Here is a 57,671-nt window from a genome sequence, read left to right as displayed (position 1 = left end):
TAAAGCGATTTTAGACAAAATAAAGCCAACGAATAGTAACGGTAGTTCTCAAGTTGTCCTTTTGGGCAATGATACCGTTTATATTTCATCGGCTGAGTCAGAACCTCAAGTCACCAGTTTTCCTGTGGTTAACGGTGACTGGGAAAGTGCGCTGAAAAAATTGTTGAGCAGTGAGTCACTTACTAGTGATAGCCTTCAGCTAATTGTCTGTGCGAACTACTACCAAACCTATCAAATTGATAAACCGGACATTCCACAGAGTGAATGGTCGGTTGCATTGCCTTTTCTATTGAAAGATCTGATCTCTGAAAGGGTGACTGATATTACAGCGAGTGCGGTAGCGCTACCGACCTCGAATAAGCTACAAGTGTATGTTTTGCCTAAAAAGCTATTGGATAAGCTTGTAAGCATTACTAATTCAGCACAAGTTGATCTTAAAGGTATTGCTCCCGAAGATGAAGTTTGGGGCTACAGTGCGGGTGAGCTCTCTAATTTCATTCTTTTACAACGCAGCCCCAACTCACATTTTAAGCTTGGTGCATTTGTTGAAAACACGGTTTGCTTTCAAAGAACAATCCGCAGTGTTGTCCCCCCATTAACTGGTAGCGCATCAAGTGCATTGCAGTTGGATGGTCTAGCTTTAGAACTCCAACGATCGATTGATTACCTTTCTTCTCAAATTAAAGGCACCCAACTTCATCAGTTAAAAATATGCTGTGATGAGGAAGATGAAGCTGAATTGCAGAGCGTGTTAAATAGCACATTGAGTTCGACCGTTTCTTTGCTTGTTGAAGGTGAACGCGAAAATTCAGAGAAATGGCTAGTTACGCTCGCGGCTGAAAAGAATATTTTTAACGTTAACCTCTACCCTGAGCACCTTAAGCCTAAAAAAGAATATTTCACTCTAGTGAATGTGGTCATGGCTTGGGGGCTGGTGTGTACCTTGTTGCTTGGCAGTTATTGTGTAATGCAGTATCAAGCATCGAGTTTGGATGAAGAGCTAGCAGCTTTACAATATGACTTGAATCAGCTTAACCAAGAAGTTAACCAATTAAACAGTCAGTTAATTCAACATAAACCGTCTCCAAACAAGGTAGCTGCGGTTGCTCGTCTCACTAGTGAGATACAAGCTAATAAAGAGGCGTTGAAGGCGGTCAGTCAATTCGATGAATCTCAGCAAGTCGGGTATTCTGGCGTCATGAACTCCTTCGCTCAATTAGGCCGAAATGACATCTCGCTTTCGCACATATACATGACTCACGATACCTTAGAGCTTAATGGTTTTGCCCGTGATGCAAGTGTAGTTCCAAATTGGGTTGGTCAATTTAAGAATGAACTTAATTTAGTCGGACGTACCTTTGAAAAGATTAAGATAGGTCGTAATGAGCAAGATGTAGTGACGTTTGAGTTAAGTACTCATAGGGAGAGTAAATAATGCAACTGTGGAATCAGCTTAGCGATAAGTTTCTTGTATTAAGCCTGAGAGAAAAATGGCTACTTTTCGTGTGTGGTCTAGTGGGTCTGTCCATGCTTTTATTTACCTTATTGATTGAACCTGCCTATCTTGATTTACAAGAAAAGAATATGAAGTCGATGAGCCTTACGCAGTCAAATCAGAAACAACAAGGTGAATTACTTGTTCTACAAGCCAAGTTGAACAAAGACCCAGATAAAGAAATTGATCTTGAGTTAAAAAAACTATTGGTTGAGAGCCAAGAGCTATCATTTGAGCTCGCTGAAATCGTTGATAGGTTGGTTACGCCTTCTCAAATGGCGCAGTTATTAGAGAGCGTTCTGAATGCAGGTAGTGGACTAAAGCTTGAATCTTTAGAATCGTTAGAACCAGAAGCCATTTCGGACAATCAAGAAAGTGATGACAACTCAAATTACTTTCTCCACCCTGTTAGAATGGAGTTGACGGGTAGCTACTTCGATATTTCAATTTATCTTCAAGCACTTGAGTCATTTCCTGTGAGCTATTATTGGCGCACGTTTGAGTATTCAGTAGAAGAATATCCCAAAGCTCGACTTGTGTTCGAGGTTTACACCTTAGGTACCAGACAGGAGTTTATCGGTGGTTAGAACTCTAGTGTTATCTTTGCTGTTTGGTAGCTCCGTGGTATGGGCAGAACAAGATCCAACTGCGCCATTAGGTTGGCTTTCACCCCAGCAGAAGTCAGCGTCAGCTAAAAAGGCGCCAGTTCAATATCGTTTACCGTCCCTAGAGAGCATTGTTTGCAAGGGCGATACACCTTGTTATGCGATTATGAATGGTCAGATTCTCGAACAAGGAGAAACGATCAGAGGGTACCGAGTTAAGAACATAGATCCAGAGTACGTCACTCTGCAGAGAAGCTCTAAGCAGTGGAAATTAGAGATGTTCTCTTTAGATGTTAAGAATAATTAAGGTTAGAGTGAAGACATGCGTAAACTTGTAGTAGCAATTCTAGTGTCATCTTTAGTCGGCTGTTCGATGGGGCATAGAGACCCTGTTGAGATAAAAGAGTCTTTAAACGAATCTATTAATGAAGCGAATAGCAAAGCACTTCATGACTTACCTTCGTCAGTGCAAGATGACCTTATGCCTCAGCTAAGTTCGGACTCTATGTCTTCGAACATGGAAACGGTTAAGCGCTTTCGTATTCAGGCAAAAGACGTTGAAGCGAGAACCTTTTTTGCAAGTCTAGTAAAAGGTACTGAGTATAGTGCCGCGATTCATCCAAGTGTTGCAGGAAAACTTACTCTAAATCTAACAGATGTGACCTTAGATGAAGTGTTGGCTGTTGCTCAGGATATGTATGGCTACGATATTGAAAAGCGTGGCAAAGTGATTCAAATTTATCCGGCTGGTTTACGCACAGTCACGATTCCTGTCGATTACTTGCAAGTAAAGCGCTCAGGTCGTTCATTAACGACGATTACTACTGGAACCATTTCTACTTCAGATTCTAACTCGAACTCATCTGGTTCTAATTCTAATTCGTCTAACTCGAATTCAAACTCATCGAACTCGAACTCAAATTCGTCTAGCTCCACATCTAGCGGTGGTACGGAGATTGAAACGATATCTGAAAGTGATTTTTGGCCGCAGCTTGAAGCGGCAGTCGCTCACTTAATTGGTTCTGGTGATGGGCAAAGCGTTGTGGTTACGCCACAAGCGAGTGTGATTACGGTACGTGCTTACCCCGATGAAATCCGAGAGGTTCGTGAGTTCCTTGGTATTTCTCAGAAACGTCTGCAGCGCCAAGTTATCTTGGAAGCCAAAATCATGGAAGTGACGCTCAGTGACGGCTATCAACAAGGCATTAACTGGACCAAGATGTTTTCGTCGAACGGCACTAACTACACGCTCGGTATGGGTTCTATCGTTAAAAATGCAGCGGGTACGATCATCCCTGGTAAACTACCAGGCATGGACCAAATCGGTACCGCTTTAGGTGGTCAATCTAACCTCGTTGTTTCTGGTGGCAGCTTTGAAGCGGTATTGAGTTTTATGGATACACAGGGTGACTTGAATGTGTTATCTAGCCCAAGAGTGACAGCAGCTAATAACCAGAAAGCGGTTATAAAAGTGGGTATAGATAAATATTTCGTGACTAATTTATCAAGCTCGGTCGGTAGTGGTGATAACGCGAATGTTGCCCCTGAAGTTGAGCTAACTCCGTTCTTCTCTGGTATTTCGTTGGATGTGACACCGCAGATTGATGATAAGGGAAATGTGTTCCTACACGTTCATCCTGCAGTGATTGAAGTGGAAGAGGAAGTAAAAGAGCTTAATCTTGGCTCAACAACTGGTGTTGTGACGCTGCCGTTGGCTAAAAGCTCTATTCGTGAGTCTGACTCCGTGATTCGAGCGCAAGATGGTGATGTGGTTGTTATTGGCGGATTGATGAAATCAAACACCAGTGACATGACTTCAAAAGTTCCATTTCTTGGTGATATCCCTGCACTCGGTCATTTGTTCCGTAATACCAGTCAACTCACTCAAAAAACTGAACTCGTTATTCTATTAAAGCCAACGGTTGTAGGTGTAAATACTTGGCAATCAGAAATGGAGCGTTCTCGAGATCTTTTACAAGAATGGTTCCCTGATGAATAGTAACCACTCACTTTATCAATGCAGATTGGTAGTGAATTACTAAGCTAGGTCATGTTATGTATCAAGCTCATTTTGATTTTGAACAGCTACCATTTACGTTAACGCCGAATACCGATTTTTTTTATGGTTTAGCCCCTCACTTTGAGGCGATTCAAACGGTCATTTCTGCGTTAGAAATGGGCGAGGGGGTAGTTAAGGTTACAGGGGAGGTCGGCACGGGAAAAACCATGGTGTGCCGAATGTTGGTCAATCATCTTAATGATTGTACGGCTTTAATCTACCTGCCTAACCCAGTGCTATCTGGGGCTGACTTACGACAAGCTGTGGCTAAAGAGCTTGGTTTGATTACCAATAATGAAGCCACCTTAGTGGATAACATTCAACACAAGCTTATTGAATTGCACAACTCAGGTTTACGAGTGGTTGCGCTTCTTGATGAGGCTCAGGCGTTGTCAGATGAAGCTCTAGAGACCTTAAGGTTGTTTGGTAACTTAGAAACCGAAGATAAAAAGCTGCTGCAAATTGTTCTATTAGGGCAGCCGGAATTGGATGCTCGATTAGAGGCTTATCATCTAAGGCAATTTCGTCAAAGAATCACATTTAGTTCGACACTGAGACCGCTTACTCTCGATGAAACGGTCGCTTACATTGATAACCGGATCGCTAAATCTGGTGGCAAATATGCTCCCTTTAGCCTGAGCCATAAAAAAGCAATATGGCGATCTTCTTTGGGTATCCCAAGGTTGATCAACCAATTGTGTCATAAAGCTTTGTTGCTTGCTTTTAGTGAAGATAAAAAAAATATAGAAAACCAACATCTCTTTGCTGCAATGCATGAAACATACGATGTGTGTAAACCTAAATTTAAAACGCCAATGCTGTGGGGTTGGAACTAATTATGAGCGTCATTAATAACGCCTTGTCTGAATTGGCAAAAAAAGAGTCAACAGCATCGATTGAAGCTGCGGTGGTACCTAAAGTAAAAACACGCTCTCCATTGGTTTGGGTAGTCGCAGGCTTTACGCTTAGCTTGGCCCTGGGGGGCTGGGCTATATCACAAGGCCCAGCTGTCGATAACTCAATATCAACTCGAGATAGACAAGTTTCTTTTATTGACAGTTCGGAAGGTATGTCTGAAGCGGCCGTTACTCAACCTGTGTCCTCGCCGACTAAGAAGTTAGTGACGCTAGATTCAGCGAACCTTTCGGCTCACAACACGGCAATACTAAAAAGTGCTCAAGCTAAATCGGATTCAGTCATTGCATCAACTCAGTCAGTTACAAAGCCTAAAGTAAATCCTGAATCTCAAGCCATACCTAAATCTCAAAGCGCACCTAAAGCTCAAAGCGCACCTAAAGCTCAAAGTTTACCTAAAGAAAAAGTAGCAAAGCCAATGCTTGTTGCTAGCGTGGCTAAAAAAGATGCCACACCAGTATCTAATCAACCTGAAATGTCTAGCGATTCAGAAAGCAATGGAATGTTGATTGAGCAGGTGGAATTAACGCCTGAACAACTTTCTATTAATGCTCAAGGCCGAGCTCAGAAAGCTCTTGATGCCAACGACCTTTCTGGTGCGTTGAAAGGTTATAACGAAGCGCTCCGTTATGATCCAAGAAATGAAGATGTCCGTCAGAAACTAGCCATTCTCTATTTTGGTAAAGGTGATACTCGCAAAGCGTATGAGCTATTTCAGTCGGGTATCAAACTCAATATCAACAGTGAAAAACTGCGCCTAGGTTTATCGAAGCTACTTGTGAAAGCCAATCAAGCGGAAGCTGCTTTGAGTCCATTAATACACTTACCGCCGAGTCCAACTCAAGACTACTTAGCAATGCGTGCTGCATTAAGTCAAAAGTCTCAACAAGAAGGTATTGCGTTAGAGAGCTACCAAAAATTGACTGAGGTCGATTCAGAGAATGCTCGCTGGTGGTTAGGTTTAGCAATTCAGCAAGAACGTCAGCTTGATTTTATGGCTGCAAAGCAATCATACCAAGGAGCATTGGTTAGAGTTGGGATCTCATCTCAGTCGCAAGGCTTTGTTCGTGACCGTTTAAAGATAATCAATGCTTTAGAGGAGAGTAGCGATGCAAATTAGATTAAGAAAAAGGCTCGGTGATTTGCTCGTAGAAGAGGGCATCATTACTGAGGAACAAGTTGAACAAGCTCTGGCCGCTCAAAAAAGGACAGGCCGTAAGCTTGGTGATGCACTGATCGAGCTTGGCTTTTTATCAGAGCAGCAAATGCTCAGTTTCTTGTCGCAACAGCTTGCTATTCCTCTTATTGATATTAGCCGAGCTAACGTTGACGTCGAAGCTGTGCAGCTTTTACCTGAGGTTCATGCTCGCCGCCTTCGTGCTTTGGTCATTGGGCGTCAAGGTGACACATTACGTGTTGCAATGAGTGATCCTGCCGATCTGTTTGCCCAAGAATCTTTGCTGAGTCAACTAGGCGACTACGCACTCGAATTTGTCGTCGCACAAGAGAGACAATTAGTTGATGGTTTCGACCGTTATTACCGAAGAACCAAAGAGATTGCCTCATTTGCTGAGCAGCTTCATGCTGAGCATAAAGTTAATGAAGCCTTTGATTTTGATATCGCTGAAGAAGACAGCGACGAAGTTACGGTTGTTAAGCTAGTAAACTCGCTGTTTGAAGATGCTATTCAAGTTGGTGCGTCTGATATTCATATTGAACCAGATTCAAACGTATTACGTTTGCGTCAGCGTATTGATGGTGTTCTGCATGAAACGTTGTTGAATGAAGTGAATATTGCTTCTGCATTGGTTTTGCGTTTGAAGCTGATGGCTAACCTTGACATTTCAGAGAAACGACTGCCTCAAGATGGTCGCTTTAATATTCGCGTTAAAGGTCAATCGGTCGATATTCGTATGTCGACTATGCCAGTACAGCACGGTGAGTCAGTGGTTATGCGTTTGCTTAATCAATCGGCTGGTCTACGTAAATTGGAGTTGTCAGGCATTCCGAGTGATTTGCTCGTTCGTCTTCGTCATCAATTACGCCGCCCACATGGCATGATCCTCGTCACCGGGCCTACGGGCTCAGGTAAAACAACCACTCTATACGGTGCGTTAAGTGAATTAAACGAACCGGGTAAAAAGATCATTACCGCTGAAGACCCTGTAGAATACCGTCTTCCTCGTGTGAATCAGGTTCAGGTAAACCCTAAGATTAATCTCAACTTCTCAACGATTTTGAGAACCTTCCTACGTCAGGACCCGGATATCATTCTTATTGGTGAGATGCGAGATCACGAAACCGTTGAAATTGGTTTGAGAGCGGCACTTACCGGTCACTTAGTGTTAAGTACTCTGCATACCAACGATGCAGTAGATAGCGCATTGCGTATGATGGACATGGGGGCTCCGGGTTATCTGGTAGCAAGTGCTGTTCGAGCCGTGGTCGCGCAGCGGTTAGTTCGTAAGGTATGTACTGATTGCAAGGTTGATGATGAGCTGGATGAAGCGCGTAAGCAATGGTTGAGTGTCCGTTTCCCAAACCAGCTAGGTACGCCATTTATGAAAGGACGTGGTTGTCAAAATTGTAATTTGACTGGCTACAGTGGGCGTATTGGTGTGTTTGAAATGTTGGAGCTCGATCAACCTATGATGGATGCGCTTAGAGCCAATGATGCCGTTGGTTTTGCTCAAACGGCAAGGCAGTCTGAAAACTACAAACCGCTGTTAGCTTCTGCGATGGAATTGGCCATGCAGGGTGTTGTGAGTTTTGATGAGGTAATGAACCTTGGCGAAGGCGATGCTTCTGGTGCCACTGATCCAATTTATCTGTAGGGGTAGAGTGATATGCCAACTTATCGTTATGTAGGTCGCAGTTCTGATGGCAGTCAAGTGACAGGCCAGTTGGATGCGAATAACGAAGATCTTGCTGCTGACAGCTTGATGAGTAAAGGGATCATTCCAACTTCGATTAAACTTGGAAAAAGTGGCGGTTCAATCCTGGATATGGATGTATCTAGCCTGTTCTCTCCGAATGTGCCTTTAGAGGTATTGGTTCTGTTTTGTCGACAGCTATATAGTTTAACTAAGGCGGGCGTTCCGCTATTAAGATCGATGAAAGGGTTAACTCAACATTGTGAAAATAAGCAATTGAAAGTAGCACTTGAAGAAGTGGTCGCTGAACTTACAAATGGTCGTGGGTTAGCGGCATCGATGCAAATGCACCCTAAGGTATTTAGTTCATTGTTTGTATCGATGATCAGTGTTGGTGAAAATACCGGTCGTTTAGACCAGGCATTGTTACAACTGGCTGGATACTACGAACAAGAGGTTGAAACTCGAAAGCGAATCAAAACGGCAATGCGTTACCCAACGTTCGTGATTACTTTTATTACCATCGCTATGTTTGTCTTGAATATATTCGTGATTCCTCAGTTTTCGAGTATGTTCGCGCGTTTTGGCGTCGACTTGCCGCTACCAACCCGTATCTTAATGGGGATGTCTGAGTTCTTTGTTAATTACTGGGGGTTAATGCTCGGAGTAATCTTTGGTCTTGTTTTTGCTTTTAAAGCATGGGTTAAGACTGATAAGGGGTGGGAGAAGTGGGATCAGCTGCGTTTAAAAATGCCAGTGATTGGTGGGGTGGTCAATCGAGCTCTATTGTCGCGCTTCTCACGTACTTTTGCTTTGATGCTAAAAGCAGGTGTACCGCTTAACCAATCGTTATCGCTATCGGCTGAAGCTTTGGACAATCGTTTTTTAGAACTTCGTGTTCAAGGTATGAAATCGGCAATAGAAGCGGGAAGTACCGTTTCTTCTACCGCGATTAACAGCGAAATTTTCACACCACTCGTGATACAAATGATTTCTGTGGGTGAAGAAACGGGTCGTATTGATGAATTGTTGCTCGAAGTCGCGGATTTTTACGACCGAGAGGTTGATTACGATCTAAAAACGTTAACCGCTAGAATTGAACCTATTCTGTTGACCATCGTTGCGGGAATGGTGCTGGTTTTAGCTCTGGGTATTTTCTTGCCAATGTGGGGAATGCTGGATGCAATCAAAGGTTAGGGGATGCTGAATAACCTACAGCGCTCACGTTTTGTTATTTGGGTTGCGGTTATTCTTTTTCTCGTGATGGGATTGCTTTCTGTATGGAAAACAGTAGAAGAAGAAGCAACGAACACGGCATTAATCGTTGCGAGCAAGCGAATTCTTGAGCAAGCGAATTTGTTCAAACAGCAGTATTTGTTATCTGGTGTGGAGCAAAAGAATGATGCGAAACAGCCAAAGACTTACAGCAGAACGGGGTGGGTTATGCCAATTCAAGACTCGGCTCGAAATTGCGGTTATTGGTTGGAGCAATTGTATCCAAAGGGGCGTATTTTAGGTCTAAGTTCTCCAAATATTGAAGACAAAAGTGATAACATACACTTTCATTGCCGTTATCATTATAGTGATAAGTATCAGATAGATATATTACTTAAAAAAGAAAGATTTAGTGTCAAAGTCAATATATTGGCCTTGTGAACGTATTGGCGCTGTTTTTATGGTTTTATGCATGGTCAAATGTATAATGCGCATTAGCAATTAGATGAGTAGGTAGAAAGTGCTTAAAAATCAAAAGGGTTTCTCCCTAGTCGAGTTAGTCATAGTGATTGTTGTTGTGGGTTTATTAGCTGTTGCAGCTTTACCCCGTTTCTTGGATGTGACAGACGAAGCCAAGAAAGCCAGTATTGAAGGTGTCGCGGGTGGTTTTGCGACAGGCGTACTTTCAGCAAGAGCGCAATGGGAAGCAGAAGCTCGTCCATCAGAAAGAATTGGTGTTGAAACATACAATACTGTAAATTACGATGGTGTTGATTTTTGGCTAACCAGATCAACAAGTAGCAATGGAAGCACTAATTTTAGAGATGGCTACCCATGGTCTATAAACACAAATTCAGCTTCAGCTCCGTCTAATGATGTGACTGATGCTTCGTGTGTCGATTTAATGGAAAATCTACTTCAGAATCCTCCTAAAGTTGGAACATTAACCAATGTGGCTAATGGTTCGAATTACAAATATTCAGCGCAAGCGGATAATAGCAATGACTACTGCACTTACATTCAATTGGAAGGCGGTACTCAGCATCAATTCGTTTACGAGATTAGAACTGGTCGTGTGACCGTAACACTGCAGTAAACCTGCGTTTAAATATACATAGAGAGAAAAGACTATGAAAAAACAAAGCGGTTTCACCCTAATAGAACTAGTGGTGGTAATTGTTATTCTAGGTATTCTTGCAGTTACTGCAGCACCTCGTTTTCTTAACTTACAAGATGATGCTCGTACCGCTTCTTTGGAAGGGTTGCGTGGTGCAGTTGCGGGCGCTATGGGAATAACTTATGGACGTGCTGCTATTGGTGGTATTGAAGGTACAACTTATACAGCATGGACTAATGCAGGCGCACCTGGAACGGTAATTGATGGTATCGCTCATCACTTTGGCTACCCAACGGCAGTTAGCGATGATACAGCTAACCTTGGAGGTATCGTTCAAGCCTTAGACTTATCTAATGAATTCGTTGTTCTACAATCGGAAAAAACAGCTACAACTCAAACTAACTTATGGATCGACCTAGGTTTTACTGGGTTTACCGCTCAGTGTGTTCGTTATACTGCCGCTACGGATGCAAATACCCCTGCAACAGTCGCGTTGCAAGCTGGTGCTAATGGCACAGCTTGTGGTGCTCAGTAAATAATCAAGTTAACGAATGTATAGGCCAGCATTGCTGGCCTTTTTTCTATCTGAAATACAGGTCAGTAACAAAGACAACTTCCTTTCCCTGAGTTACACTTAATCTTCAAACTATCAAATATTTAGCGGATTGGATGTCGGTGAATCGATTCTATAAAACATGCATAAACCGCGGTTTTCAGCAACAAGGTTTTACTTTAGTCGAGTTAATCATTGTGATCTTGTTGATCGCGATTGTCTCTGCCTACGCTGCTAGCCGTCTTTCCGGAAGGGATAGTTTTGCTGCCTTTGCCGCTCAAGAGCAAGTAACTTCTGTTGTCCGCCAAGTTCAAGTGAATCGTATGCAGTCCAATGTGGACCTTGGGTCCGTCGTTGGAGAGAGCAATTTTATTCTCGCTATCGTTGGCAATTGTATCGGTTCCGAAGTGAGCTGTACCGCGCGAAGCCAAGCGAGTAGTGATTGGGTTATGCTTAATGGGATCACTTTAACGGCTGCATCTAATACCACTCCAGCCATTCCTCTATCTCTAGTTAACTTTGATTTATTAGGCAACCCTACAACGGGTGAAACACCTACAGGCGTTGTCGTTAACGTTGCAGCAGGTGTGGTGATTACGATTACTTCAAATGTGAACACCTGCCGTGTGGAAATTAACTCGCAAGGTTATGTCGAAAATGGGGTGTGCTCATGAACACCATTCATAAATCACCTGCAAAAGAACGTGGTTTCACATTAATTGAAAGTGTCGTTGTGATCGTGGTTATGGGGCTTGCCATGATGACCATCATAAACTTTTTAGCGCCTCAGATTAGCCGCTCTGGCGACCCTCATTATCAAACCCGTTCAGCCGCGTTAGGGCAGAGTGTTATGTCGATGATTCTTGCTCGAGGGTTCGATGAGAATAGCGACTTTGATGGCGGGGAGGTGAGATGTGGTGAAGGGGCTGCTGCTGGAACAGCTCAAGCCACTTGCACACAACAGGCTAACTTTGGTCCAGAAGAGGCTGATATTGCTCTATACAATGATGTCGATGACTATGATGGGTGTTGGGAGCCTGGTGCAGCTAACGGGTGTCAAGACCTTAACCTATTATTGGGCGAGAATGGTGCTACAACTTACAGCAACTACCGACTAGATATTGATGTGACGTACCAAACTGTTGATCGACTCAAAAGAATAAACCTTAGGATTACAGCCTTAAATCAGCCTCCTATTGTGCTCGATGCCTATCGAGGTAATTACTAATGAGAAGGCAAGGTTTCACTCTTATTGAAATGATTATCACCATGATTGTTGGTAGTATTTTAGTTGTAGGTATTGCTGGGTTTGTTGAGTTAGGTGCGCGTGGCTATGCGGACACCGTAGATAGGCAGCGTTTGCAAACTCAAGCAAAGTTTGTGATAGAAAAAATCACCCGTGAAGTACGTCATGCTGTACCTAATATGTTAAATCAAAACGCTGTTGTCCCGGGAGCTCGCTGTGTTTCATTTTTCCCTATCGTTACCTCTGGAATTTACGCTATATCGGGCGATGATATTCAATTTGTCACAGGTAATAATGCACTGACGGCTGCTGTTCTAGCCCCGTTATCTCTAGTGATAAATCCTACAGAAGCGACACCGACCAATAATGATTTCCCCTTAGCCGCTGTAATTGCAACGAATAATACGTTCTTGCTTGCTAATGAGTCTGGAAACCTTGTGGGCAATTCAGTTTCAAATCGACACTATATTTACAACCCTAATGGCCGCGTCAGCTATTGTATTGTGAATGGCCGAGTATGGAGAAGTGAAGGAAATGGCGCATTAATCCCAATTTCGGACACGGGAGTGGCTGGGGTTTTAGACTATCAACCCGCAAATGTTCAGCGTAATGGTGTCGTCCATCTTGAGTTTGAATTTAGAAACCAAGTCGGGGATGAACTGACCAACTTCCAGCAAGACATACAGGTGATCAATGTTCCTTAAAAAAAGACAAGTCGGAAGCCTGTATATTGTCGTTATCTTTGTCTTGGTGGTGATGGGCTTTCTTGCGACAACCTTAAATCGCATAGAGTGGTCCAATCATGACGCCCATACAAAAGATGTGATTGGTACTCAAGCCCATCTTTTAGCTCATTCGGCAATAGAGCGAGCCTTAATGCAGATATATCCACCTAGAGCCAACACAACGGTTTCATTTGATGTGGCTGCAGCGTGTACTAATTTAGATGGTTCTACTATGAATTTCGCAACGACGATTGGATGTGCTGATGTTCAAATAACGTGCTCACCAACAGGTGGTCAACTTGTCGATAGTTCTCAGTTATACACAGTAAGAGCGGTCGCAATGTGCGGAACGGGTGTGAATTTAATGCAACGTAGTCAAGATGTGTGGGTGAGATAATGAGAGTACTATTTTTATCATTGGCTTTGTTGTTTTCTCTCGGCATATCATCGTTTTCGTATGCTTCCACTTGTCTAGCTAATGGCTCTTCTGTAGATGCTCGCAATGGTTTTTGTATCACTTTTTCTCTTGAGTCTGACGGGTCGAATCGAATTCGATTAGCGAATAGCCAATATTTCCCGTTATGGACAGATGATGATGATTTTGATGATTATTATCAGCAAATCTTTGACGAAGATTATGAAGATGATGACGTCCTTCGACAATTTCAGGTTAAGTTTGAGCGTACTTCTAATTATAACGCTAGATGGATAAGTGGAAAATTAACCTACTCAGTAGATGGTACTCAGAAAAAAGTTATTAATAACTTTGATTTATCTTATGCCACTGGCGCTGATAAATTCGACCCATTTGTTACCATTACACTGATTGGTGATAGTTTCACTAGTAGTTCCCAATACTGCATATCGGAAAAAGATTGCCAGCCCTTGGTACCACGTTCTAAACCGTTATTTGAATTTGGAGAGGTAGACGCTAGCTCTTGTAATGGGTATTCCTGTAGCTTTGATTTTGATGAAGATTTTAAAACGACGCCTGTCGTTATATTAATGTCTTCTTATAATCTAAATGATAATCCATCGGCAATGTTCGTCACATCTGTGACTAAAGATCGGGTCGAAGTTAAACAACGCTTCCCTTTAAGCTCTGATCCTAACTTAATGGATCCGATCTATTATTTTGCAGCAGAGGTTGGGGACGTAATATTAGATGAATCTCAGCCAGGGAAAATAATACGTGTAAGTAAAGTTGAGCTGAATCACTTCCAAACGGCAGGAAATACAAATGGGGAGGGTTGGAAACGGGAAACTTACTCTCAACGTTTCTCTGCGGCTCCTATTGTCTTTTCTCAAGTTCAGCCCGATAGCGGTAAGGATTTTTGGGTAACTACTGCACATAAAAATGTTGGAACCTCGAATTTTCGGCTGGCCTTAGAATTTGGCCGGCAAAATGTACCTACTCCTACAAGCTATAGACGCAGAACTGTAGGGTATATGGCGGCACCTGAGTTTTCTGGGCAAACTTCAGATGGTGTTCGTTTTGTTTTTAATAAACCCAGTAGTTCATACAATCAAAGCGCTTCATTAGCGCAGTCTTGTATTGATAATCAGGTGTTCCATGGCCAGTCGTTCCAAGACTTTGGTGTGATTATTCAAAAGCAAACTCGAAGTGGATCGGATGGAGGGTGGTTGAGGTTATGTGAACTATCGAATCCGGATTATTTTACATTTATGCTAGAAGAAGACGCTTCAAATCGCTCGCATCAGACATATGAAAGAGTTGGGTTCTTTGCATTTGAAGAAGTCAGGCCAAAGCCCCCTATTCAAAAATGTGATTACTTTCCTGAAATGTTGCAATCAAACCGTTATTTGCCAGGTGCAAATCCCGGAGAATGGACTCCATGGGATGGACAACTGGATATATCTTCAGGAAATGGTACTGGAAATAATATCTATCTCGATCAAATATCCAAATCAGAAGCATTAGGTTTTACTTCTTCTAGAGTTTCTGGTCTTGGGGCTTGTGTTTATAAAGACGGGCAGAATAGTGGCGGAAGTTGTACGGTGAGTTCGGCTAAGAATTTATTTCCGTTAGGTGTTCCGGATACTACTGCTTTTAACCCTTCGGGCGGTGTGTTGATAGCGGCTGGCAATAATCAGACGACTGAGGCGACTCAATTTAATTATACTTCATTATCTTTTAGCGCAAATACGAGCACAGTTGTTTTTCCCGCTGGAGAGTATTGGATTGACACCATCAATTTTAATCATAACGATTCTTACATTAAGGTGAAAGGTGATGGTCCAGTTGTTATTCACTACAACCATATAAATTTGTCTCATAAAAGTCGTATATACATTAATGCAGGAATAGATGAGCAGAGTGATTCTAACTATGATCACAATGACTTTACGCTTGTTGGTCATGGCCGTTTTTCATCTTTTTGGCCTTTAGGTGGTTCTGATATCCGTTTGAATGCGAATGTGTATGTATCGCCAGAGGCTATCAGTGCTGGTTTCGATATTAATGGTGTCGCTCGTTTTCAAATGACCGGAGCAATTACCGCTCCTAGAGTTTCATTTAGGTCGTCAGATACTAGTTTTATAAGGGCTAAGTCAATAGCAGGGTGTTACACGCCTCCTAGTCCAACGATAAAATATATAGAGATCAAACCAAACAACTATCACTTAACTTGTGATGATAAGGCTGAAGTGTATGTCGTGCCTTATGATGAAAACAGTCAACCAATGAGCGATGTCAATGGGGATACTGTATCTATAAGTGCACCTGAGGTAACTTTTAGTAGCGGGTCTTTTGATAGCCAAAACAAGAGGTTTGTTTTTAATATTGATGGTCGAAGTGGTAATAAATACGGTGATGTGCTTGCGACTGCATCAGTTAATGGAACGACTATCCAAGATCAAAAAGACATTAGCTTTGTACCTTATCGGTTTGATATTAAGCCGAGTGCTAATTCTACATGGAATAATCAACCGCTAGAGGTCATTGCCGGAAAAGCAGAAGATATTGATGTTCGAGTCTTAGCTTGTAGTAATAATGCATCACCAACGCCTATTGTGATGAATTATGCGGAAAAGTTAGATGTGAACGATCTTGGGTACGTGCTTCAAAAGCCCGGAAGTGGTGGCGGTGGTAGCCTTGGCAGTGGCGATTTTAACTTCTCTAAAGGGATGGTTGAGGATGTTGCTATTCAATTTGATAACTCAGGCGAGTTAGTTGTCACACTTGAAGATAAGAGCTTTAGGTGTTCAACTCAACCCCCGACAATCGCGAACTGCCCTAGCGATGGCGGTGCGTTGAAAGGTCAAATTACCTTGAAGGCTCGTCCTTGGAAAATAGCAATATGTGATGTTCGTTCGGGAGCTTCATTTAACCCTGCCAGTGGGGCGACAGGGGATGGTTTTATACCTGCAGGAACTGACTTCATTGTTGACTATAAACCAATTATTCATCCAGATTCAGTATTAGGCATCGCTGATGAATGCGCCTACCCAGTGACAAGTAATTATTCACTTGATAGTGGTCCCTTAGATTTAGATTTTAAGGTGGTTTATCCAGATCCATTATTAAATCCCAAACCAGGGGCAGTGACACCTAGTGTCATTCCTTCATTTAGCACTAACCAGGTACTAAATACTCTAGCTCATACTTGGAGTGAAGTTGGTTCTATCGAGTTTATAAGTAGCGCGGTCTATCTTGGTCGTGATGTACAAAAAGATCGCCAAGTCATTGGCCGCTTTTATCCTGATTACTTTAATACGTTGAATAATGAGTGGGAAAATCCTGCTGGGCAAGCTTTTACTTACATGAATCAAGAGTTTGACAATGTCTCCATTAATGTTGCGGCTTATAGTAAGTTGGGGAATGAAACTCATAATTACGGAAGTTTCAACCCTATTCAGCGAGCTTTTTTTGAGTTAGATGAAGGGCGTTTACTCAACGGTAATCGCTTGAATTTAACTTATCGAGGTAGTCGAGGGGCGATCAATAACAACGATATATCATGGCAGAAGCAGGCTGACTTTTCGCCTGATGGTCCTTTTAATTTTGATGGTGGGCCAATTCGAGATGTCTCTTTGAATGTTTTTACAGCAACACTGTCTGATCCTGTGCAATTCAAAACACAACCAACCGATCCTTCTGGCATGACAGCACAACGACTGCCTGATAGCCAACCCAATGTGGTTTTTGGTCGTGTAAATTTGAGTGATGTAGGTGGGGTTGAAGGTAGTTCGATTACCGTTCCTCTTCAAGTTCAGTATTGGACAAACGGTGCTTTTATTAACAATGTATTTGATAGTTTCACTGATATCGATGCTGAAATGGATGGAAACCCTACGGTTATATGGCCTGTTGGGGGAGCGACTACGGCGACATTAACGGGAACTGCTGATGTGAATGATGGTGTGTCGGACAATTTTACAGCACAGCAAGCCCCTAATGCTGTAACTAGGGAACAAGTGCAAATTTGGCAGCAGCTTGACTCCATAAACAATAATATGCCTTGGCTAATGTTTGATTGGGACCAAGACGGTATTGATGAAGAAAACCCATCAACAGTCGTCACCTTTGGTATCCATCGTGGGAACGACCGTGTGATCTACCGAGGTGAAAATGGCTTAATAGGTCAGTAATAATATGATTTTTTGGCTGTTAAGTTAGGAATCTGTAAGAAATTGTGGGTTTCAGTCCATGTTTATACTTCAATGCCTTGCCGTGACAGCAAGGCATTGGTACATTTAGTGCAATTTTTGTCTTCTAATTCTTGCAGGATGAGCGAAGAATATGTTTAAAAAACTTCGTGGCATGTTTTCAAACGACCTATCGATTGATTTAGGTACTGCCAATACCCTTATATATGTAAAAGGCCAAGGCATTGTTCTTGATGAGCCTTCAGTTGTAGCTATCCGCCAAGATCGTGCGGGTTCTGCAAAGAGTGTCGCTGCGGTTGGTCACGCTGCTAAGCAAATGCTTGGCCGTACGCCTGGTAATATCTCAGCAATCCGTCCAATGAAAGACGGCGTAATTGCTGACTTTTACGTAACGGAAAAAATGCTTCAGCACTTCATTAAGCAAGTGCATGATAACAGTGTGCTTAAACCAAGCCCTCGCGTATTGGTTTGTGTTCCTTGTGGTTCAACGCAAGTTGAGCGCCGTGCAATCCGTGAATCAGCACTGGGTGCTGGTGCTCGTGAGGTTTACCTAATCGATGAGCCTATGGCTGCTGCGATTGGTGCTGGCCTACGTGTATCTGAGCCAACAGGTTCAATGGTGGTTGATATCGGTGGTGGTACGACTGAAGTTGCCGTTATCTCACTAAACGGTGTGGTTTACTCGTCTTCTGTACGTATCGGTGGTGACCGTTTTGATGAAGCTATCATCAACTACGTTCGTCGTAACTACGGCAGCTTGATCGGTGAAGCAACAGCCGAAAAGATCAAACACGAAATCGGTTCTGCTTACCCAGGCGATGAAGTCGATGAGATTGAAGTACGTGGTCGTAACCTTGCTGAAGGTGTTCCTCGTAGCTTTAGTCTGAACTCAAATGAAATCCTTGAAGCGCTTCAAGAACCTTTATCTGGCATCGTATCTGCAGTCATGGTTGCACTTGAACAGTGTCCACCAGAGCTTGCTTCTGATATCTCAGAAAACGGTATGGTACTGACAGGTGGTGGTGCACTGCTTAAAGACCTTGATCGTCTGCTAACTGAAGAAACGGGTATCCCTGTTGTTGTGGCGGAAGAGCCATTAACGTGTGTTGCTCTAGGCGGTGGTAAAGCTCTAGAGATGATCGACATGCACGGCGGTGATCTTTTCAGCGAAGAATAGTATCTAGTGTTAGGCTCTTTTCTTATCTAGTTTTATGTAAAGAGCCTAACACCTTGTCTATAGGATCAAATGTCGCTCTAGGACCAAATATAGAATGAAGCCAATTTTTGGTAGAGGTCCCTCTCTACAATTGCGCCTGTTTTTTGCTGTAACATTATCAGCCAGCCTTATGCTGGCTGATAGTCGTTTAGATGCATTCTCAAATGTCCGCTATCTATTAAACAGTATGGTTGCGCCAATTCAGTATGCCGCTAATTTGCCTCGCACCATGTTTGATGGCGTATACGACCGTTTTAGTACTCGTAAAGGGCTCATTGAATCCAACCATAATATTAAACGAGAAGTCTTGCGACTGAAGAGCGAGTTGATTCTGCTTGAGCAATATCAAGAAGAAAACAAGCGCCTTCGCAAGCTATTAGGCTCTCCGTTTATTCGTGATGAGAAGAAGGTCGTCACAGAGGTTATGGCGGTGGATACTTCACCCTACCGTCACCAAGTCGTGATCGACAAAGGTCAGATTGATGGAGTGTACGAAGGTCAGCCTGTGATCAATGAAAAAGGCATTGTTGGTCAAGTCACTTTTGTTGCTGCTCATAATAGTCGTGTTTTGCTACTGACTGATGCAAATAACGCAATTCCTGTTCAGGTTATTCGTAACGATATACGTGTTATTGCTTCTGGTAATGGCATGATTGATGAGATCCAGTTAGAGCACATTCCAACCAGTACAGATATCCAAGAAGAAGATCTGCTGGTGACATCTGGACTTGGTGGTGTATATCCAGAGGGTTATCCAGTCGCTTATGTGACTGCCGTTGATTATGATCCGAAGCGTGAGTTCGCCGTTATTAAAGCAGAACCTGTAGTTGAGTTTGATAAGCTCAGATACTTGTTGCTTGTGTGGCCTGATGAAAATAAACAGATGCAAGCAGAACAATCCAGTATCGAACAAGCATTGTTAGAAGGTGAAAATGGCCAATAGCGTTTTAAGAAGCAAAGTAGTCATTGGCTGCTCATTTTTGATAGCACTTATTCTACAAACGATCCCTTGGCCGGGTAGTTTAGACCTATTCAGGCCATCTTGGTTATTACTGGTTACCTGCTATTGGGTTTTAGCGTTACCTTACAGAGTTAACGTTGGTAGTGCTCTAGTACTGGGCTTATTGTGGGACCTTTTGATCGGTTCGACTCTCGGTATTAGAGGCATGATGATGGCAATAGTAATGTACATTATTGCAATGAACTTCCTCGTGATTCGAAATATGGCGCTATGGCAGCAAGCGATAATCATTGCAGCCTTAACAGTGTTGTTTGAAGTGCTGATATTCTTTGGTGAATATTTGATCCAAGATGTCGTTTTCAATCCGTTATCGCTATGGAGCGCATTGATAAACTGTATACTTTGGCCTTGGATGTTTTTATTAATGAGACGTGTACGTCGCCATTGGCATGTAAGGTAGAGTGACGATGGAAAAGAAACATTTAGTTTTGGCATCCGGCTCTCCACGCCGCAAAGAATTGTTATCTCAACTCGGTTATGAGTTTTCTGTCCTTGTAACTGATGTCGAAGAGTGTAAACACGCTCAAGAAACCGCCGAAGAGTACGTTAAGCGACTATCTTTAGATAAAGCCTTAGCTGCGTTGTCTTTATTGAAAGATAACCCTTCTGAAAAACAGCATGTTGCTTCTGGTTCTGATACTGTAGTTGCTAGTTCTCTTGATTCTGAAACAGTGGTTCTGGGCTCTGACACGGTCGTCGTAAGCCAAGGGCAAGTGCTCGAGAAGCCAATAGACCTTGCTGACTCTAAGCGTATGCTTACTCAGTTAGCGAATGATCGTCACCAAGTGATGACGGCAGTTTCTGTTGTATCGGAAGAAAAACAAAAGACAGAAATCATTATTACCGACGTATGGTTTAAACCCCTCAGTGAAAAAGAAATAGAACAATACTGGCAAACAGGGGAGCCATGCGATAAAGCTGGTAGCTATGGGATCCAAGGTTTGGGCGGACGCTTTGTTACCCGAATCGAAGGTAGTTATTACGCCGTTGTCGGCTTACCTTTATTTGAAACGGACCAGCTACTGCAAGAATTCTTATAATTACTAATCTGAGGTGCACCATGAGTGCTGAATTGTTGCTGAACGTGACCCCGAGTGAGACTCGTGTGGCCATGATTGAAGGGGGAGCTCTTCAAGAGATCCATGTCGAACGAGATGCTCGACGCGGGATCGTAGGAAATATCTACAAAGGACGTGTAAGCCGTGTTTTGCCTGGAATGCAGGCGGCATTTGTGGATATTGGCCTTGATAAAGCAGCTTTTTTGCACGCCTCTGATATTGTCCCCCACACTGAATGTGTTGCTGAGAATGAAAAGAAGCAATTTCAGGTTCGTGATATTTCAGAGCTTGTTCGCCAAGGGCAAGATATTGTCGTTCAAGTGGTCAAAGATCCTCTTGGTACCAAAGGTGCCCGTCTAACCACTGACATTACTTTACCATCTCGTTATCTGGTATTCATGCCGGGCGCAAGCCACGTTGGTGTTTCTCAGAGAATTGATAGTGAGTCAGAACGCAACCGCCTAAAAAAAGTCGTGTCTCGTTACTGTGACGAGCACGGTGGCTTCATCATCCGCACGGCAGCAGAAGGCGCAGATTCAAATGAGTTGGCGCAAGATGCCGCATTCTTGAAGCGATTATGGTTAAAGGTGTTAGAACGTCGTGGTAAGCACAAAGCTCGTACTCGCTTGTATGGTGAGTTGTGCTTAAGCCAACGTATCTTACGTGACTTTGTCGGTACTGAGCTGAGCAAGATTCAGGTCGATTCTCGTCTAGAATATGAAAACCTAAAAGAGTTTACTTCTGAATACGTGCCTGAGCTAACAGACAAGCTTGAGTTGTATGAAGGTGATAAGCCTATCTTTGATATGTACGATACCGAGAACGAAATTCAACGTTCATTGGATCGCAAAGTCGAATTGAAGTCTGGTGGGTATCTGATTATCGACCAAACAGAAGCGATGACCACTGTTGATATCAATACTGGCGCCTTTGTTGGTCGTCGTAATCTAGAAGAGACGATTTTCAATACTAACGTCGAAGCGACACAAGCTATTGCTCGTCAGCTTCGCCTTCGTAATTTAGGCGGCATCATCATTATCGATTTTATTGATATGCTGTCTGAAGAACACCGTAAGCGAGTACTCACCTCTTTAGAGGCTGCATTAGACAAAGACCGAGTGAAAACCAATATTAATGGCTTCACACAGCTTGGCTTAGTTGAGATGACTCGTAAACGTACTCGTGAAAGTATTGAGCATATTTTGTGTTCTAGCTGCCCTGCTTGTGAAGGTCGCGGCAGTGTGAAGACAGTTGAAACCGTTTGTTATGAAATTCTTCGAGAGATCACACGAGTGAATCGCGCGTATGACGCCGATAAGTTTGTTGTTTATGCGGCGGCTGCCGTTGCCGAGGCGTTAGAAGGTGATGAATCTCATGCGCTTGCTGAGCTTGAAGTCTTTATTGGTAAGCAAGTTAAAATCCAGGCTGAACCTCTGTACATACAAGAGCAGTTTGATGTTGTTATGATGTAATGGATATTTTGTGAGTTCAAGCGTTACTCTGATTCTGCGTACATGTCTATGGCTAGTGGTTACTCTCTTAGTAACACTAGCCATTGCTGTCACTACACTGCGTGTAGCCTTACCCAATTTAAATAAGTATCAATCTGAAATTGAGCTTTGGGTAAACCAACATTCCGGTTTTGATTTTTCTATTCAAGATGTGGGTGGTTTTTGGCGTAACACTCACCCCTCTATTGCTCTGCAAGGTGTTAAGGCTAGCCTTCCCAACGCAGAAGATGTGGCTTTCTCTGTTGAGCGTGTTGAAGTTGAGTTTGACTTGATTCAATCGGTCGTGCAGATGCGTCCGGTTGTGGCCGACTTAGTCATGAATCAAATGTATCTCGACATCCGCTCAATTGATCTATTTGCCGGGCAAAACGGTAAAGATGAACCTAAAGACCCCGGCTCTTCCAAGCGAGTCATACAGGAGCTGGACAATTTACTTCTAAAAACTTTGGTGGATGTGACCGCTAAAGATTCTTCTCTTCTATATCGCACTATCTCTGGTGAAGAACGTCAGCTTGATATCGAAACTTTAAAATGGCAAAACTCAGGTAAACATCACCTTGCGGAGGGTGTAGTAAGTATTAAAGACGCTAATCTCAACTCTTTGTCAGTAAGTGCTAACTTTGTTGATGGTGGTTCTTTAACTGATATGACGGGCGAGTTTTATGTCAGCGCGGATAGTATCTCAGTAATGCCTTGGTTAACTCGTTATATGCAGGCAGAATCCGGCATTGAGACGGGCACGGTGAGCTTGAATAGCTGGCTAACGCTACGAAATAGCAAGCCAGTTAGCGCTTATGTTGAGGTATTACCTTCAGAACTGACTTGGAATGAAGATGGTCAACATGACTTGATGCTTGAGTCGGGTGTTTTTAAATTATCACCAATTGATGGTGGATGGCAGGTAAATGGTCACTCACTAAATCTAAGAACGGATGACAGGCCTTGGCCAGAACTCGATGTCGCACTTAAGTGGAATAAAGGCCCGTGGCAGCTCAACGTTTCTGAGTTGGACATTGCAGCCATTACTCCGTTGATTAAGCTGTTACCAGATTCCGAACAATCCACGCAAATGATGAGCTCGTTGGCTCCAGGCGGTTTGGTTTCTGACATTCGCGTCTCCATGGGTTCAGGCATCGAAAGCTTGCGTTATTCTGCGAGTTTTTCTGATATGGCTATCGAGCAATGGGAGTTAGTTCCAGGCTTTAGCCAAGTGTCTGGCAGTGTTTTTGGTTCTGCATCTGAAGCGAAAGCCAGCTTACATGTTATTGATGATGTATTTCCTTATGGCGATGTTTTCCAAGCCCCTCTAAATATCAAACAAGGTCAGGTTGACATTGTTTGGCAGCAGGATGAAAACGGTTGGAAGCTTTGGTCGGATAAAATCACCGCAGCCACGCCAGATTTACAAGTACTAGGCGCATTTCGCTTGGACTTTCCAAATGACGCTAGCCCTTACCTTTCTTTTTATGGCGAAGCAGACGCTTACAACGTCGGTGAAACATGGCGCTATTTACCGACATTGGCACTTGGCCAAGACTTAACCGATTACCTTTCTACGGCGATTCAAGCGGGCAAAGCCGACACTGTTAAATTACTGTGGCATGGTGAATTAGCTCAATACCCGTATACCAATCATGATGGTGTTTTCCAAGTTTGGGCTCGGTTAGAAGATGCTAAGTTCAGCTTCGATACCGCGTGGCCCTTGATAACCGACCTTCAACTTGATCTGTTGTTTGAAGATGATGCGATGTATTTAGACTCTCGCTCAGCTCAACTGATGGATGTGACGGCAGATCGAATTACTGGTCGTATTCCTTATTTAGGGGAAGGTGGTCATATCGAAATTGAAGCTAAAGCAACGGCGTCTGGTAATGCAGTTCGAAATTACATGACTGCTTCGCCACTCGTAGATTCTGTGGGTGCTGCGTTAACCGCACTTAAAGTGAGTGGTGATGTCTCTTCTGAGTTCCAGCTTAATATTCCGTTTGATTCTGAACAAGAACCTAGAGCGTGGGGATATGCAGATCTGAGTGGTAACCATGTTGAGATTGAAGCTCCACCAATGGTGCTAGAGAACACCACTGGTCGTATTGAATTTGATAATGATATCGTGACAGCAAGTGGTCTTGCAGCCGATTTACTTGATCAAGGCATCTCGGTTGATTTTAAAGGTCTTAATGATGGACCTGGCTATGCAGTGGATCTTGATGTGTTAGGTGATTGGGACGTCAATCCTCTAAAACCTTATGTCGGAGAGCAGTGGTTAAGCCGTTTGTCGGGTCATGCACAATGGCAAAGCCAGATCGATATTCAGCTTAATGATATTGGTTTTACTTACCAACTCGACTTACAGTCAGACCTCAAATACTTAGCGAGTGATTACCCATACCCATTAGCCAAAAAGTCATTAGAAAGTGGTTCGGCAAGGCTACAAGCCTCGGGCAATCAAGAATCGATTACCGCGCGTCTGCAATTGCCGAGCACTAAATACCAAGCTGAGATTGATATTTCCGGCGATGTTCCTGAATTAACGGCGACCAATTTAGTCCTTGGTCGTGGTGGCTACAAAATTAGTCCCGTGGTCGGCCATCATGCCTTGATTCGTACTGACAAGTTCAATGCCGATGACTGGCTGTCAGTGGTCATGGAGCCTGTGCAACCATCGGATGCTGCCCTTAGTCAGATGAACACGCCAACTATCCCAGCCCCTAGTCGCATCACCTTTGAAAGTAAGGAACTGATTTTAGGTGGTATTTCTTGGAATGATGTCGACTTTAGCGCTCGAAAGAACAAAAAGGCGTGGCAAATGGAAGTCTCTAGTCAAGAGCTAGAAGGGGATATCAATTACTTGCCTCCTTATGATTTGACGGTTTCATTGGATCGCCTGCATCTGTTTGTTCCTGAATGGAGTGACAAGGAAAACCAAGAGCAACTCCTACAACGTAAGGCGCAAGAAGCACCATTGATCTCTGAGTTGGATAGAAAGATCCATGATGCGATGCCGAATTTGACGCTGACCCTGAACGACTTCTGGCTACAAGGGTACAAGGTTGGCAAGGTCGATGTTGAAATGACGAGGAAGGAAAATCGAATTGAGTGGAATAAGATCCAGGTTCGAAGCGGCGGCAACAAAGCGGATATCAGTGGCTGGTGGGAGTTGCAAGGCGATAAGAGTCATTCATCGCTAACTCTTGATGTTGAAGGTGAAAACAACAGCGAGTTAATGGAACGCTTCGGTATTACTTCCGGGATTCAAAAAGCGCCCTTTGAGTTAGAAGGTCAATTGAATTGGGATGGCTCGCCTTGGGGGATCAAAATGGATACCCTTGATGGCAACGTAAAAACCAAGTTTGGTAAAGGTATTATCTCGGATGTGAGTGGGGCAGCTCGATTGCTGGGGCTATTTAGCCTAGATTCGATTATCCGGAAGATGCAGCTCGATTTCTCGGACGTATTTGATAATGGCATGGCATTCAACAGCATCACAGGTACAGGCGAGATTCAAAATGGTATCTTCCTGACCAATGATCTCAATATGGACGCAGTCGCCGGTGAGATGAAAATAAAAGGTATCGCCAACCTCAACACGCGCCAGGTCGATGCTGAAGTGAACTTTACCCCAGATATCACCTCCGGGATTCCAGTATTAACGGCCTTTGCGGTAACGCCTCAAACGGCGCTATACGTGTTAGCGGTGACGACGGTTATTTCACCGGTTGTTGAAGTCTTCACCCAAGTTAATTATTCGGTGAAAGGGCCGTTGGATTCACCGACAGTGAGCGAACTTTCTCGCAGTTCTGGAGAATTCCAGCTACCAGAAAAACTCAGAAAATTGGCCGAATAAGCCTTAAATTGGCCGAATAAGCCTTAAATTAGCCAAATGAACCTTAAATTAGCCGAAAAGACCTTAGTATCCTAATCAGCTAATATACGGTGAAATGCTGATTTCTGAATCATAATGAATGGAGGAGCGATACACATGGATTGTGTTGGGTTGATTCAAATGACATCAGGCCCTCGCCCTGACTTGAACTTTGATTATCTTGCTCAAGAAGTAGCAAAGTGCAAAGAGTTGGGGGCTAAGTGGGTTGTGTGCCCTGAAAACGCGTTAGTCTTTGGCAGTAAAGCCGACTATCACCAGTATGCTGAGCCTCTAAATGATGGCCCACTGCAAAAGAAAGTCTCTGAGCTAGCAAAGCTTTACCGAATTTGGATTGTTATTGGCAGTATGCCGATAAGCACAGCTAAAGGCGTGACTACCACAACCTTGGTGATTGATGATTTTGGTTGTCTAGTGGCCCATTACGATAAGTTACACATGTTTGATGTGGATGTTGCTGATGCACATAAGTGCTATCGAGAATCGGATATTTTCACGCCCGGTGACCGAGTGGTAACAACGGAAACGCCTTTTGGTCGCTTAGGTTTGAGTATTTGTTATGATGTGCGCTTTCCGCACTTGTATTCAGAGTTACGCAAGCAAGGTGCACAAATCATAGTGGTACCGGCAGCTTTTACCGCAGTAACAGGGCAAGCTCACTGGGAAGCATTATTAAGATGCCGCGCGATCGAAACGCAATCGTGGATTATCGCGGTAGGGCAAGGCGGAAATCACCCTTGCCAAAGAGAAACATGGGGACACTCAATGGTGGTTGATCCATGGGGACGAGTGGTTGCACAGCTAGACCAAGATCCTAAAAGTATGGTGGTTGAGATAGACACATCCAGTTGCGAATCAATCAGGCAAAATATGCCAATTGCGCAGCATTCTCGATTTACCAATCAATTTTAATTACAAATAAGAGCCATTTATGAGCATCAATCAAATTGAAGAAGCGCTACTGAACCCAACAGGGCTGACGGAGCAAAACATCGCAGATACATTGGCGAGCATTGCTACCCGCCAAATTGATTATGCTGATATCTACTTTCAGTCAAGCTGGCACGAATCTTTAGTGCTAGAAGACAGTATTATTAAAGACGGCTCTTTCAATATCGATTGTGGTCTTGGTGTACGAGCGGTCTCTGGTGAAAAAACCGGTTTTGCTTACTCTGACCAAATCCAATTGGATGGCCTTAAACAGAGTGCAATCGCGGCTCGCGGTATCGCTAAGCAAGGCCAAAACGGTAAGGTACAAGCTTTCAAGCGTAACTCTAACCAAGCTTACTATGATGCAGTTAACCCGCTAGCAAGCTGGGAAAAACAGCAAAAGACAGAATTACTTAAAGCGCTTGATGCTTACATTCGTACTAAAGAGCCTATGGTGACTGAAGTATCGGTAAGCCTAAGTGGTGTACATGAACAGATGCTTGTTGCGGCAACTGATGGTACTTTCGCTGGTGATATTCGCCCGCTTGTTCGTTTATCTATCAGCGTACTGGCACAGAAAGGCGATCGTCGTGAACGTGGCAGTGCCGGTGGCGGTGGTCGTTTTGGTTACGATTTCTTCTTAAGTGATGCCAACGGTTCTCAAGTTGCTTACCAATTCGCTGATGAAGCGATTCGCCAGGCATTAGTTAACCTTGAAGCGGTTGCTGCGCCTGCTGGTGCAATGCCTGTGGTTCTTGGTTCTGGTTGGCCGGGCGTTCTACTGCATGAAGCGGTAGGCCACGGTTTAGAAGGTGATTTCAACCGTAAAGAGTCTTCAGTATTTTCTGGCAAGATCGGCGAGCAAGTTACATCAAGCCTATGTACGATTGTTGATGACGGTACATTAACGGATCTTCGTGGTTCATTGAATGTGGATGATGAAGGTGTTAACGGTCAGTACAATACGCTAATCGAAAATGGCATCCTAAAAGGTTACATGCAAGACAAGCTGAATGCTCGTCTAATGGGTGTTGCTCCGACAGGTAATGGTCGTCGTGAGTCTTACGCGCATCTTCCAATGCCACGTATGACGAATACATACATGCTGCCGGGCCAACACACACCGGAAGAGATCATTGCAACGGTTGAGAAAGGCATCTACGCACCGAACTTCGGTGGCGGTCAGGTTGATATCACATCAGGTAAGTTTGTGTTCTCAGCTTCTGAAGCGTACATGATTGAAAACGGCAAGATCACTCACCCAGTGAAGGGCGCGACGTTGATCGGTTCTGGTATCGAAGCAATGCAGCAGGTGTCTATGGTCGGTAATGACCTAAGCATTGACCGTGGTGTTGGTGTGTGTGGTAAGGCTGGTCAAAGTGTGCCAGTGGGTGTTGGTCAGCCAACATTGAAGCTAGACTCGCTAACCGTCGGTGGTACTGAGTAAAGCAGATTAGCCTCTGAAAAATCACTATAAAGATAAATTGAAAAGCGCCTCTATTGTGAGGTAATGCCGTTCGGATAAGCATTACTGCTTGAATCTGAACGGATATTTGGCTGGGACAAAGAGGACTGAACGTGGAAACGTTCGGTCCTTTCTTTTATCTGGAAGAATGAAGTGACTCAAACTTTCTCTCATCCTTTTCAGTTTTACAGGTAGAGTTCCGTCTGGACTTAAAGCTAACCAACGTAATTGCGCATCAATAAGGTTAATTGCGGCGGTAAAACTGACCCTAGTCGCTCGAACCCCGGCTTCTGAAGCTATCTTAACCATCTCTAATCGCACTAAGTTATAGGCAAGTAATACGCCCCAAAGCTCTTGCTTCACACCGGCAGAAAAACGACTTCGTAAAGTGACGTGACTTTGCAGTTGAGTCTGTTTAATTTCACCATAACCTTCTTCTATCTCCCAGCGTTGCCAATAAATACGCAGCAGGCTTTCTAGCGAGTATTTACTAGGGTCTGTAAGTGAAGTAATAAAACCTTTTATCTCACCTTTTGGCTCTTGATATAGGACTAATCTGGCTTCCCAACGTGCGGGTAAATTCGGATTCTGCCGTTGAGCTTGAGGAGAGATAGGCATTGAGATAAGCATGTCGTTCTCCGCATATTTCTCCAACACTTCATAGCGTAGTTTACGTTTTGCAGGCATTAACCAGTGCGCATTTTCCGCACTCTCTTGCCAGGACAGCAAAAGGTCTGCCGAGAAATAACAACGATCAAATAAGGTCAATGAGTGTGCGGGGATGTCATTGAATAGGCGCTTAGCTAAGGTCGTTTCACCGACATGACAACCATCAAAAGCCGCCCCCATAATCATTCGAGTTTCTGTTGACATCAAAGCGACTAAACGAAGTTGAGGGTAAGGTTTCAATTTTTTGGAGATGAACCCAAATTGTTCAGCGTTCTCTGGGGAATCCTGACACCGAAATGTTGTTCCATCGACAGCAAGAACATTAAGCTCTAAGTCTTTGTCTTGTTGAAGGATATCTCCGTTCCAAGCCTTTACCGTTGTGTGAAACAGAGCCGCTAACGGACTCTCATCTAGACGTCGGCGTGAATCAGTTAGGACACTGGGTGCAACACGAGACCAGCTATCTTCAGGTTTAGGCTGAAGTGCAATGTCTAATGAACTGCATACCTCTTTGATAGACATGTTGCGTTGCAGCCCCATCCAAATAACTAACCAGACAGCTTGCTGAGCGGGAAGTCGGCGTCGTCTTATGCTCGCTTTATTGGTTTCAAGAAGAGCTTGTTCTATCCACTCAATCTGAATGGCGTCGACGACAGATTCATAATTGTCGGCATCTTCAATGGTCTCGTGTGCCATTGCTAATTCTTGTTCAAGCATAAAAAATCCCCATCAACGTTGTTGATGGGGATTATCTGCTAACTGCAAGATCGTTCAAGTCTTCTTAAACGATCGGCATTACTCTATTGTGAGGCGCTTTTTGCTTTTTGTTCTTTGCTTATGGGTTACTGGTTCTGTGAGCGCGCAGAGTCTACATGTTCTCTTCCGCGAACTCAGCCAGTCGGCTACGCACCACACCATTGAGGTGGATGTTGGCACTGCCTTCGAAGTTTTTAAAACGCTCAACCATGTAGGTTAAGCCTGAAGTCACAGGGGTTAAGTAAGAAGAATCTATCTGCGCTAGGTTACCTGAGCAGACAATTTTGGTCCCTTCACCACAACGGGTGATGATGGTTTTGATTTGTGAAGCGGTCAGGTTCTGACACTCATCCAAAAGCACAAATGCATTCTGAATTGAACGGCCACGCATAAAGTTAATCGATTTGAACTGGATATTGGCTTTATCACAGATGTACTTCATCGAGCCTTCTGTGCAGTGATCGTTCTTGTGCAGCGCTTCCAGTGTATCAGTCACTGCAGCTAACCAAGGCAACATCTTCTCTTCCTCTGTACCCGGAAGAAACCCTATCGACTCACCTATATCAGGTGTGTTTCGGGTTACGATGATCTTATCGAACTGTTTACGTTCAATCGTTTGTTCAAGTGCAGCAGCCATGGCTAACAGTGTCTTACCACTACCAGCAGCGCCAGTGAGAATCACCAGATCAATATCAGGGTCGAGCAGGGCATCGATCGCCATACCTTGGTATACGTTTTTGGGTGTGATGTCCCATGCTCTGCGATTCATTAGTCTTTCGCGACTGAGGTCTCTTAGTGTAATGCTTTCAGTTTCAATCTCTTCGACTCGAGCGGCAAAGTCACTTTCTTCGTCAATCACATACTGGTTGAGAAAGGTTGGCTCGAACGGCGCTCTTGCTAAGGTGTGCAGCGTCTTTCCGCCTAAACTTCTGCTCTCGACATTATCGATACCATCCCAAAATGAGCCTTCCAGTTGTTGGAAGCCTTTGGTGAGGTATTGGATATCATCAATCAATTGGTCGGTTTGATAGTCTTCAACAAAACGGACACCGGCGCCTTTGGCTCGTAAACGCATGTTGATGTCTTTGGTGATAAGAACCACTTCGCGTGGCGCGCGTTTATTTTGAAGATAGAGGACTGCGTTGAGGATTCGGTTATCGCCAGCTTTGTCATCGGCGAAGGCTTTGATGCTTTCTTGAAGTTCGTAGTCAGCGAGTATTGAAATACTGCCAGATGCGTTTATGTCTTTAGAAAAAGGGATGCCTTCAGATATTTGGTCTGGTGTGGCTTCCCTGAATAAGTCTTCGAGAGTTCGAATCGCAATTCTCGCATCTCGAGCAACATCTCTTTTGCTGTCTTTGATTCTGTCGAGTTCTTCTAGCACTGTCATTGGGATAACGACATCGTGCTCTTGGAAAGAAAATATAGCGAAGGGTTCGTGAAGTAGGATATTGGTGTCTAAAACAAATAGCTTCCGGTTGGTCTCGCCCATAGCATCTCCTTGCCGACGTGCGGCTTGCCTTGCATTCATTGAACGTAGATTAAGCTCACATAAAGGTTAGTATCTGATTCTAGTGATAGTCAACAACTCACTTAAACTTCATTTGAGAGCTGCATTCTGTTCTCCATAGAATAACCATGATTTTTTGACAGTTTGATTGCACTTATGAAAACAGAAAAAAAGTATGAAATCGTCTCCTTTAGGCGTGACCTAAATCACAGCATCGAGTAAGATTAGCGACCTTTTTCTGCACCATTTTCTCAAGATATTTATTATTAAGTGCGCACTTAAAAAGTGGCTGCAAACTAGGCATTTTTGGCTATATTTTTAGTTCAAGAGCAATAACGTTCTTGTTTGAAATTGCAGTTAGAAAGACCAAATTCCAACTATAAGATTGAGGTAGTCGATTCATGACATTTGCTTTGGGGCAACGCTGGATAAGCGATACGGAGAGCGATTTAGGTTTAGGTACCGTTGTAGCAATGGATGCTCGCACAGTAACAGTAATGTTTGCTGCGTCAGAAGAAAATCGCGTCTATGCACGCACAGATGCTCCCGTAACCCGAGTGGCGTTCAATGTAGGCGATGTCATCGAATGCCAAGAAGGTTGGTCTTTATCTGTTGAAGAAGTTATCGAAGATAAAGGGCTACTGACTTATTTGGGTACTCGTGAAGATACTCAAGAGACAGAGGTGACTCTGCGTGAAATCTTTTTAAGTAACCAGATCCGCTTTAACAAGCCACAAGATAAGCTGTACGCAGGTCAAATCGACCGTATGGATAACTTTGTGCTGCGTTACCGCGCGCTAAGCAATCAATACCAACAACACAAGAGCCCAATGCGCGGCTTGTGTGGCATGCGTGCTGGCTTAATTCCTCATCAGCTGTACATTGCTCATGAAGTGGGCCGTCGTCACGCTCCGCGCGTTTTACTGGCTGATGAAGTTGGCCTAGGTAAAACCATCGAAGCGGGCATGATCATCCACCAACAGGTGTTGTCTGGCCGTGCTGAACGTATTCTGATTGTGGTTCCTGAAACTCTACAACACCAGTGGTTAGTAGAGATGATGCGCCGTTTCAACCTGCACTTCTCTATCTTTGATGAAGAGCGTTGCATAGAATCTTTCGCAGAATCAGATAACCCATTCGATACACAGCAATACGTTCTGTGTTCACTTGATTTCCTACGCAAGAGCCGCAAGCGCTACGAGCAAGCACTTGAAGGTGAGTGGGATCTATTGGTTGTCGATGAAGCGCACCACCTTGAGTGGAGCCAAGACAAGCCGAGCCGTGAATACCAAGTGGTTGAAGGCTTAGCTGAAAACACATCTGGCGTCCTGCTACTGACAGCGACCCCTGAACAGCTTGGTCGTGAGAGCCACTTTGCACGTCTGCGTCTGCTTGATCCTGATCGCTTCTACGATTACGAAGCATTTGTTGAAGAAGAAGACCAATATGCCCCTGTTGCTGATGCAGTAACGGCATTGTTCTCTGGCGTGAAGCTTGAAAACAGCGCGAAGAACCAAATTACAGAACTTCTGTCTGAGCAAGATGTTGAGCCTCTATTCCGCGTTATCGAGGGCGATAGCAGCGAAGAAGAGCAAGCCTTAGCTCGCCAAGAACTGATTGATAACCTTATGGATCGCCATGGTACAGGTCGTGTTCTTTTCAGAAACACACGTGCTGCAATCAAAGGCTTCCCTAAGCGTAATGTAAACCTACTGCCGATGGACATTCCAACGCAGTACACAACCTCGATGCGTGTATCGGGCATGATCGGTGGCAAGATGGCACCAGAAGCTCGAGCGATAAAGATGTTGTACCCAGAAGAGATCTTCCAAGAGTTTGAAGGTGAAGACTCAAGCTGGTGGCAGTTCGATTCACGTGTGAACTGGTTGATTGAAAAGATCCAAGATAAGCGCAGCGAAAAGATCCTAGTGATCGCATCTCGTGCGAGTACGGCTCTGCAACTGGAGCAAGCACTGCGTGAGCGTGAAGGTGTGCGTGCAACGGTATTCCACGAAGGCATGTCGATTCTAGAGCGTGATAAAGCTGCGGCTTACTTTGCTCAAGAAGAGGGCGGCGCTCAGGTGCTTATCTGTAGCGAAATCGGTTCTGAAGGTCGTAACTTCCAGTTCGCTAACCAATTAGTGATGTTTGATCTTCCGTTCAACCCAGACTTACTTGAGCAACGTATTGGTCGTTTGGACCGTATCGGTCAGCTGCGTGATATCGACATTCATGTTCCTTACTTAAAAGGCACATCACAAGCGATTCTAGCGCGTTGGTTCGATGAAGGCCTGAATGCATTCGCAGAGACGTGCCCTACTGGTCGCACAGTTTACGATAAGTATTCTGATGTACTGATCGAAATGCTGGCTTCTGGTAACACCGAGCAGCTTGATGAAGTGATTGAAGAGTCAGCGAAGCTCAATCAAAGCCTGAAATCGGATCTAGAAAAAGGCCGAGATCGCCTACTAGAAATGCATTCAAATGGTGGCGATAAAGCCCATGAGATTGCAGATAAAATTGCTTCTACCGATGGTGATACTAACCTAGTGTCGTTTGCTCTAAGCCTATTTGACACCATTGGTCTGAACCAAGATGACAAGGGTGAAAATGCGTTAGTCGTGACACCTTCTGAACATATGATGGTGCCAAGCTATCCAGGCTTACCTTATGAAGGTGCAACGATCACGTTTGACCGTGAAACAGCGCTTTCTCGTGAAGACATGAACTTCATTAGCTGGGAACACCCAATGATTCAGGGCGGTATTGATCTGCTATTGAGTGAAGGTGTCGGTGCATCAGCAGTATCGCTATTGAAAAACAAAGCGCTACCTGTTGGTACTATCCTGCTTGAGCTGGTTTACCTTGTGGATGCGCAAGCACCTAAACGCAGTGGCATTAGCCAGTTCTTACCTAAGACACCGATTCGTTTGATGATGGATGGTCGTGGTAATGACTTATCTGCTCAGGTTGAGTTCGACAGCTTTAACCGTCAATTAAGCCCTGTAAACCGTCACCTAGCGAGCAAACTAGTGAACTCGGTACAAGGTGAGATTCACAAGCTAATAGAAGCCGGTGAGACGCATGTACTGCCGAAGGTTGAAGAAGTTCGTCAGCAAGCTCAGAAAGATATGCAAACTAACTTGAACGGTGAGTTAGAACGCCTACAAGCGCTTAAAGCGGTGAACCCTAACATTCGTGATGAAGAGCTAGAGGTTATCGAAGCTCAAATCAATGAACTGACCGGTTACATCAGCAAAGCTCAGGTTCAGCTCGATTCGCTACGTTTGATTGTGGTTTCTCACAACTAGTTTTGAATTAGCTAAATGCTTTAACGATATAAGGCCTTCATCATGAAGGCCTTATTTTTATCTGAAGCTAGGTTAAACTGTGGCTGGTTAAAGCTTAGCGCTCGATTGTATTCTTATCTAGATAAAGCAATCTCGAAATAAAGTGGAAAATCAAAATTCCCTGAGCAATTAAGAGGCTTCAATGGCGTTAGAGCAGTACACACCACCACGTGAACCGTGGACTGATATTGTATATCAAGATGACGATATTCTTGTGGTGAACAAGCCTGCAGGGCTGCTTTCTGTTCCGGGTAGATTGCCTGAGCACTACGACAGCATGTGGAGTCGGTTGGTTGTCGAATTTGCGGACATTCAGGTTGTACATCGACTGGATATGTCGACATCGGGTTTGATGTTGCTCGCTAAACACAAACAAGCTGAGCGTCATTTGAAGAAGCAATTTCAATATCGACTGACACACAAACTCTATTACGCGCGAGTATGGGGTTCAGTGGAACAAGCTGAAGGTTTGATTGATCTTCCTCTTATTTGCGACTGGCCGAATCGCCCGAAGCAGAAAGTGTGTTTCGACGATGGTAAACCATCTCTGACTCGCTATGTAGTGGAGCAACAAGAGGCTCAAACGACCTTATTGAAGTTACTGCCTATCACAGGACGCTCTCATCAGTTGCGTGTGCATTGTATGGAAATAGGGAATCCAATCGTGGGCGATGAGTTTTACGCAACGCCGGAAGCTTTTGAGTATAGCGATCGGCTAGCTTTACATGCGTGTGAACTGAGCTTCTATCATCCAGAGAATAACCAACTGTTCAAAGCCTTTGTCCCTTGTGATTTTTACCCTCAAGCATCGCCACAAATCGAGCAGCACTTTGAAATTGCGCCAGAGCTTCCAGACTACAGTAAGCTAAAAGCTTAGAATGGTTAAATCAATACCAATGCAAGGACGTACAATGCCGAAGTTGAAAGTGGTCTTTCTCGACAGAGCCACCATCCCATCTCAAATCCATTTAAAACCTCTCAGCTTTGAACATCAGTGGGTTGAGTATGATTTTACTTCGCCGGAGCAAGTGTTTGAACGAATTGAAGGCGCTGATGTGGTTATTACCAATAAGGTGGTGCTCAACGAATCGAATTTAGCTCAAGCACAACAGCTTAAGCTGATCGCGGTTTCTGCGACAGGTGTGAATAATGTCGATGTCGAATATTGTAAGAGCAACAACATCGCGGTGGCTAACGTACAGGGCTACGCGACTCAATCGGTGCCAGAGCATGTGATTGCAATGCTGTTTACGTTAAAGCGTAATCTCGTTGGTTACCATCAAGATATCGAGGCGGGCGAGTGGCAAAAGGACAAACAATTCTGCTTCTTTACTCATCCGATTCAAGATGTTGCAGGCAGTACATTGGGCTTAATAGGGAGTGGTAGCTTAGGGCAAGCGACTGCGATATTGGCTAAAGCGATCGGCATGAACGTCATTTTTTCGGAGCGTAAAGGGGCAGACACCTGTCGCGAAGGCTTTTTGCCTTTTGATACTGTGTTGCAGCAAGCGGATGCGATCAGCTTACATTGTCCATTAACTGATGCGACCCGAAACCTGATTTCAGAGCGAGAGCTAATCATGATGAAATCAAGTGCGGTATTAATTAATGCTGGCCGTGGTGGACTTGTCGATGAGAAGGCCTTAGTTGAAGCTTTGAAAAGTAATGAGATTGCTGGTGCGGGTATGGATGTGTTTACACAAGAACCTGCAGATAATTCTAATCCACTATTGGCTAACAGCCACTTACCTAATTTACTGCTGACACCACATGTGGCTTGGGGTAGTGACAGTTCCATTCAAAAACTCTCAGATATCCTGATGGATAACATTGCAGGGTTTGTTGCTGGTAAGCCACAAAATCTCGTGGGTTAATTGAGGCTGTATTCAGCAGCCTGCACTTGACCAAGTTGAAATAAAAAAGGTTGGCTTTTAGGCCAACCTTTTTAGAACATTGTGTCAACTAAGTGATTTAGCCTTGCGGCTTGACCACTAATACATTGATTGGTGAGTTCTGTACCACTTTGCTTGCAACAGAACCAAGTACAACCTTGTCGATTTTCGAACGCTTATGACTAGGCATCACGATAAGGTCTGCCCCTAGTTTCTCTGCGCAATCAAGAATCGTTGTGTAGGTCTTACCTTCGGCAACGTGAACCTTATAGATTACATCATCGTCGATATGCTTATCGGCAAATTCTTTCAGCTGATTTTTAACATCAAGCTTCATTTGGTTTGCTGCATCTTTCGGGAAGTAAGACGCTACCATCGACATGTGGATGCCCGGTAATACGTTAAGAATGTGGATCACAGCATTACTGTGTTTCGCGTGCCATACCGCTAGCTCGACTGCTTTATCAGAAAAGCCTTTGTCGTTCAGATCAACGGGAACAAGGATTTGTCTATACATGTATTCGTCTCTTTTTGAGCTGCGCCGAGTACATACTAAGCGCTGTAATTATCTTTTCCATGTAGTAAAAAAGCCAAATAGAGTAGAGCGCTATTTGGCTCTATCCATTACGCGCTAATCTCATCCTTACGAGCACGCCTTCTTTGGTTCATCGCTAAACCAATCAAAATTAACAGGGCAGGTAAGAATACCCACTCTTTCATTGGTCGTTCTGCATCTTGGATAACGGATTTAATTTCCCAGTCAAAGTCAATGCCAGCGGCTTCTGCAGGGCTACCAAACTCAACCATATCAACAATCATCTTGTCGTCAGCTTGTGTCAGCATTAAGCCCATTGAAGCAATGCGGTCTTCACTTGTTGTCGCAGAATCTTCAAACGGAAGGCGAACTGTTTTCTCAGAATAGTTACCTTCTAAGTTTTCGCCACCGACTCTCAATTCAAGTGATTGTCCCACAGATAGATTTTCTGTGATTTGAGCGATCTCAACTCCAGGTGAAAGAACTTTCTCTGGATAAATCATGTCCCACCAGAAACCTGGACGGAAGAAAGAGAAGGTCAGAATCAACAGTAGCAACGTTTCCCACCACTTGTTCTTAGTGAACCACCAACCTTGTGTCGCTGCTGCAAAGATAAGTACCGCAGTCACAGAAGAGAAAATAGTCAGTGCTAAGTGCCACCAAGAATCAATGCCCATCAACAGTAGTTGGGTATTGAAGATGAACATGAACGGTAATATCGCAGTCCGGATATCGTAGGTAAAACCTTGAATACCAGTGCGAATCGGGTCTGATTTCGCAATCGCGGCGGCCGCAAATGCAGCCAAACCTACCGGAGGTGTATCGTCCGCAAGAATACCGAAGTAGAACACGAATAAGTGAACCGCAATCAGTGGAATGATCAAGCCGTGCGCTGCACCTAAGGTAACAATTACTGGTGCCATCAATGTTGATACAACGATGTAGTTCGCCGTTGTTGGCAAGCCCATACCTAAGATCAAGCTGATTACCGCAGTGAATAACAACATTAGAATGATGCTACCGCCCGAGATGAACTCAACAAAATCGGTCATTACAAGGCCGATACCTGTCAGCGTTACCACGCCGACAACCGTACCTGCTGCAGCTGTCGCTACACCGATACCGATCATGTTACGTGCGCCTGAAACTAAGCTCTCTGCTAGATCAATGAAGCCTGCTTTTGTTTGTTCTGCAAGATCGTCTGATTTGTTCATCAGAGTCATTAAAGGGCGCTGAGTGATCAAAATGAAAATCATGAACACGGTCGCCCAGAATGCCGACAGACCTGGAGAGAAACGTTCAACCGTTAAACACCAAACTAGAACTACGATAGGCAGTAGGAAGTGAAGGCCAGACTTAATCGTTGGGCCCGGATCCGGAACTTCTGTTAGGTTCTCGTCGATTTCCATGCCACCTTCAGCTGCGTATTTTGCTGAAACTCGAACCAGAGCGACATAAGAGACTAATAGAGCAACAGTCACAATTGGTGTGGCTGCTGCGCCAAAGACGTCTTTCGTCCAGCCGACACCGTAGTAAACCGCAGCACTGATGACACATAGGCCTAAGATAGTACCAGTGAAAGAGAGTAGGCTTTGTACGATAGTTGGTGTGTGACGACGAGGTAAGCCCGTCATACCTGCTTTACATGCCTCTAAGTGAACAATGTAAATCAGGGCGATGTAAGAGATCAGAGCGGGCAGTAGTGCTGCTTTGATTACTTCTACGTAAGAGATGCCCACATACTCAACCATCAAGAATGCTGCTGCACCCATGATCGGTGGTGTTAATTGACCATTGGTTGAAGCTGCGACTTCTACCGCACCCGCTTTTGTACCCGGGAAACCGACACGCTTCATTAGCGGAATAGTAAAGGTACCTGTGGTGACTACGTTAGCGATAGATGAACCGGAAACTAGGCCCGATAGACCTGACGCGACAACGGCCGCTTTCGCTGGGCCGCCTTTCATGTGGCCTAGTAGTGAGAATGCGACCTTGATAAAGTAAGCACCGGCGCCTGCTCGTTCTAGCATTGCACCAAACAGTACAAACAAGAATACGAATGACGTTGATACGCCAAGAGCAACACCGAACACACCTTCTGTTGTTAACCACAGATGCGACATTGCCTTGTTCAGGCTCGCGCCTTTGTGGGCAATAACGTCTGGCATGTGTGGACCGCCAAAGGTGTAAAGTAGGAAGACTGCTGCCACAACCATAAGAGGTGGACCTAAAGCGCGTCGTGTTGCTTCAAGCAGTAGAACCATACCGAATACGGCCGCAACAATATCGAATGTTGTCGGTGCACCCGAGCGTTCAGCGAGTTGAGTATAGAAAATATAGATATAAGAAGCTGAAAAGCTACCTACAAGCGCTAATACCCAATCGATTGCTGGGATACGATCCCTAGGCGAATTTTTCATGGCTGGATAAGCGGTAAAGGCTAAGAAAATAGCAAACGTAAGGTGAATTGCTCGAGCTTCAGTGTCGTTTAAAATTGCGAAGTTAAAAATGAATGGCAGCGGAGATGCATACCAAAGTTGGAACAGTGACCAACATAGAGGCACAAACCATAAAATACGGCCTTGGATACCACGAGGGCTACGCGCACCAGTATCTGATTGTGCCACCATTTCTTGCACATCTGGAGACGGTGATGTTGTCTGCGTCATGTACTTTATCCTTATTATTGATGGTCTGCCTTTTATTACGAACAACTAAACGTGATTTCTATCCTATCTAGTGTAGTGAATCGATAGAGAAATGCGTTCTTTGTTCGTCTTTGTCTTAGGCTTGATACGAAGGTAAGTCCTCCAAATTGGAGAAACTTAAAGGGTTGTTCTTTTCACTTAAGTTATTTTTATAAAACGTGAAAAGCCAATAAGGAGGACTAGCCTCCTTATTGGTGTAGTAGGCTTAAAGTAGAGTTACTTTAGAAGACCTACTTCTTTGTAGTATTTTGCTGCGCCTGGGTGAAGAGGGATTGAGATACCCGCTTTAACCATGTCTTCTTTTTTCAGGTTAGCAAATGCAGGGTGCAGGCGTTTGAATGTTGCGAAGTTTTCAAATACTGCTTTAGCAACGTTGTAAGCGACTTCATCTGAAACGTCTGAAGTTGTTACCATAGTTGCTGCAACACCGAAGCTGTTTACGTCAGCATCTGTACCGCGGTACATACCAGCAGGTACTGTGCTGTATGCGTAGTATGGGTTTTCAGCGACGATTTTGTCGATCTGTGGACCGGTTGCAGAAACCAGTTTTGCATCACAAGATGTTGTCGCTTCTTTAATTGATCCGTTCGGGTGACCAACCATGTAGATGAATGCATCAATCTTGTTATCACAAAGTGCTTGTGAGCGCTCAGAACCTTTTAGTTCAGAAGCAAGCTTGAAGCTGTCGTTAGTCCAACCCATTGAGTCCATTACAACACCCATAGTTGCACGGTCACCAGAACCTGGGTTACCAATGTTGACACGTTTACCAACTAGGTCAGAAACATTGTTAATACCAGCATCGGTGCGAGCGATGATGTTGAACGGTTCTGTATGTAGAGAGAACATAGCACGAAGTTTCTTGTATTCGCCTTGGTCTTTGAACTTACTTGTACCGTTGTAGCCGTGGTATTGCCAGTCCGATTGAACAACACCGAAATCTAGTTCACCAGCACGGATGGTATTAACGTTGTAGATTGAACCGCCAGTAGACTCGACAGAACAACGAATGTTGTGGTCTTTACGGCCTTTGTTCACTAGCTTACAAATTGCACCACCAGTCGGGTAATAAACACCCGTTACTGAACCAGTACCAATTGTGATGAACTCTTGAGCGTTAACTGCGCCAGCGCCCATTACAGCTGCTGCAATAGCCCCAACTTTAATCAGTTTGGTAAATGCCATGAATTTCCCTTCCTTTATTCATTATTAACCCTGAAACAAGTGTAGTCGTTTCTGGAGTTTCCTATTTGGAAACGGCACCTTTTTCAATCCATGTGATGAAAAAGTGGCTGAATAATATCAAAAATTGGCAGAAAATTACTCAAATGTTAAAAGATATAGCGAAAAAATCTAACAAATGACGGTTGGATCTCGTGTTTGATTTGCTATTGAGTTTTTTAAAATCAATGAGTTAGTGGTTTTTGGGAGAGGCGGGATAGATATCTTAGGATGTGATTTGGATCACGAACTAAATAGGTGTTTGTGATCCAATAGTAATGGCTGATAGTTATGAAACTGTGAGCAATTATCCTGCGTATTCAAACAGTTCGCATACAGAATCGAACAGTTGCTTAGTGGTAACTGATAAGGTTGGAGTAATGAAGATAGTATCATCTCCAGCAACTACCCCCAGTATGCCTTCTGACTTACCTAATGAATCTAATAAGCGAGCAATAAGCTGCGCGGCACCAGGGCCAGTGTGTATCACAACCAACGCATTGTTGTGGTCAATATCTAAGACCAATTCTCTTAGAGAGCTAGAAACTGTCGGAACACCAAGTTCAGCAGGAAGACAGTAAACCATCTCCATTTTTGCATTGCGTGTTCGTACGGCGCCAAACTTAGTTAACATACGCGAAACTTTAGATTGGTTGATACTTTCAAAGCCTTCATGCTTCAGGGCATCGACAATCTCGCCTTGCGAACCAAAACGTTCTTCTTTTAGTAGCGATTTAAAAGCTCGAACTAAGTTGTCTTGTTTTTCTGTATTGCGCATATGTCATTCTTATTCATTAACAAAGATGTTTGCATATTCTCGCATACATATTCAATCCTAGCCAAAATATCACGGTAATTTGTTAGTTATATCACTGTAAAAATTTAATAGGATAATGTGTTATTTAAGACGAGTTGTTTTGTCATTTCAAAAGATTATCGCCATAATGCGAACTTGCTGTGTAGCACGGTTTTATTGACTTGCGCGAAGTCGCAAAGCTAGCGTTAATTGATTGTAATCATTTTGTGATTAATATAGTTTTTTAACGATAATTTAGCTTTTTAGCCTTAATTTAGCTCAAGAACTACCCTACAAAGAATCTATAAGAGAAATCTCTCAAGGAGAATAACAATGAAAGTAGCTGTTATTGGTGCCGCTGGTGGCATCGGTCAAGCCCTAGCCCTACTATTAAAGAATCGTCTGCCTGCTGGTTCAGATCTTGCACTTTACGACATCGCTCCGGTAACTCCGGGTGTTGCTGCCGATCTTAGCCATATCCCAACGCCTGTTTCGATTAAGGGCTACGCGGGTGAAGATCCAACGCCGGCACTGGAAGGTGCGGATGTTGTACTTATTTCTGCAGGTGTTGCTCGTAAACCCGGTATGGATCGTGCGGATCTTTTCAACGTGAATGCTGGCATTGTTAAGTCTCTTGCTGAGAAAATCGCAGTTACTTGTCCTACGGCTTGTGTTGGTATCATCACGAACCCAGTAAACACAACTGTGCCAATTGCTGCTGAAGTACTAAAGAAAGCGGGTGTTTACGACAAGCGACGTTTATTCGGTATTACAACTCTTGATGTCATTCGTTCTGAAACGTTCGTTGCTGAGCTGAAAGATAAAGATCCAGGCGATGTTCGTGTTCCTGTTATCGGCGGTCACTCTGGTGTAACTATCCTTCCTCTTCTTTCTCAAGTTGAAGGTGTTGAGTTTACTGATGAAGAAATCGCAGCGCTAACAACTCGCATCCAAAATGCGGGTACTGAAGTAGTAGAAGCTAAAGCGGGTGGCGGTAGTGCGACTCTATCTATGGGTCAAGCGGCTTGTCGCTTCGGTCTTGCACTAGTTAAAGCACTGCAAGGCGAAGAGAACGTGATTGAGTGTGCATACGTTGAAGGTGAAGGCGAGCACGCACCATTCTTCGCACAACCAGTTAAACTTGGCAAAGAGGGCGCTGAAGCGATCCTTAGCTATGGTGAACTGAGCGACTTCGAACGCAACGCACTAGACAGCATGCTAGAAACGCTAAATGGCGATATTGAGATTGGTGTTGAATTCGCTAAATAAGCGATAGATAACTAAACTCTGCTATAAAGACAGTTAACGAAAGCCGATCATTGTGATCGGCTTTTTTGATCCTTGCATTCAACCCGCTCGTAATCTTTTTCTAACCACGAAGAATTAGGGTATCGGATTATGACTAGAGTACAAAAGGGAATGAATGTTAACTATCTAGGTCGTTTGGGCAAGATATTGGTTATCGATGAACAAGAGCAGTTCGCTTTGTTTGAGTCTTACAGCAGTCATAAGCAATATGCGGTTCCGTTGGAAGAACTTGAAGAGATCGAGGCGCAATTACCTTTATCATTAGAATCGAGTCGATATTAGAACCCAGAATAATATTTATCGGATCAAAAAAAGAGCCAAGCGGCTCTTTTTTATTATTTAGCTGTCTACTTAGCTTCTATTTACTTACTACGTTTTACTGCAAGGTGAGCTAGCGTAGTTAAAGCCTGCTTATATTCTGAATCAGGAAGAATAGAAAGCTCAGCTATCGCTTTATCAGCTTCTTCATAGGCTTTATTGGTTGTGTACTCTAACGAGCCTGTCTCTTTCATTACAGACATAATGTCGTCGAGACGTTCCATACCATTGGCTTTTTCAATCGCTTCACGAATCATACTTGCTTGGTCTGGCGAGCCATTACGCATTGCGTAAAGCAACGGTAACGTCGGTTTGCCTTCTGCTAGGTCATCACCAACATTTTTACCCATATCTTTACCATCAGCAGTGTAGTCCATCACATCATCAATAAGCTGGAATGCGGTTCCTAGGTACTTACCGTAGTTTTGCATCGCAGTTTCGATTTCAGGTGAAGACTCTGTAAGAATCGCGCCGATTTGCGTTGCGGCTTCAAACAAGCGAGCGGTCTTTGAATAGATCACCTGCATGTAGCTTTCTTCTGTGGTGTCTGGGTTATTACAGTTCATCAGTTGTTGAACTTCACCCTCGGCAATCACGTTTACTGATTCGCTCATTAGCTCAAGGATCCTTAAAGATCCTAGCGTGGTCATCATCTGGAACGAGCGGGTGTAAATAAAATCACCAACCAAAACGCTAGCGGCATTACCAAAAGCAGCATTCGCTGTAGCCTTGCCGCGTCTCATGTCCGATTCGTCGACAACATCATCATGGAGCAATGTTGCTGTGTGGATAAACTCAATAAAGGCGGCTGAGGTGATATGAGCTTCACCTTGATAACCAAGTGCACGAGCTGATAAAAGAGCAAGCAAAGGGCGTAGGCGTTTACCACCACCGCTAACGATATAAAAACCAAGCTGGTTGATTAAACTTACGTCAGAATTAAGTTGGGCTTGAATTGTTTCATTCACTTTTGCCATATCATTGGCAGTAAGCGTTTGGATAGCTTTAAAATCCATTGTTCATCCGGCTGAAGTTAGACCCTGTAAGGCTTATACGTTGTATTTAATTGTTGAATAATACACTAAAAAACGTTGATTAATACATCACTTAAAGGCATCATTGCCGCACTTTTCTTTGGCGAACATGTTTTCGCCAATATTTTAAAAATATGGCTTGTCATAGCGGCATGATTCCCGTAGAATCTGCGCCCTATTGATTAGTTTAGCGCACACCCGAGTTGTAGAATTAACAACCATAGGCTGTGCGGAAAAAGCGGAGTAAAATATGTACGCTGTTTTCCAATCTGGTGGCAAACAACACCGAGTAAGCGAAGGTCAAACACTTCGTTTAGAGAAATTAGACGTTGAAACTGGTGCAACTGTAGAATTTGATAAAGTTCTTCTTGTTGCTAACGGCGAAGAAATCGCTGTTGGTGCACCTCTTGTTGAAGGTGGCAAGGTTACTGCAGAAGTAGTACAACACGGTCGTGGCGATAAAGTAAAAATCGTTAAATTCCGTCGTCGTAAGCACTCGCGTAAGCAAGCTGGTCACCGTCAGTGGTTCACAGAAGTGAAAATCACTGGCATTAACGCTTAAGTATTAGGAGAGTTTAACAATGGCACATAAAAAAGCTGGCGGTTCTACTAATAACGGCCGCGATTCAGAAAGCAAACGTCTTGGTGTTAAGCGTTTTGGTGGTGAATCTGTTCTTGCAGGTAACATCATCGTTCGTCAACGTGGTACTAAGTTCCACGCTGGCACAAACGTTGGCATCGGTAAAGACCATACTCTTTTCGCTCTTACTGAAGGTAAAGTGAAATTTGCAGTAAAAGGTCCTAAAAACCGTAAGTTTGTAAGCATCGAAGCTGAGTAATTTAATCTTTTATTAGATTATTTATACTAGCTTTCAAGCTGAATTCAAAAGCCCTGCCGATTCGGCAGGGTTTTTTATTTATAGCGAGAATAAAAAAGTAGACGCTCTGGCTTTAGTTTTGTGAAGCAGTTTGGTGTTTGAGAAACCGTTTAGTTTCAAGAAGCCGTTTGTTTTTTAAGAAACAGAAAGCAAAGAACCTCTCCTTATTTGTTCCTTGGTTGCAGATCGATCTAGATCTTAGGTGATCGATCTAAACACGGATCTGCTAGAATTTATATCACTCCTTGATGAGTGGTAACGCAACGTAAGTGCGGAGTTAAAAAATGAAATTCGTTGATGAAGCATCAGTAAAAATAGAAGCCGGTGATGGCGGTAATGGTACAGTAAGCTTTTGGCGCGAAAAATTCGTCGCTAAAGGTGGTCCTGACGGCGGTGATGGCGGTGATGGTGGTGATGTTTACATTCAAGCGGATGAAAACTTAAACACGCTGATCGATTACCGTTTCCAACGTTTTTACAATGCAGAGCGTGGCGAAAATGGCCGCGGTGGTAACTGTACTGGTAAACGTGGTAAAGATATGACCATGAAAGTACCTGTAGGTACTCGTGCTGTTGACATCCACACTAACGAAATCGTTGCTGAAGTTGCTGAACATGGCAAAAAAGTAATGGTTGGTAAAGGTGGTTGGCACGGTCTTGGTAATACGCGTTTTAAGTCGTCGGTTAACCGTGCTCCTCGTCAAAAGACAATGGGTACTAAAGGTGAAGTTCGCGAACTGCGTTTAGAGCTTCTTCTGTTAGCGGATGTTGGTATGCTTGGCTTGCCAAACGCTGGTAAATCTACTTTTATTCGCTCAGTATCTGCTGCGAAACCGAAAGTTGCTGATTACCCGTTTACGACGCTAATCCCTAGCTTAGGTGTGGTAAGTGTTGTCCCTGAAAAGAGCTTCGTTGTTGCTGACATCCCAGGACTAATCGAAGGTGCCGCTGATGGCGCTGGTCTTGGTATTCGTTTCTTGAAGCACCTTGAGCGTTGTCGTGTTCTTCTGCATATGATCGATATTTTGCCGATTGATGGTTCTGATCCTATTCAGAATGCATTGACGATCATTGACGAGCTTGAGCAATACAGCGAAAAAGTAGCACAGAAACCTCGCTGGTTAGTATTCAATAAAGTTGATCTAATGCCTGAAGAAGAAGCAGACGAAAAGATTCAAGAAATCGTCGAAGCTTTAGGTTGGGAAGGCGAGTACTTCAAGATCTCTGCTGTAAACAAGATCGGCACGAAAGATCTTTGCTTTAAACTGGGTGAGTTCATGGAGAATCTACCTCGTGAAGTTGAAGCAATTGAAGAAGAAGAAAAAGTTAACTTTATGTGGGATGACTACCATAAAGATGCGATGGCCGGTAAGAATGTCGTTACAGAAGATGACGACGATTGGGATGACTGGGATGACGAAGAAGATGACGGTCATGTTATCTATGTTCGTGACTAATCCTCAGAGTTTCTTATAATTACTTTGGTCGCTTCTTCTAAAGCACACTGATAGTTTTACTAAACCGCAATGAAAATTGCGGTTTTTTTGTATCTAAATCATTATGTCTTGTCGAATTTTAATGCAGAATTTATCTCTAGATACTTTACGCCTATGGGAAGGAAATCATGGCATCAGAACAAAGAGCGATCTCAAGGTTAGTCGCTCAGTCAGGACAAATGTTATTGGCACACGGCGCCGAGAGCACATTGGTCGGTGATATTATGCGCCGCATCGGTATTGCTTGTGGGGTGAATGAGGTTGAAGTTGCACTGTCAGCCAATGCGTTGGTCGTGACAACAGTAATGGATGATCATTGCATAACGACTACTCGAAGCTGTGCTGATCGTGGCATTAACATGCAGGTTATCACCGACATTCAACGCATTTGCATCATGATGGAGAAGGGAATTCTCGATTATGATTTGGCGTATAAAAAGATTCAAAACATCAGCCCCGAGCGCTACAACCGTTGGTTAGTAGTTGTGATGATAGGGTTGTCGTGCGCCTCTTTCAGCCATCTTGCGGGCGGAGACTGGCAAGTCTTCATGATGACTTTTATTGCTTCAGCTTGCGGTATGATCGTCAGACAAGAAATTGGTCATCGCCATTTTAACCCCTTATTAAACTTTGCTATCACAGCGTTTGTTACGACAACTATTTCAGCGCAAGCGGTTCTTTATAACATCGGTGGTCAACCCACTATCGTCATGGCTTCTTCTGTGCTGATGCTTGTACCCGGTTTCCCTTTAATTAACTCTGTTGCAGATATGCTTAAAGGCCATATTAATATGGGGCTAGCACGCTTCACCATGGCCAGTTTATTAACGTTGGCAACAAGCTTAGGCATTGTTGCAGCGATGAGCCTTTCAGACGTGTGGGGGTGGGCAAACTAATGACTATCTTTGAATTATTGGTAGGCCTTCTGAACGATATGTTTTTTGCTGCCATACCTGCCGTCGGCTTTGCATTGGTTTTTAACGTACCACAACGTGCGTTGATCTATTGTGCGCTTGGAGGCTCAATTGGCCACGGTAGCCGTTACTTAATGATGCATTTCGGCATTCCCATAGAATGGGCGACGTTCTTCGCGGCGACCATTGTCGGGATGATTGGGGTTCATTGGTCACATAAACTGTTGGCGCACCCAAAGGTATTTACTGTCGCCGCTTTGATTCCGATGGTTCCAGGAGTCTTCGCGTTCAAAGCTATGATTGCTATGGTAGAAATCAACCGAGCAGGGTATAACCCAGAGTTGCTCGCCATGTTGATGGAGAATTTCTTAAAATCGATGTTCATTATCGCAGGGCTAGCGGTTGGCTTGGCGGTGCCTGGGCTGTTATTCTACCGTCGTAGACCTATCGTCTAGCTTCAATTTTATTTTCGGGTAAGGACAGGACTTTCTATTTATGATCATCAGTATGATAGCGGCAATGGCAAACAACCGTGTAATTGGTAAAGATAATCAGATGCCATGGCATTTACCTGCAGATTTCGCATGGTTTAAACGCTCAACGATGGGTAAGCCGGTAGTGATGGGGCGTAAGACCTATGATTCGATTGGTCGCCCTTTACCTGGCCGATTAAATGTCGTAATCAGCCGCGACGAGAGTTTAGAAATCGAAGGTGTGACAACGGTAACGTCAATTGATCAAGCATTAGAGCTAGTAAGCGATGTTGATGAAGTGATGATCATCGGTGGCGGTTCGATCTATGAAAGCTGCTTACCTAAAGCGAACAAGCTCTATCTGACTTATATCGACCTCGAAGTTGATGGCGATACACAGTTCCCTAGTTGGGGAGAAGGTTGGAAGCAGAGCTTTAGTGAAACTTATCAAGCCGATGAGAAGAATAAACACAACATGGAGTTTGTGGTTCTCGAGCGTTAAGCTCTAAAATTAAAAACGTTTGCGTTACTGTAACAGTAACGCAAACTTCTCGTATCTCGTATCTCGTATCTCGTATCTCGTATCTCGTATCTCGTATCTCGTATCTCGTATCTCGTATCTCGTATCTCGTATCTCTATAGCGCATCTTGAGTGAAAAACTTTTTATCTTCCCAGCGAAGTATCGTCAATTCTCCTCCCCACACGCATCCAGTATCAAGTCCAATTACATCTTTTCCGTTATAGCCTTCAAGCGCAGCCCAGTGTCCAAAAACAACGGTTTTATCGAGCTTTATGCGTTGCGGAAGGTCAAACCATGGCACTAGTGGTTCATCGGTAATTTCATTCGGTGGTAGCTTACATGCCATGTCGAGTCGGCTATCTTCAAAACAGAAGCGCATTCTTGTCAGGCTATTGATCGCATAACGATAGCGCTCTATGCCTTGCAACTCGTTGCTCCAGAGATCTGGTGTGTTGCTGTACATGTTCTCGATAAGCCACTGCCAACGGTCCGATTTCAGTAATGACGCTATCTCTCGACTCTCTGTACGTGCTTGTTCTAAGTCCCATTGAGGTGAGATGCCTGCATGTGTCATGACAAACTCTGGGTGCTCTTGCATCAAGGGTTGTTGTCTTAACCATTCCAGCAATTGGTCACGGTCTTCAGCGTCAAGAATTGGTTGAGTCTTATCTTTTGGCTTGGCTGAAAAGAGGCCTAAGGATACCGCAAGTAGATGTAAATCATGGTTACCCAATACCACCTTCGCTGAACTGCCAAGGTTACGAACAAAACGTAACGTCTCTAAAGATTTAGGGCCACGAGCAACCAAGTCTCCGGCGACCCATAAAGTATCTTGTTGTTTATCAAAGTTGATGGTTTCAAGCAGTAACTGAAGTTCGTCGAAGCATCCTTGGATGTCTCCGACAATATAATTCGACACAGCATTTTCCTGTAAGTGGTAGAGATGTGTATTAGTTAAGAATATTGGGGATAGCCAGTCTAAATGGGTCGACTTCTGTTATGAAATCAATGCCTTTATGATCGGTCATCACATAGTGTCCTTGCATAACGCCCACAGGGGTTTCGATGACGGTACCACTGGTATATGTGTATTCGTCATTGGCTTCAATCACCGGCTGCTGTCCAACCACGCCATCACCTTCTATGGTGAGTTGTTTACCGTTAGAGTCGGTAATCAACCAGCGGCGAGACATAAGTTGCACCGTTGTTTTACTTAGGTTTTTGATGGTAATGATGTAAGCGAAAACGTAGCGATTTTTAGATGGCTCAGATTGTTCTTCAATATATTTAGAATGAACCTGGCATTTGATACAAGGCGTAGATATATCCATATTCGCACCTTTTGTTGTTGGTATGCTTTAAGTATTACATAAAAAATAGGCTCCTCACCGAAGTGTAGGAGCCTTTTACGATTATTTGTCAGCGTTGTGACTGTCGTGCAACCAGTTCGCCATATCGACAAACTGTTCGAGCGTTAGGTTCTCAGGGCGCATGCCAGGGTTTACCCCTAGCTCTTCAAGCACTTCCTTGTCGATTAGGCTCTTGTAGCAGTTACGTACTGTTTTACGACGTTGGTTAAAGCCTTCGCGGCATACGCGATCTAACCACTTAAGATCTTTTGCCGGGTAAGGCAGTACTTCATAAGGCTGAAGGCGAACAACTGCTGAGTCTACTTTCGGTGGCGGAACAAATGCTGTTGGTGGCACTTCTAACACCGGAGTGACTTTACAGTAATATTGAGCCATAACCGTTAGACGACCGTAAGCTTTAGTGCCAGGGCCTGCTGCTAATCGGTTAACGACTTCTTTTTGAAGCATAAAGTGCATGTCTTGCACGTCTTTATGGAACTCAAAAAGGTGGAACATCAATGGTGTAGAGATGTTGTATGGCAAGTTACCGAAGATACGTAGCTTGTTGTTTGGCTTAACAAGTTGTTCGAAATCGAACTTCATTGCATCGCCTTCATAGATCGTTAACTTTTCAGCAAGATCAGGGTGATTACGTAGACGTTCAGCAAGATCTCTATCCAGTTCAATTACTGTGAACTTGTCGACAAGCTTGCCAACAGGCTCAGTAATCGCACCAAGACCAGGGCCGATTTCTACTAAGTTCTGGCCTGGTAGTGGGTTAATACTCGATACGATTCCATCAATAATGTATGGATCGTTAAGGAAGTTTTGACCAAAACGTTTACGCGCTTTGTGCCCTAAGTGGACATCATTTCTCATTGCTTTTTCTCTACTAATTCAATGGCGTGCGTGAGCGCTGTTCTAAAGCTCCCTGTATCGGCTTGGCCTTTCCCTGCCAAGTCTAAGGCGGTACCGTGATCGACTGATGTGCGAATAAACGGCAAGCCAAGCGTGATGTTCACTGAGCGACCAAACCCTTTGTATTTCAATACCGGGAGTACTTGGTCGTGATACATACCTAAAACAGCATCTGCATCTTGCAAATATTTTTCATTAAAGATGGTGTCTGCTGGCAATGGGCCAACTAAATTAATACCATCTTTGTGGCGAATTTTTTCTAGCGTAGGGGTGATAGTTTCTATCTCTTCACGACCCAAACAACCATCTTCACCCGCATGTGGGTTCAATCCACACACGTAAATAGTCGGTTTCTCTATAGCAAATTTTTCGACCAAATCTTTATGCAGAATAGCAATGATTTGCTCTAATCTGTCTTCAGTCACTGCTTGAGATACATAAGCTAGCGGGATGTGCGTTGTTACGAGAGCAACACGCAGCCCTTCTGTTGCCAACATCATCACGACAAGTGGAGTATTGGACTTCTCTGCAAAGAACTCGGTATGGCCACTAAAAGCAACGCCAGCTCGGTTAATTACACCCTTGTGAACAGGGCCGGTGACAATAGCATCAAATTCATCATTCATACAGCCAATTGCTGCGGTTTCTAATGTATTTAATACGTAGTGGCCGTTCGCTTCATTAAGTTGACCCGCAACGGCGACTTCAGCGAGTGGAACATGTTTCACAACCAATGTTCCAGAGCGTTGAGGTTGTTTGGGTGCGGTTGAATCGTAATCCAACAGCTCAACCTCGATCCCTAACATTTTAGCTCGTTCTGCTAGTAGGGTTTTGTCCGCACAAACTACGAGCTGATGTGGCCAGCTTTCTTGGGATAAGGCGAGAGTTAAATCTGGCCCAATTCCCGCAGGTTCACCTGCCGTAATGACAAGGCGTTTAGTTGTCATCTTGGTCATCCTCAACCATTTCAACAAAAGCACTCGCTCTTACTTCTTGCAGCCAAGCGCCAGCTTCTTCATTGAACTTACGGTTAAATAGAATTTGGTATGCTTTATTCTTCAAAGCTGAGTCTGTACGGTCTACTTCTCTGCGATCAAGCACTTCAACAATATGCCAGCCATGAACCGTTTTGAATGGTGCACTGATTTTACCTTCAGGTAGTGTTTCTACTTGGTGCTTGAATTCAGGCACATATAAATCAGGAGTTTGGTAACCTAGTTCACCATCTTGAACGGCTGAGCCTGGGTCTTGGCTGTATTGCTGCGCAAGTTCACCAAAGCTAGCTTCACCCGCGTTTACGCGACGCGTGATTTCTTCAAGCTGCTCTTTGGCACCGTCATCACTCAAGATAACCGTCGGTTTAATCAAGATATGACGTGCATTAACTTCGGTAACGGCAACGGTTTCTAAACCTTTTACGTCTTCAATTTTTAGAATATGGAAGCCAACACCGCTTCGGAATGGACCGATGATGCTGCCTTTATTCTGCATTTTGATTTGGTCTGCAAAAATCGTAGGCATCTCTTCTTTACGCATCCAACCCCAATCACCACCTTGCAGTGCTTTAGGGCCTTTAGAGTAAGTATAAGCCATAGTGCTGAAGTCTTTGCCGTTGTTTAGTTCTTCCACTAAATCTGTCGCTTGTGCTTCTAATTCTTCTTTGGTTTGGTCATCATTGAATCGAAGTTGAATGTGGCCAATTTTGTATTGAACAGTCGCATTGGTTTCTTGCGCTAGGATATCCGTTAGGTTATCGACCTCTGCAGGAAGGATATTAATACGACGGCGAACCAAGGCATTGCGAGCTTCACTTGCTGCAATCTCTTTTCTTACTTGTTCACGAAATGCATTGTAGCTCAGGCCTTCTTCAGCAACGGACGCTGTCAGCTGAGCGACTGTCTGGTTGTTGTCTTTCGCAATGTCTTCGATTGCTTGATCAAGTCGAGCATCATCAATACGAACACCGATACGTTCCGCTTCTTGAGTTTGAATAGTATCAATGATCAGCTTTTCTAGAACTTGCTCATTCAATACATCTTGTGACGGTAATGTTTGGCCACTTTTTTTAGCGTTTGCACGCAGTGTCTTCATTGAAGCGTCGATGTCACTTTGTAAGATAACGCCTTCGTTAACGATCACTTTTACGCTATCGAGCTCAACCGGTGCTGCGTAGCTCGTTGATACAGTGCAAGCTGCTGCGATAGCTATTAATGTGTGTTTCCACAATGTCATGTGTAATCCTTTGTATTTACTGATTGTTTATCAATAAAGAAAATTAGTTGTTTAAGAAGAATGGGCGACCATAGCTAAGTGCGTTACTTGAACTCGTTTCACTTACTTCGCTTGAATCAGAGCCTATATTGGTTCCAAAGCCAATAATACCGAAGTTAAAACCAAAGTTTTTCTCGTACACTGGCGTTGCATTCGACGTGTTGATGTAATCGCCTTCCCATCTACGTAATTGATTACTGTAGGTGAAGCCGATATACCAACAATCTGATTTGTAATTGAGTTTCGCTAACCACTCAAGGTTCTCTTCGGTCGTTAAATCATAGAAATACTGAGCGCTAGCACTCCATTTTCGCGAAATCTTATAAGAACCGAGTAATCCTGCCTGAGATATACCATCTTTAGTAATCGATCCAACATTAAAATCAACAGTGTCTTCGATATACTCTTTGGTTACGTAGCGGTAGTTGGTTTGGATATAACCACCAGAAAAACGGTACTCAATGGTGCTGTTAGCTAGTTGCATCGCTGACGTGTCGATATCGTACTGTACACCGCCATGATAAAATAGATAGTCGTCATAGTTAAAGTCGACCTCTACTGCCCAAGACGAGTAGTTCGAATTCTTATTTTTAGTATCGAGTTGTAAATTTTGTTTCGTGTCTTTGTCGATATAGAAGATCTGTCCAAAAGACACATTGAGACGCTCTTTATATTCATCATCAAAGAAACGAGATGATGCACCATAGCTGACTTGGTTAGCTGCAGCGATATGGTCTACACTACTGTACTTACGGCTTCTAAAGAGACCATAGTAATCAGTCTGCAGAAGTGTCGTATCGTAAAGGCCGATGTTGTCTTGATCTTCTTTTGGTACGTACAAGTATTGAACTTGGGGCTCTAAAGTTTGAGTGTAGTCGCCAATGACCTTGGTATCTCTCTCTAAAACGATGCCAGCATGGCTTCGAAATTCAGGTATTACACGGGATACTTTCTCTTCAAGGCCGTAATTGGGGTTTGTTTTTTTTGTTCCCGTTGTCGTATCTACACCATCAAGATCTTGTTGGTAGTAAGTCCCAAGCAATCGAGCTTCTGTGGTCCAAGTACCCCAAGTGTTGCCTACTGGAATTGTAATTCCCGGCTCAACGTGAATACGAGTTGCCGATGGTTTCCCTTTTGCATCTGTATCAAACAGAGATACATGGCTGACCAAGTCGAAATCTAAATACTCCATTACCTCAGGGGCATAGTAGTTATATTCCAACTGAGGAAGTAGGCGGTATGGAAGGTTGTTTTTTGAATCAGTTAGGACTTGGAAGTCTCGGACAAGTACAGATGCATCCCAGTTGTGAGAACGGTAGGTTGCCTGCCCCTCTTGAAGCAGTTGACCATCTTCACGATTGCCTATGCCGCTTCCGTTGATATCTGTGAAATAACTGATGTCGCTGACTTTTGAGTAATCAATTTCAAACAACCAAGATTCTTGGAATATTCCGGTGTGCGCTAGTTGAGTCCCCCAACGATCGCCTTTCTCTTGGTATTTTTTGTCATCCGATAAGTATTCAGACTTAATTATCCCAGAACCAAAATCACTTAAATATCTGAACTCACTGTTAAGCTGAGTACCACGTTCTTTCATGTGTTTAAAGGTGGTTTTCAGATCGTACTCTGGTGCCAAGTTCCAATACACTGGGATCTCAAATTCAAAACCATCACTTGAACCATATGATACCGTTGGATATAAGAAGCCTGTTTTACGCGTATCACCAATCGGAACGGTTAAGTACGGCAGATAAAAAACAGGAACGCTCTGAATTTCAAACCTTGGGTTGTAGAACGTAGCTTCTTCTTCATTTTGGTCGACATCGATACTTGACGCTCTTAATCGCCATGCATTGTCACCGATAGGACAAGAGGTGATTGAGCCATCTTCGATTTCATAGACAGCTTTACCTGTATTCGCGATATAAACAGCCTCTCCTCTACCTTGCTCACAGAGGAATTCATAATTGGTATTTTCGAGCGTCATTTCATCGGTAGTCAGGTTGTTGGTTGCTCTTTCGGAAACTGACTTAATTTGACCATCACTAAAGTTTACGTTGCCTTCAGCTACAACGATATTTTCTTGTTGGTGAAGCGTTACATTGTCAGCAAGAATGATTTTGATTCCTTGCGTGACTCTTACATCACCAGAGTATATCGCCTTGTCGCCATTGATTGCTTCTAAACGATCGGACTCAACATGAGCAGGCAGCTGTGTATCGTTTTCTGATGCGGGTTGAACCCTGCATTGGTCGATAGGATCTTTCGAGGGTTTGATCAAGCATTGACCGATAGAGGGCATTTCCTGCACACTACTATCGGTGATTGTTTCAGCTTGAGTTGTCGACACGTATAATGCCGTACTTACAGACGCGGCTAACAAGGTGCGGGAAAAAGAGTGCATGAAGTTGAACTATCCTGTGTCACTAGATGAAGGGTTGATCTAGTATCAATCCAATTAATAAAGCATTTTCCTTATGATAAAGGAAATATTAGCATTCAGCATCATCAGACAGCATTACTCAGATAAAATTCATAGATAGAGAACACATAATGCAAATATTTGGCAAAATTTTGGGCGCTTTTTTTGGTTTTTTATTTGGGGGGCCGCTCGGTTTAGTTTTTGGCCTATTTTTAGGGCACCAGTTTGATAAAGCTCGCCGACTGAACCAATCGGGCTTCAATAGTTCTGGTTTTGGTCGCGGACCAAGCCAAGCAGAAAGGCAGAATGAGTTCTTTAAAGCGGCTTTTGCGGTTATGGAACATGTTGCTAAAGCCAAGGGGCAGGTAACTCCGGAAGAAATTCAGCTCGCTTCTACAATGATGGAGCGTATGAACCTGCATGGCGAGCAACGTAAAGCGGCTCAAGATGCGTTTCGTGATGGCAAAGAAAGTGACTTCCCGTTAAGCGATGTGCTTGAGCGTGTGAAAATCTCATCGGGCGGTCGTTTTGATCTTCTGCAGTTTTTTCTTGAGCTACAAGTGTCCGCAGCATTTGCCGATGGAAGCTTGCACCCAAGTGAGCGTCAGGTTTTGCATAAGATAGCGCAAGGTCTTGGGTTTTCTGCGGAACAGCTAGAGCGCCGTTTACAGATGCAAGAAGCCGCATTTCGTTTTCAACAGCAAGGTGGAAGCTTTGGTGGGCATCAAGATCACGGACAGTCATCGGGGTGGCAACAAGCTTCACAGCAAAACCAGTTGGCAGATGCTTTTAAGGTGTTAGGAGTGAGTGAAAGTGCCGATGGTAAAGAGGTGAAGAAAGCCTACCGTAAGCTGATGAATGAACACCACCCTGATAAGTTGATGGCGAAGGGCTTACCTCCAGAAATGATGAATGTCGCGAAAGAAAAGTCGCAAGAAATTCAAAATGCTTATGACTTGATAAAGAAGGTCAAAGGTTTTAAGTAATCGAACATTAAATCGAGTAATAACAAAATTACTCGGTTTTTATTAAAGGGAATTATATGACGGTAACGTATCAGGATGTTCTAGAGTTTTGGTTCGATGAATTGACGCCAAAAGACTGGTTTACTGGCGGCGAAGAAATTGATGTTTTGATAGAGTCTCGATTTGCTGAGGTGCACAAGGCAGCGGCTCAAGGTGAGCTATTTGAATGGCGACAAAACGCACAAGGACGATTGGCTGAAATTATCGTGCTTGATCAGTTTTCTCGAAATATTGGCAGAAACAGTCCGACAGCTTTTTCGGCTGACCCAATGGCGTTGGTTCTAGCCCAAGAGGCGGTAGCGGGTGGTTTTGATCACCAGCTTAACGAGCAACAAAAAAGCTTCCTGTATATGCCTTATATGCACAGTGAGTCTTTGCTGATGCATGAACAGGCTGTGATGCTTTTTTCCCAGACAGGATTAGAAAACAATCTAGATTTTGAGTTCAAGCATAAAGTGATTATTGAGCGTTTTGGCCGCTATCCGCACCGTAATGAGGTGTTAGGTAGGACTTCGACTCCCGAAGAGGTTGAATTCTTGCTGCAACCGGGCTCAAGCTTTTAATCGTAGGAATCCGGTTCAATAGATAAAAAAGAGGCTAGTGGTTAATAAAAACCGCTAGCCTCTTTTTTGTTTAGCTCTAGTGATGAGCTCTAGCGTTCGAGTTAGTTTGCTTGGTTAAGCGACCAGTCGTAGTCATAACTGATATTTTGAGTATTGGTTACTGCTTCTGTTCGATATTGGTCTAAGTGTTGAATGAGTTGTTTCTCCGTACCAAAATCTACAGCAAACCAT

At 43.8% G+C, this 57,671-nt stretch carries 51 protein-coding genes (2 of these 51 running past the window's edge); 37 read left to right on the top strand and 14 right to left on the bottom strand.

The window, feature by feature from the left end:
- From OCV44_RS12820 to tldD, 24 genes are all read left to right on the top strand, one after another.
- Window positions 1-1,435 carry the 3' portion of an MSHA biogenesis protein MshI gene (locus tag OCV44_RS12820; RefSeq protein WP_139685672.1) on the top strand. The gene continues 8 nt to the left of window position 1, outside the view, so only the last 1,435 of its 1,443 coding nucleotides appear in the window; its start codon lies off the left edge, out of view; its stop codon occupies window positions 1,433-1,435.
- Complete coding sequence (gene pilO, locus OCV44_RS12815) at window positions 1,435-2,082, top strand: type 4a pilus biogenesis protein PilO (RefSeq protein ID WP_139685673.1); 648 nt, start codon at window positions 1,435-1,437, stop codon at window positions 2,080-2,082. Before OCV44_RS12820 ends, pilO begins: the two co-directional genes overlap by 1 nt.
- Window positions 2,075-2,407 (top strand): hypothetical protein, encoded by a 333-nt coding sequence (locus tag OCV44_RS12810; protein ID WP_009847864.1) that lies wholly within the window; start codon window positions 2,075-2,077, stop codon window positions 2,405-2,407. Before pilO ends, OCV44_RS12810 begins: the two co-directional genes overlap by 8 nt.
- Before the next feature lie 15 nt (window positions 2,408-2,422).
- A complete protein-coding gene (gene mshL / locus OCV44_RS12805; protein WP_139685674.1) occupies window positions 2,423-4,099 on the top strand; it encodes a pilus (MSHA type) biogenesis protein MshL in 1,677 nt (558 codons plus the stop codon).
- Between the two features lie 56 nt (window positions 4,100-4,155).
- Window positions 4,156-4,995, top strand: a complete 840-nt coding sequence (locus tag OCV44_RS12800; protein WP_139685675.1) for an ExeA family protein — start codon at window positions 4,156-4,158, stop codon at window positions 4,993-4,995.
- Between the two features lie 2 nt (window positions 4,996-4,997).
- Window positions 4,998-6,194, top strand: coding sequence for a tetratricopeptide repeat protein (locus OCV44_RS12795; RefSeq protein ID WP_139685676.1), 1,197 nt, complete (start codon window positions 4,998-5,000; stop codon window positions 6,192-6,194).
- Window positions 6,184-7,908 (top strand): GspE/PulE family protein, encoded by a 1,725-nt coding sequence (locus tag OCV44_RS12790; RefSeq protein WP_139685677.1) that lies wholly within the window; start codon window positions 6,184-6,186, stop codon window positions 7,906-7,908. The genes OCV44_RS12795 and OCV44_RS12790 overlap by 11 nt, the downstream gene beginning before the upstream one ends.
- A 12-nt stretch (window positions 7,909-7,920) precedes the next feature.
- Entirely contained in the window at window positions 7,921-9,144 is a 1,224-nt protein-coding gene (locus OCV44_RS12785) for a type II secretion system F family protein (RefSeq protein WP_139685678.1), read from the top strand.
- Between the two features lie 3 nt (window positions 9,145-9,147).
- Window positions 9,148-9,603 carry an MSHA biogenesis protein MshF gene (locus tag OCV44_RS12780; protein WP_139685679.1) on the top strand — a complete coding sequence of 152 codons (456 nt, stop codon included), beginning with the start codon at window positions 9,148-9,150 and terminating at the stop codon, window positions 9,601-9,603.
- A 79-nt stretch (window positions 9,604-9,682) separates the two neighbouring features.
- Window positions 9,683-10,258, top strand: a complete 576-nt coding sequence (locus OCV44_RS12775) for a prepilin-type N-terminal cleavage/methylation domain-containing protein (RefSeq protein ID WP_009847857.1) — start codon at window positions 9,683-9,685, stop codon at window positions 10,256-10,258.
- Between the two features lie 34 nt (window positions 10,259-10,292).
- The gene (locus OCV44_RS12770) at window positions 10,293-10,814 is read left to right on the top strand and encodes a type II secretion system protein (RefSeq protein ID WP_139685680.1); all 522 of its coding nucleotides are present in this window, start codon (window positions 10,293-10,295) and stop codon (window positions 10,812-10,814) included.
- 134 nt (window positions 10,815-10,948) lie between these two features.
- The gene (locus tag OCV44_RS12765; protein ID WP_170213745.1) at window positions 10,949-11,506 is read left to right on the top strand and encodes a prepilin-type N-terminal cleavage/methylation domain-containing protein; all 558 of its coding nucleotides are present in this window, start codon (window positions 10,949-10,951) and stop codon (window positions 11,504-11,506) included.
- Window positions 11,497-12,060, top strand: a complete 564-nt coding sequence (locus OCV44_RS12760; RefSeq protein WP_211349771.1) for a type IV pilus modification PilV family protein — start codon at window positions 11,497-11,499, stop codon at window positions 12,058-12,060. The genes OCV44_RS12765 and OCV44_RS12760 overlap by 10 nt, the downstream gene beginning before the upstream one ends.
- The gene (locus OCV44_RS12755) at window positions 12,060-12,782 is read left to right on the top strand and encodes a PilW family protein (RefSeq protein WP_139685682.1); all 723 of its coding nucleotides are present in this window, start codon (window positions 12,060-12,062) and stop codon (window positions 12,780-12,782) included. The genes OCV44_RS12760 and OCV44_RS12755 overlap by 1 nt, the downstream gene beginning before the upstream one ends.
- A complete protein-coding gene (locus OCV44_RS12750) occupies window positions 12,772-13,200 on the top strand; it encodes an MSHA biogenesis protein MshP (RefSeq protein WP_139685683.1) in 429 nt (142 codons plus the stop codon). Before OCV44_RS12755 ends, OCV44_RS12750 begins: the two co-directional genes overlap by 11 nt.
- Window positions 13,200-17,414, top strand: coding sequence for a DUF6701 domain-containing protein (locus OCV44_RS12745; protein WP_139685684.1), 4,215 nt, complete (start codon window positions 13,200-13,202; stop codon window positions 17,412-17,414). The genes OCV44_RS12750 and OCV44_RS12745 overlap by 1 nt, the downstream gene beginning before the upstream one ends.
- Window positions 17,415-17,565: 151 nt before the next feature.
- Complete coding sequence (locus OCV44_RS12740; protein ID WP_009847850.1) at window positions 17,566-18,609, top strand: rod shape-determining protein; 1,044 nt, start codon at window positions 17,566-17,568, stop codon at window positions 18,607-18,609.
- A 94-nt stretch (window positions 18,610-18,703) separates the two neighbouring features.
- Window positions 18,704-19,591: a rod shape-determining protein MreC gene (mreC, locus tag OCV44_RS12735; protein WP_012603147.1), complete on the top strand. Its 888-nt coding sequence runs from the start codon at window positions 18,704-18,706 to the stop codon at window positions 19,589-19,591.
- Window positions 19,581-20,069, top strand: a complete 489-nt coding sequence (gene mreD, locus OCV44_RS12730; RefSeq protein WP_009847848.1) for a rod shape-determining protein MreD — start codon at window positions 19,581-19,583, stop codon at window positions 20,067-20,069. The genes mreC and mreD overlap by 11 nt, the downstream gene beginning before the upstream one ends.
- A 7-nt stretch (window positions 20,070-20,076) precedes the next feature.
- Window positions 20,077-20,709, top strand: a complete 633-nt coding sequence (locus OCV44_RS12725; protein WP_135382238.1) for a Maf family protein — start codon at window positions 20,077-20,079, stop codon at window positions 20,707-20,709.
- Between the two features lie 20 nt (window positions 20,710-20,729).
- A complete protein-coding gene (gene rng, locus OCV44_RS12720) occupies window positions 20,730-22,199 on the top strand; it encodes a ribonuclease G (protein ID WP_139685685.1) in 1,470 nt (489 codons plus the stop codon).
- A 10-nt stretch (window positions 22,200-22,209) separates the two neighbouring features.
- Entirely contained in the window at window positions 22,210-26,082 is a 3,873-nt protein-coding gene (locus OCV44_RS12715; RefSeq protein ID WP_139685686.1) for a YhdP family protein, read from the top strand.
- Window positions 26,083-26,217: 135 nt separating this feature from the next.
- A complete protein-coding gene (locus OCV44_RS12710; protein WP_017098898.1) occupies window positions 26,218-27,030 on the top strand; it encodes a carbon-nitrogen hydrolase family protein in 813 nt (270 codons plus the stop codon).
- Between the two features lie 19 nt (window positions 27,031-27,049).
- Window positions 27,050-28,495 carry a metalloprotease TldD gene (gene tldD, locus OCV44_RS12705; protein WP_139685687.1) on the top strand — a complete coding sequence of 482 codons (1,446 nt, stop codon included), beginning with the start codon at window positions 27,050-27,052 and terminating at the stop codon, window positions 28,493-28,495.
- A gap of 81 nt (window positions 28,496-28,576) precedes the next feature.
- On the opposite strand, the gene OCV44_RS12700 is transcribed toward tldD, so the two are convergent.
- A complete protein-coding gene (locus OCV44_RS12700; protein ID WP_261900919.1) occupies window positions 28,577-29,899 on the bottom strand; it encodes an IS4-like element ISVbsp1 family transposase in 1,323 nt (440 codons plus the stop codon).
- A gap of 151 nt (window positions 29,900-30,050) precedes the next feature.
- Complete coding sequence (locus OCV44_RS12695) at window positions 30,051-31,430, bottom strand: PhoH family protein (RefSeq protein WP_009847842.1); 1,380 nt, start codon at window positions 31,428-31,430, stop codon at window positions 30,051-30,053.
- A gap of 419 nt (window positions 31,431-31,849) precedes the next feature.
- Between OCV44_RS12695 and rapA the strand changes: the two genes are divergently transcribed.
- The 3 genes from rapA (at window position 31,850) to OCV44_RS12680 (ending at window position 36,672) form a co-directional block, all read left to right on the top strand.
- Window positions 31,850-34,759, top strand: a complete 2,910-nt coding sequence (rapA, locus tag OCV44_RS12690; protein WP_139686062.1) for an RNA polymerase-associated protein RapA — start codon at window positions 31,850-31,852, stop codon at window positions 34,757-34,759.
- A gap of 181 nt (window positions 34,760-34,940) precedes the next feature.
- Window positions 34,941-35,675, top strand: coding sequence for a pseudouridine synthase (locus OCV44_RS12685; protein ID WP_139686061.1), 735 nt, complete (start codon window positions 34,941-34,943; stop codon window positions 35,673-35,675).
- A gap of 34 nt (window positions 35,676-35,709) precedes the next feature.
- Window positions 35,710-36,672 (top strand): D-2-hydroxyacid dehydrogenase, encoded by a 963-nt coding sequence (locus tag OCV44_RS12680; protein WP_139686060.1) that lies wholly within the window; start codon window positions 35,710-35,712, stop codon window positions 36,670-36,672.
- Between the two features lie 97 nt (window positions 36,673-36,769).
- On the opposite strand, the gene OCV44_RS12675 is transcribed toward OCV44_RS12680, so the two are convergent.
- The 4 genes from OCV44_RS12675 to argR all read right to left on the bottom strand — a co-directional run bounded on the left by OCV44_RS12675 (window position 36,770) and on the right by argR (window position 41,932).
- Window positions 36,770-37,207 (bottom strand): universal stress protein, encoded by a 438-nt coding sequence (locus tag OCV44_RS12675; protein WP_139686059.1) that lies wholly within the window; start codon window positions 37,205-37,207, stop codon window positions 36,770-36,772.
- A 107-nt stretch (window positions 37,208-37,314) separates the two neighbouring features.
- Window positions 37,315-39,894: a TRAP transporter permease gene (locus OCV44_RS12670; RefSeq protein WP_139686058.1), complete on the bottom strand. Its 2,580-nt coding sequence runs from the start codon at window positions 39,892-39,894 to the stop codon at window positions 37,315-37,317.
- Window positions 39,895-40,149: 255 nt separating this feature from the next.
- Window positions 40,150-41,118 (bottom strand): TAXI family TRAP transporter solute-binding subunit, encoded by a 969-nt coding sequence (locus OCV44_RS12665; protein ID WP_139686057.1) that lies wholly within the window; start codon window positions 41,116-41,118, stop codon window positions 40,150-40,152.
- A 343-nt stretch (window positions 41,119-41,461) separates the two neighbouring features.
- Window positions 41,462-41,932, bottom strand: coding sequence for a transcriptional regulator ArgR (gene argR / locus OCV44_RS12660; RefSeq protein ID WP_004735909.1), 471 nt, complete (start codon window positions 41,930-41,932; stop codon window positions 41,462-41,464).
- A gap of 351 nt (window positions 41,933-42,283) precedes the next feature.
- On the opposite strand from argR, the gene mdh reads away from it, so the two are divergent.
- Window positions 42,284-43,219, top strand: coding sequence for a malate dehydrogenase (mdh, locus tag OCV44_RS12655; protein WP_010434414.1), 936 nt, complete (start codon window positions 42,284-42,286; stop codon window positions 43,217-43,219).
- A 129-nt stretch (window positions 43,220-43,348) separates the two neighbouring features.
- Window positions 43,349-43,540 carry a hypothetical protein gene (locus OCV44_RS12650; protein WP_139686056.1) on the top strand — a complete coding sequence of 64 codons (192 nt, stop codon included), beginning with the start codon at window positions 43,349-43,351 and terminating at the stop codon, window positions 43,538-43,540.
- An 80-nt stretch (window positions 43,541-43,620) separates the two neighbouring features.
- Here the strand turns inward: OCV44_RS12650 and ispB are convergent, their stop codons facing one another.
- A complete protein-coding gene (gene ispB, locus OCV44_RS12645; RefSeq protein ID WP_139686055.1) occupies window positions 43,621-44,592 on the bottom strand; it encodes an octaprenyl diphosphate synthase in 972 nt (323 codons plus the stop codon).
- 268 nt (window positions 44,593-44,860) lie between these two features.
- On the opposite strand from ispB, the gene rplU reads away from it, so the two are divergent.
- The 6 genes from rplU to folA all read left to right on the top strand — a co-directional run bounded on the left by rplU (window position 44,861) and on the right by folA (window position 48,873).
- On the top strand, window positions 44,861-45,172 hold the full coding sequence (rplU, locus tag OCV44_RS12640; RefSeq protein WP_004740823.1) for a 50S ribosomal protein L21: 312 nt from the start codon (window positions 44,861-44,863) through the stop codon (window positions 45,170-45,172).
- Window positions 45,173-45,191: 19 nt separating this feature from the next.
- Window positions 45,192-45,449, top strand: a complete 258-nt coding sequence (rpmA, locus tag OCV44_RS12635) for a 50S ribosomal protein L27 (RefSeq protein WP_004735905.1) — start codon at window positions 45,192-45,194, stop codon at window positions 45,447-45,449.
- 323 nt (window positions 45,450-45,772) lie between these two features.
- Window positions 45,773-46,945: an Obg family GTPase CgtA gene (gene cgtA / locus OCV44_RS12630; RefSeq protein WP_009847831.1), complete on the top strand. Its 1,173-nt coding sequence runs from the start codon at window positions 45,773-45,775 to the stop codon at window positions 46,943-46,945.
- Between the two features lie 167 nt (window positions 46,946-47,112).
- A complete protein-coding gene (locus OCV44_RS12625; RefSeq protein ID WP_139683781.1) occupies window positions 47,113-47,880 on the top strand; it encodes a threonine/serine exporter family protein in 768 nt (255 codons plus the stop codon).
- Entirely contained in the window at window positions 47,880-48,353 is a 474-nt protein-coding gene (locus OCV44_RS12620) for a threonine/serine exporter family protein (RefSeq protein WP_170213690.1), read from the top strand. The genes OCV44_RS12625 and OCV44_RS12620 overlap by 1 nt, the downstream gene beginning before the upstream one ends.
- 40 nt (window positions 48,354-48,393) lie before the next feature.
- On the top strand, window positions 48,394-48,873 hold the full coding sequence (gene folA, locus OCV44_RS12615; RefSeq protein ID WP_139683782.1) for a type 3 dihydrofolate reductase: 480 nt from the start codon (window positions 48,394-48,396) through the stop codon (window positions 48,871-48,873).
- A gap of 134 nt (window positions 48,874-49,007) precedes the next feature.
- On the opposite strand, the gene apaH is transcribed toward folA, so the two are convergent.
- From apaH to lptD, 6 genes are all read right to left on the bottom strand, one after another.
- Entirely contained in the window at window positions 49,008-49,811 is an 804-nt protein-coding gene (gene apaH / locus OCV44_RS12610; protein WP_139683783.1) for a bis(5'-nucleosyl)-tetraphosphatase (symmetrical) ApaH, read from the bottom strand.
- 31 nt (window positions 49,812-49,842) lie between these two features.
- Window positions 49,843-50,223 carry a Co2+/Mg2+ efflux protein ApaG gene (apaG, locus tag OCV44_RS12605; RefSeq protein ID WP_009847827.1) on the bottom strand — a complete coding sequence of 127 codons (381 nt, stop codon included), beginning with the start codon at window positions 50,221-50,223 and terminating at the stop codon, window positions 49,843-49,845.
- Between the two features lie 81 nt (window positions 50,224-50,304).
- Window positions 50,305-51,120: a 16S rRNA (adenine(1518)-N(6)/adenine(1519)-N(6))-dimethyltransferase RsmA gene (rsmA, locus tag OCV44_RS12600; protein WP_009847826.1), complete on the bottom strand. Its 816-nt coding sequence runs from the start codon at window positions 51,118-51,120 to the stop codon at window positions 50,305-50,307.
- Window positions 51,117-52,106, bottom strand: coding sequence for a 4-hydroxythreonine-4-phosphate dehydrogenase PdxA (gene pdxA / locus OCV44_RS12595; RefSeq protein ID WP_170213691.1), 990 nt, complete (start codon window positions 52,104-52,106; stop codon window positions 51,117-51,119). The genes rsmA and pdxA overlap by 4 nt, the downstream gene beginning before the upstream one ends.
- Complete coding sequence (gene surA, locus OCV44_RS12590) at window positions 52,096-53,391, bottom strand: peptidylprolyl isomerase SurA (protein WP_139683785.1); 1,296 nt, start codon at window positions 53,389-53,391, stop codon at window positions 52,096-52,098. The genes pdxA and surA overlap by 11 nt, the downstream gene beginning before the upstream one ends.
- 43 nt (window positions 53,392-53,434) lie before the next feature.
- Complete coding sequence (gene lptD, locus OCV44_RS12585) at window positions 53,435-55,834, bottom strand: LPS assembly protein LptD (RefSeq protein ID WP_139683786.1); 2,400 nt, start codon at window positions 55,832-55,834, stop codon at window positions 53,435-53,437.
- 149 nt (window positions 55,835-55,983) lie between these two features.
- Here lptD and djlA point away from each other — a divergent pair, with 149 nt between their 5' ends.
- Both djlA and OCV44_RS12575 read left to right on the top strand, forming a co-directional pair.
- Window positions 55,984-56,838, top strand: coding sequence for a co-chaperone DjlA (djlA, locus tag OCV44_RS12580; protein ID WP_139683787.1), 855 nt, complete (start codon window positions 55,984-55,986; stop codon window positions 56,836-56,838).
- A gap of 56 nt (window positions 56,839-56,894) precedes the next feature.
- Window positions 56,895-57,440 (top strand): DUF924 family protein, encoded by a 546-nt coding sequence (locus OCV44_RS12575; RefSeq protein WP_139683788.1) that lies wholly within the window; start codon window positions 56,895-56,897, stop codon window positions 57,438-57,440.
- Between the two features lie 101 nt (window positions 57,441-57,541).
- On the opposite strand, the gene OCV44_RS12570 is transcribed toward OCV44_RS12575, so the two are convergent.
- A protein-coding gene (locus OCV44_RS12570; RefSeq protein ID WP_139683789.1) for a DUF547 domain-containing protein crosses the window boundary here: on the bottom strand, window positions 57,542-57,671 show its final stretch. The gene runs 653 nt beyond the window's last position; only the last 130 of its 783 coding nucleotides appear in the window; its start codon lies off the right edge, out of view — the gene reads right to left on this strand; the stop codon is at window positions 57,542-57,544.

It is taken from the genome of Vibrio tasmaniensis (assembly GCF_024347635.1).
Classification (GTDB): domain Bacteria; phylum Pseudomonadota; class Gammaproteobacteria; order Enterobacterales; family Vibrionaceae; genus Vibrio; species Vibrio tasmaniensis.
Note: the sequence above shows the minus strand (reverse complement) of the source record. Positions and strands in the feature narration are given on the sequence as shown.

Bases quoted from the DNA above. Each gene is read 5' to 3' on its own strand.
- mreC (WP_012603147.1), top strand. From the start codon at position 18,704: ATGAAGCCAATTTTTGGTAGAGGTCCCTCTCTACAATTGCGCCTGTTT.
- OCV44_RS12800 (WP_139685675.1), top strand. From the start codon at position 4,156: ATGTATCAAGCTCATTTTGATTTTGAACAGCTACCATTTACGTTAACG.
- rng (WP_139685685.1), top strand. From the start codon at position 20,730: ATGAGTGCTGAATTGTTGCTGAACGTGACCCCGAGTGAGACTCGTGTG.
- OCV44_RS12790 (WP_139685677.1), top strand. From the start codon at position 6,184: ATGCAAATTAGATTAAGAAAAAGGCTCGGTGATTTGCTCGTAGAAGAG.
- mshL (WP_139685674.1), top strand. From the start codon at position 2,423: ATGCGTAAACTTGTAGTAGCAATTCTAGTGTCATCTTTAGTCGGCTGT.
- tldD (WP_139685687.1), top strand. From the start codon at position 27,050: ATGAGCATCAATCAAATTGAAGAAGCGCTACTGAACCCAACAGGGCTG.
- OCV44_RS12785 (WP_139685678.1), top strand. From the start codon at position 7,921: ATGCCAACTTATCGTTATGTAGGTCGCAGTTCTGATGGCAGTCAAGTG.
- OCV44_RS12710 (WP_017098898.1), top strand. From the start codon at position 26,218: ATGGATTGTGTTGGGTTGATTCAAATGACATCAGGCCCTCGCCCTGAC.
- rpmA (WP_004735905.1), top strand. From the start codon at position 45,192: ATGGCACATAAAAAAGCTGGCGGTTCTACTAATAACGGCCGCGATTCA.
- cgtA (WP_009847831.1), top strand. From the start codon at position 45,773: ATGAAATTCGTTGATGAAGCATCAGTAAAAATAGAAGCCGGTGATGGC.
- mdh (WP_010434414.1), top strand. From the start codon at position 42,284: ATGAAAGTAGCTGTTATTGGTGCCGCTGGTGGCATCGGTCAAGCCCTA.
- rapA (WP_139686062.1), top strand. From the start codon at position 31,850: ATGACATTTGCTTTGGGGCAACGCTGGATAAGCGATACGGAGAGCGAT.
- OCV44_RS12740 (WP_009847850.1), top strand. From the start codon at position 17,566: ATGTTTAAAAAACTTCGTGGCATGTTTTCAAACGACCTATCGATTGAT.
- rplU (WP_004740823.1), top strand. From the start codon at position 44,861: ATGTACGCTGTTTTCCAATCTGGTGGCAAACAACACCGAGTAAGCGAA.
- OCV44_RS12575 (WP_139683788.1), top strand. From the start codon at position 56,895: ATGACGGTAACGTATCAGGATGTTCTAGAGTTTTGGTTCGATGAATTG.
- OCV44_RS12700 (WP_261900919.1), bottom strand. From the start codon at position 29,899: ATGCTTGAACAAGAATTAGCAATGGCACACGAGACCATTGAAGATGCC.
- OCV44_RS12765 (WP_170213745.1), top strand. From the start codon at position 10,949: ATGTCGGTGAATCGATTCTATAAAACATGCATAAACCGCGGTTTTCAG.
- OCV44_RS12770 (WP_139685680.1), top strand. From the start codon at position 10,293: ATGAAAAAACAAAGCGGTTTCACCCTAATAGAACTAGTGGTGGTAATT.
- OCV44_RS12755 (WP_139685682.1), top strand. From the start codon at position 12,060: ATGAGAAGGCAAGGTTTCACTCTTATTGAAATGATTATCACCATGATT.
- OCV44_RS12725 (WP_135382238.1), top strand. From the start codon at position 20,077: ATGGAAAAGAAACATTTAGTTTTGGCATCCGGCTCTCCACGCCGCAAA.
- surA (WP_139683785.1), bottom strand. From the start codon at position 53,391: ATGACATTGTGGAAACACACATTAATAGCTATCGCAGCAGCTTGCACT.
- rsmA (WP_009847826.1), bottom strand. From the start codon at position 51,120: ATGAGAAATGATGTCCACTTAGGGCACAAAGCGCGTAAACGTTTTGGT.
- folA (WP_139683782.1), top strand. From the start codon at position 48,394: ATGATCATCAGTATGATAGCGGCAATGGCAAACAACCGTGTAATTGGT.
- OCV44_RS12650 (WP_139686056.1), top strand. From the start codon at position 43,349: ATGACTAGAGTACAAAAGGGAATGAATGTTAACTATCTAGGTCGTTTG.
- OCV44_RS12795 (WP_139685676.1), top strand. From the start codon at position 4,998: ATGAGCGTCATTAATAACGCCTTGTCTGAATTGGCAAAAAAAGAGTCA.
- OCV44_RS12685 (WP_139686061.1), top strand. From the start codon at position 34,941: ATGGCGTTAGAGCAGTACACACCACCACGTGAACCGTGGACTGATATT.
- apaG (WP_009847827.1), bottom strand. From the start codon at position 50,223: ATGGATATATCTACGCCTTGTATCAAATGCCAGGTTCATTCTAAATAT.
- OCV44_RS12665 (WP_139686057.1), bottom strand. From the start codon at position 41,118: ATGGCATTTACCAAACTGATTAAAGTTGGGGCTATTGCAGCAGCTGTA.
- pdxA (WP_170213691.1), bottom strand. From the start codon at position 52,106: ATGACAACTAAACGCCTTGTCATTACGGCAGGTGAACCTGCGGGAATT.
- OCV44_RS12745 (WP_139685684.1), top strand. From the start codon at position 13,200: ATGAGAGTACTATTTTTATCATTGGCTTTGTTGTTTTCTCTCGGCATA.
- lptD (WP_139683786.1), bottom strand. From the start codon at position 55,834: ATGCACTCTTTTTCCCGCACCTTGTTAGCCGCGTCTGTAAGTACGGCA.
- OCV44_RS12670 (WP_139686058.1), bottom strand. From the start codon at position 39,894: ATGACGCAGACAACATCACCGTCTCCAGATGTGCAAGAAATGGTGGCA.
- OCV44_RS12625 (WP_139683781.1), top strand. From the start codon at position 47,113: ATGGCATCAGAACAAAGAGCGATCTCAAGGTTAGTCGCTCAGTCAGGA.
- OCV44_RS12675 (WP_139686059.1), bottom strand. From the start codon at position 37,207: ATGTATAGACAAATCCTTGTTCCCGTTGATCTGAACGACAAAGGCTTT.
- OCV44_RS12780 (WP_139685679.1), top strand. From the start codon at position 9,148: ATGCTGAATAACCTACAGCGCTCACGTTTTGTTATTTGGGTTGCGGTT.
- ispB (WP_139686055.1), bottom strand. From the start codon at position 44,592: ATGGATTTTAAAGCTATCCAAACGCTTACTGCCAATGATATGGCAAAA.
- OCV44_RS12750 (WP_139685683.1), top strand. From the start codon at position 12,772: ATGTTCCTTAAAAAAAGACAAGTCGGAAGCCTGTATATTGTCGTTATC.
- djlA (WP_139683787.1), top strand. From the start codon at position 55,984: ATGCAAATATTTGGCAAAATTTTGGGCGCTTTTTTTGGTTTTTTATTT.
- OCV44_RS12695 (WP_009847842.1), bottom strand. From the start codon at position 31,430: ATGGGCGAGACCAACCGGAAGCTATTTGTTTTAGACACCAATATCCTA.
- OCV44_RS12620 (WP_170213690.1), top strand. From the start codon at position 47,880: ATGACTATCTTTGAATTATTGGTAGGCCTTCTGAACGATATGTTTTTT.
- pilO (WP_139685673.1), top strand. From the start codon at position 1,435: ATGCAACTGTGGAATCAGCTTAGCGATAAGTTTCTTGTATTAAGCCTG.
- argR (WP_004735909.1), bottom strand. From the start codon at position 41,932: ATGCGCAATACAGAAAAACAAGACAACTTAGTTCGAGCTTTTAAATCG.
- mreD (WP_009847848.1), top strand. From the start codon at position 19,581: ATGGCCAATAGCGTTTTAAGAAGCAAAGTAGTCATTGGCTGCTCATTT.
- OCV44_RS12680 (WP_139686060.1), top strand. From the start codon at position 35,710: ATGCCGAAGTTGAAAGTGGTCTTTCTCGACAGAGCCACCATCCCATCT.